At 37.2% G+C, this 57,671-nt stretch carries 46 protein-coding genes and 1 riboswitch (1 of these 47 running past the window's edge); of the genes, 35 read left to right on the top strand and 11 right to left on the bottom strand.

What is annotated here, in order from left to right; translation table 11 throughout:
* The 4 genes from hemH to DIS06_RS16680 all read left to right on the top strand — a co-directional run.
* Window positions 1–138 carry the end of a ferrochelatase gene (gene hemH, locus DIS06_RS16695; RefSeq protein WP_110114369.1) on the top strand. The gene continues 810 nt to the left of window position 1, outside the view, so 138 of the gene's 948 nt are visible here — the last part of the coding sequence; the start codon falls outside the window, past its left edge; its stop codon occupies window positions 136–138.
* Window positions 139–299: 161 nt separating this feature from the next.
* A complete protein-coding gene (hemY, locus tag DIS06_RS16690; RefSeq protein WP_110114368.1) occupies window positions 300–1,709 on the top strand; it encodes a protoporphyrinogen oxidase in 1,410 nt (469 codons plus the stop codon).
* Window positions 1,710–1,858: 149 nt separating this feature from the next.
* Window positions 1,859–2,431 carry a TetR/AcrR family transcriptional regulator gene (locus DIS06_RS16685; protein WP_110114367.1) on the top strand — a complete coding sequence of 191 codons (573 nt, stop codon included), beginning with the start codon at window positions 1,859–1,861 and terminating at the stop codon, window positions 2,429–2,431.
* 131 nt (window positions 2,432–2,562) lie between these two features.
* Window positions 2,563–4,995: a YhgE/Pip domain-containing protein gene (locus tag DIS06_RS16680; protein ID WP_110114366.1), complete on the top strand. Its 2,433-nt coding sequence runs from the start codon at window positions 2,563–2,565 to the stop codon at window positions 4,993–4,995.
* Window positions 4,996–5,042: 47 nt separating this feature from the next.
* Here DIS06_RS16680 and DIS06_RS16675 read toward each other — a convergent pair whose 3' ends face one another.
* Window positions 5,043–7,184: a peptidoglycan D,D-transpeptidase FtsI family protein gene (locus tag DIS06_RS16675; RefSeq protein WP_110114365.1), complete on the bottom strand. Its 2,142-nt coding sequence runs from the start codon at window positions 7,182–7,184 to the stop codon at window positions 5,043–5,045.
* Window positions 7,185–7,447: 263 nt separating this feature from the next.
* Here DIS06_RS16675 and DIS06_RS16670 point away from each other — a divergent pair, with 263 nt between their 5' ends.
* The 5 genes from DIS06_RS16670 (at window position 7,448) to DIS06_RS16650 (ending at window position 14,148) form a co-directional block, all read left to right on the top strand.
* Window positions 7,448–8,332, top strand: coding sequence for a carbohydrate ABC transporter permease (locus DIS06_RS16670; protein ID WP_110114364.1), 885 nt, complete (start codon window positions 7,448–7,450; stop codon window positions 8,330–8,332).
* Window positions 8,332–9,159: a carbohydrate ABC transporter permease gene (locus DIS06_RS16665; protein WP_110114363.1), complete on the top strand. Its 828-nt coding sequence runs from the start codon at window positions 8,332–8,334 to the stop codon at window positions 9,157–9,159. Before DIS06_RS16670 ends, DIS06_RS16665 begins: the two co-directional genes overlap by 1 nt.
* A gap of 105 nt (window positions 9,160–9,264) precedes the next feature.
* Entirely contained in the window at window positions 9,265–10,563 is a 1,299-nt protein-coding gene (locus DIS06_RS16660) for an ABC transporter substrate-binding protein (RefSeq protein WP_110114362.1), read from the top strand.
* A 194-nt stretch (window positions 10,564–10,757) separates the two neighbouring features.
* Window positions 10,758–12,554, top strand: a complete 1,797-nt coding sequence (locus tag DIS06_RS16655) for a sensor histidine kinase (protein WP_110114361.1) — start codon at window positions 10,758–10,760, stop codon at window positions 12,552–12,554.
* Between the two features lies 1 nt (window position 12,555).
* The gene (locus DIS06_RS16650) at window positions 12,556–14,148 is read left to right on the top strand and encodes a response regulator transcription factor (protein ID WP_110114360.1); all 1,593 of its coding nucleotides are present in this window, start codon (window positions 12,556–12,558) and stop codon (window positions 14,146–14,148) included.
* A 57-nt stretch (window positions 14,149–14,205) separates the two neighbouring features.
* Here the strand turns inward: DIS06_RS16650 and yhfH are convergent, their stop codons facing one another.
* Window positions 14,206–14,337: a protein YhfH gene (yhfH, locus tag DIS06_RS16645; protein WP_110114359.1), complete on the bottom strand. Its 132-nt coding sequence runs from the start codon at window positions 14,335–14,337 to the stop codon at window positions 14,206–14,208.
* A 256-nt stretch (window positions 14,338–14,593) separates the two neighbouring features.
* Between yhfH and DIS06_RS16640 the strand changes: the two genes are divergently transcribed.
* From DIS06_RS16640 to aceA, 10 genes are all read left to right on the top strand, one after another.
* On the top strand, window positions 14,594–15,328 hold the full coding sequence (locus tag DIS06_RS16640) for an MBL fold metallo-hydrolase (protein ID WP_110114358.1): 735 nt from the start codon (window positions 14,594–14,596) through the stop codon (window positions 15,326–15,328).
* A gap of 12 nt (window positions 15,329–15,340) precedes the next feature.
* A complete protein-coding gene (lplA, locus tag DIS06_RS16635) occupies window positions 15,341–16,330 on the top strand; it encodes a lipoate--protein ligase (RefSeq protein WP_110114388.1) in 990 nt (329 codons plus the stop codon).
* Window positions 16,331–16,685: 355 nt separating this feature from the next.
* Complete coding sequence (locus DIS06_RS16630) at window positions 16,686–18,239, top strand: fatty acid--CoA ligase family protein (protein WP_110114387.1); 1,554 nt, start codon at window positions 16,686–16,688, stop codon at window positions 18,237–18,239.
* A gap of 77 nt (window positions 18,240–18,316) precedes the next feature.
* On the top strand, window positions 18,317–19,093 hold the full coding sequence (locus DIS06_RS16625) for an enoyl-CoA hydratase-related protein (protein WP_110114357.1): 777 nt from the start codon (window positions 18,317–18,319) through the stop codon (window positions 19,091–19,093).
* A gap of 211 nt (window positions 19,094–19,304) precedes the next feature.
* Complete coding sequence (locus DIS06_RS16620) at window positions 19,305–20,252, top strand: ABC transporter substrate-binding protein (protein WP_481746878.1); 948 nt, start codon at window positions 19,305–19,307, stop codon at window positions 20,250–20,252.
* Window positions 20,253–20,523: 271 nt separating this feature from the next.
* Window positions 20,524–21,534 carry an ABC transporter permease gene (locus DIS06_RS16615; protein ID WP_110114355.1) on the top strand — a complete coding sequence of 337 codons (1,011 nt, stop codon included), beginning with the start codon at window positions 20,524–20,526 and terminating at the stop codon, window positions 21,532–21,534.
* Window positions 21,509–22,303 (top strand): ABC transporter ATP-binding protein, encoded by a 795-nt coding sequence (locus DIS06_RS16610; protein ID WP_110114354.1) that lies wholly within the window; start codon window positions 21,509–21,511, stop codon window positions 22,301–22,303. Before DIS06_RS16615 ends, DIS06_RS16610 begins: the two co-directional genes overlap by 26 nt.
* Window positions 22,304–22,436: 133 nt before the next feature.
* Entirely contained in the window at window positions 22,437–23,696 is a 1,260-nt protein-coding gene (locus DIS06_RS16605) for a M48 family metallopeptidase (protein WP_110114353.1), read from the top strand.
* 282 nt (window positions 23,697–23,978) lie between these two features.
* Window positions 23,979–25,568: a malate synthase A gene (gene aceB, locus DIS06_RS16600; RefSeq protein WP_110114352.1), complete on the top strand. Its 1,590-nt coding sequence runs from the start codon at window positions 23,979–23,981 to the stop codon at window positions 25,566–25,568.
* A 68-nt stretch (window positions 25,569–25,636) separates the two neighbouring features.
* The gene (gene aceA / locus DIS06_RS16595) at window positions 25,637–26,917 is read left to right on the top strand and encodes an isocitrate lyase (protein WP_110114351.1); all 1,281 of its coding nucleotides are present in this window, start codon (window positions 25,637–25,639) and stop codon (window positions 26,915–26,917) included.
* Between the two features lie 48 nt (window positions 26,918–26,965).
* On the opposite strand, the gene DIS06_RS16590 is transcribed toward aceA, so the two are convergent.
* Window positions 26,966–27,202: an IDEAL domain-containing protein gene (locus DIS06_RS16590; RefSeq protein ID WP_110114350.1), complete on the bottom strand. Its 237-nt coding sequence runs from the start codon at window positions 27,200–27,202 to the stop codon at window positions 26,966–26,968.
* A gap of 155 nt (window positions 27,203–27,357) precedes the next feature.
* Here DIS06_RS16590 and DIS06_RS16585 point away from each other — a divergent pair, with 155 nt between their 5' ends.
* The 3 genes from DIS06_RS16585 to fabG all read left to right on the top strand — a co-directional run bounded on the left by DIS06_RS16585 (window position 27,358) and on the right by fabG (window position 31,139).
* A complete protein-coding gene (locus DIS06_RS16585; RefSeq protein ID WP_110114349.1) occupies window positions 27,358–29,322 on the top strand; it encodes a S9 family peptidase in 1,965 nt (654 codons plus the stop codon).
* A 265-nt stretch (window positions 29,323–29,587) separates the two neighbouring features.
* Window positions 29,588–30,202, top strand: coding sequence for a TVP38/TMEM64 family protein (locus DIS06_RS16580; protein ID WP_110114348.1), 615 nt, complete (start codon window positions 29,588–29,590; stop codon window positions 30,200–30,202).
* A gap of 196 nt (window positions 30,203–30,398) precedes the next feature.
* Window positions 30,399–31,139 carry a 3-oxoacyl-ACP reductase FabG gene (gene fabG / locus DIS06_RS16575; protein ID WP_110114347.1) on the top strand — a complete coding sequence of 247 codons (741 nt, stop codon included), beginning with the start codon at window positions 30,399–30,401 and terminating at the stop codon, window positions 31,137–31,139.
* Window positions 31,140–31,264: 125 nt separating this feature from the next.
* On the opposite strand, the gene DIS06_RS16570 is transcribed toward fabG, so the two are convergent.
* On the bottom strand, window positions 31,265–32,410 hold the full coding sequence (locus DIS06_RS16570) for an MFS transporter (protein WP_110114346.1): 1,146 nt from the start codon (window positions 32,408–32,410) through the stop codon (window positions 31,265–31,267).
* Window positions 32,411–32,707: 297 nt separating this feature from the next.
* Between DIS06_RS16570 and addB the strand changes: the two genes are divergently transcribed.
* From addB to DIS06_RS16545, 5 genes are all read left to right on the top strand, one after another.
* Window positions 32,708–36,205, top strand: a complete 3,498-nt coding sequence (gene addB / locus DIS06_RS16565; protein WP_110114345.1) for a helicase-exonuclease AddAB subunit AddB — start codon at window positions 32,708–32,710, stop codon at window positions 36,203–36,205.
* Entirely contained in the window at window positions 36,202–39,942 is a 3,741-nt protein-coding gene (gene addA / locus DIS06_RS16560) for a helicase-exonuclease AddAB subunit AddA (protein ID WP_110114344.1), read from the top strand. Before addB ends, addA begins: the two co-directional genes overlap by 4 nt.
* 82 nt (window positions 39,943–40,024) lie before the next feature.
* Window positions 40,025–41,197, top strand: coding sequence for an exonuclease SbcCD subunit D (locus DIS06_RS16555; protein ID WP_110114343.1), 1,173 nt, complete (start codon window positions 40,025–40,027; stop codon window positions 41,195–41,197).
* Window positions 41,198–41,199: 2 nt separating this feature from the next.
* Window positions 41,200–44,604 (top strand): SbcC/MukB-like Walker B domain-containing protein, encoded by a 3,405-nt coding sequence (locus DIS06_RS16550; protein ID WP_110114342.1) that lies wholly within the window; start codon window positions 41,200–41,202, stop codon window positions 44,602–44,604.
* A gap of 20 nt (window positions 44,605–44,624) precedes the next feature.
* Entirely contained in the window at window positions 44,625–44,930 is a 306-nt protein-coding gene (locus tag DIS06_RS16545) for an HNH endonuclease (protein ID WP_110114341.1), read from the top strand.
* Window positions 44,931–45,088: 158 nt separating this feature from the next.
* On the opposite strand, the gene DIS06_RS16540 is transcribed toward DIS06_RS16545, so the two are convergent.
* From DIS06_RS16540 to DIS06_RS16515, 6 genes are read right to left on the bottom strand one after another with little or no spacing between them, the layout of a single operon-like run.
* Window positions 45,089–45,307: a spore germination protein gene (locus DIS06_RS16540; protein WP_110114340.1), complete on the bottom strand. Its 219-nt coding sequence runs from the start codon at window positions 45,305–45,307 to the stop codon at window positions 45,089–45,091.
* A 14-nt stretch (window positions 45,308–45,321) separates the two neighbouring features.
* On the bottom strand, window positions 45,322–45,777 hold the full coding sequence (locus tag DIS06_RS16535; protein WP_110114339.1) for a spore germination protein GerPE: 456 nt from the start codon (window positions 45,775–45,777) through the stop codon (window positions 45,322–45,324).
* A 15-nt stretch (window positions 45,778–45,792) separates the two neighbouring features.
* Window positions 45,793–45,969, bottom strand: coding sequence for a spore gernimation protein GerPD (locus DIS06_RS16530; protein ID WP_110114338.1), 177 nt, complete (start codon window positions 45,967–45,969; stop codon window positions 45,793–45,795).
* On the bottom strand, window positions 45,966–46,691 hold the full coding sequence (gene gerPC, locus DIS06_RS16525; protein WP_110114337.1) for a spore germination protein GerPC: 726 nt from the start codon (window positions 46,689–46,691) through the stop codon (window positions 45,966–45,968). Before gerPC ends, DIS06_RS16530 begins: the two co-directional genes overlap by 4 nt.
* 51 nt (window positions 46,692–46,742) lie before the next feature.
* The gene (locus tag DIS06_RS16520; protein WP_481746877.1) at window positions 46,743–47,039 is read right to left on the bottom strand and encodes a spore germination protein GerPB; all 297 of its coding nucleotides are present in this window, start codon (window positions 47,037–47,039) and stop codon (window positions 46,743–46,745) included.
* Entirely contained in the window at window positions 47,036–47,257 is a 222-nt protein-coding gene (locus DIS06_RS16515) for a spore germination protein (protein WP_110114335.1), read from the bottom strand. Before DIS06_RS16515 ends, DIS06_RS16520 begins: the two co-directional genes overlap by 4 nt.
* Window positions 47,258–47,507: 250 nt before the next feature.
* Between DIS06_RS16515 and DIS06_RS16510 the strand changes: the two genes are divergently transcribed.
* The 4 genes from DIS06_RS16510 to DIS06_RS16500 all read left to right on the top strand — a co-directional run bounded on the left by DIS06_RS16510 (window position 47,508) and on the right by DIS06_RS16500 (window position 50,607).
* Window positions 47,508–48,680: a DUF418 domain-containing protein gene (locus DIS06_RS16510; RefSeq protein ID WP_110114334.1), complete on the top strand. Its 1,173-nt coding sequence runs from the start codon at window positions 47,508–47,510 to the stop codon at window positions 48,678–48,680.
* A gap of 84 nt (window positions 48,681–48,764) precedes the next feature.
* A riboswitch (cyclic di-GMP riboswitch) is annotated at window positions 48,765–48,832 on the top strand.
* 93 nt (window positions 48,833–48,925) lie between these two features.
* The gene (locus DIS06_RS20220) at window positions 48,926–49,087 is read left to right on the top strand and encodes a hypothetical protein (RefSeq protein ID WP_162596004.1); all 162 of its coding nucleotides are present in this window, start codon (window positions 48,926–48,928) and stop codon (window positions 49,085–49,087) included.
* Between the two features lie 197 nt (window positions 49,088–49,284).
* Window positions 49,285–50,187 carry a fumarylacetoacetate hydrolase family protein gene (locus DIS06_RS16505; RefSeq protein WP_110114333.1) on the top strand — a complete coding sequence of 301 codons (903 nt, stop codon included), beginning with the start codon at window positions 49,285–49,287 and terminating at the stop codon, window positions 50,185–50,187.
* A gap of 63 nt (window positions 50,188–50,250) precedes the next feature.
* Window positions 50,251–50,607, top strand: coding sequence for a DUF1516 family protein (locus tag DIS06_RS16500; RefSeq protein ID WP_239422108.1), 357 nt, complete (start codon window positions 50,251–50,253; stop codon window positions 50,605–50,607).
* Window positions 50,608–50,632: 25 nt separating this feature from the next.
* Here DIS06_RS16500 and DIS06_RS16495 read toward each other — a convergent pair whose 3' ends face one another.
* The gene (locus tag DIS06_RS16495; RefSeq protein WP_110114332.1) at window positions 50,633–51,193 is read right to left on the bottom strand and encodes a DUF2777 family protein; all 561 of its coding nucleotides are present in this window, start codon (window positions 51,191–51,193) and stop codon (window positions 50,633–50,635) included.
* A 184-nt stretch (window positions 51,194–51,377) separates the two neighbouring features.
* Between DIS06_RS16495 and asnB the strand changes: the two genes are divergently transcribed.
* The 4 genes from asnB (at window position 51,378) to DIS06_RS16475 (ending at window position 57,408) form a co-directional block, all read left to right on the top strand.
* Entirely contained in the window at window positions 51,378–53,225 is a 1,848-nt protein-coding gene (asnB, locus tag DIS06_RS16490; protein ID WP_110114331.1) for an asparagine synthase (glutamine-hydrolyzing), read from the top strand.
* A 294-nt stretch (window positions 53,226–53,519) separates the two neighbouring features.
* Window positions 53,520–55,049, top strand: coding sequence for a phytoene desaturase family protein (locus tag DIS06_RS16485; RefSeq protein WP_110114330.1), 1,530 nt, complete (start codon window positions 53,520–53,522; stop codon window positions 55,047–55,049).
* Window positions 55,046–56,524: a phytoene desaturase family protein gene (locus tag DIS06_RS16480; RefSeq protein ID WP_110114329.1), complete on the top strand. Its 1,479-nt coding sequence runs from the start codon at window positions 55,046–55,048 to the stop codon at window positions 56,522–56,524. The genes DIS06_RS16485 and DIS06_RS16480 overlap by 4 nt, the downstream gene beginning before the upstream one ends.
* Window positions 56,525–56,571: 47 nt before the next feature.
* Window positions 56,572–57,408: a phytoene/squalene synthase family protein gene (locus DIS06_RS16475; protein ID WP_110114328.1), complete on the top strand. Its 837-nt coding sequence runs from the start codon at window positions 56,572–56,574 to the stop codon at window positions 57,406–57,408.
* Window positions 57,409–57,671 lie beyond the last annotated feature (263 nt).

Raw genomic sequence — 57,671 nt, 5'->3', positions numbered from 1 at the left:
TATGAGTGTAAAGTTGTGACGGATGAAATTGGAGCAAAGTACTATCGTCCAGAAATGCCAAATGCACAATTAGCATTTATCGATGCGATGGCAACAGTTGTGTTAAAGAAGCTAAATGAAGGAAATGCTCTTTCTTAACCACTTATTGTATTGGTGAGTGTCGGAGAGATGCTGATTTAAGATAGTGTGGAGTGAGTATTCATCATTCCACACTGCTCGTTTAACGGTGATAAAGTTCACGAAAGTAACAAGATATGAAGAATCAATTAGGTAGAAATTATTAAAAAGGCGATGATAACGTGAGTACAAAAAATAAAAAGGTTGTCATCATCGGTGGAGGAATAACTGGTATTACAGCCGCTTATTATTTGCAGAAGGAAATAAATGAAAAAGGGTTACCCATCGAATTTACATTAATTGAAGCGACTCATCGATTAGGTGGAAAGATTCAAACCATTAGTCGTGGAGGGTTTACAATTGAGCGTGGTCCAGATTCATTTTTAGCCCGCAAATTAAGCATGTCTAAGCTTATTAAAGAGGTAGGATTAGATCATAAGCTTGTTCATAATTCAACTGGAAAGTCGTATGTACTTGTGAAAAATCGATTACATCGAATTCCAGAAGGTGCAGTAATGGGAATTCCAACTCAAATTTCACCGTTTGTGACAACAGGCTTATTTTCACCAGCTGGAAAGTTGCGCGCTGCGGCAGACTTTGTCATTCCAAGAACAAAGGTGGATGGAGATCAAGCATTAGGAAGCTTTTTCCGCCGTCGCTTAGGGGATGAAGTGGTAGAAAATTTAATTGAGCCATTGTTATCAGGGATTTATGCAGGCGATATTGATCGTTTAAGTTTAAATGCAACGTTTCCTCAATTTCTTCATGCAGAGCAAAAACATCGTAGTTTAATTGTTGGGATGAAAAAGCAACGTGCACTTCAACCTAAGCCTATGGGTGAACAGAAGAAAAAGGGAATGTTTTTAACACTTACAACAGGCTTACAATCGCTAGTTGAAGCGATTGAGGCTCAATTAACTCCTCAATCTGTTTTAAAAGGAACTCGCGTAGAGCATATTAAGAAAATAGATGAAGGGTTTACTCTTACTCTCAATAATGGAAAAGTGATAGAAGCTGATAGTGTCATTGTTACATCTCCACACCAAGCTGCACAATCAATGCTTGCTCATTATGAAATGTTTGAGCCATTTCAAAATATGCCCTCAACGTCTGTTGCAACGATTGCAATGGCGTTTCCGGAAGAAGCGATTAAACAAGATATTGACGGTACAGGCTTTGTTGTATCACGTAATAGTGATTATACCATTACGGCTTGTACGTGGACGCATCGAAAATGGCCTCATACAACACCAAAAGGCAAAGTGCTATTGCGTTGTTATGTAGGAAAAGCAGGGGACGAAGCAATTGTTGATCAATCAGACGATGAAATTATGAAGGTCGTATTGGACGATTTGAATAAAATTATGAACATTGATACGACTCCAGAATTTTATATTGTCACACGGTGGAAAGAAGCGATGCCTCAATACACAGTTGGTCATAAAGAGCGATTAGAAGTACTTAGTCAACAATTACAATCTGAATTGAAAGGGTTGTACTTAGCGGGAAGCTCTTATGAAGGACTAGGATTACCTGATTGTATTGATCAAGGTGAAGAAGCGGTTAAGAAAGTGTTAACATATTTAAAATAAGAAGAAAAGCTCTCCGTCGGTCGTATATTTATTTTAGGGCGACGGAGCTTTTTTTGTTGAGAAGTAGTTGAACCGATAAGCAAGTGTATGATATAGTAATCAAGTACTTATTGACTGATTTATTCATTTGGTCATTTTGGAGGTGTATGATGAGTATCGATCGTCGGCAATTAGTCGTAGAGGCTGCGACAAAATCGTTTTCGCTATTTGGTTATAAGGCAACAACAATGGATCAAGTTGCAAAGCTTGCAAACGTAGGAAAAGGTACTATTTATACGTTTTTTAAGAATAAAGAAGAGTTATTTGACCAAATTGTTTCAACGATGATTATGGAAATGAAACAAGAGGCAGAGCAAGTAATCAATGATCATCGTACTTTTTTTGAAAACGCGCAAGTAGCTTTATACCGTATGCTTGAGTTTCGCACTCAGCATCAATTAATGATTAAATTGCTTCAAGAAGAGAAAGAGATTGGTACATTAGCGGTTCAAGATGTGTTAACACGTGTGGAAAATGCTATTGTTTCTTACATTAAACAAAAGATTGAAGAAGCGATTGACAAGCAAGAAATTGAACAATGTGATCCTGAAATTACAGCTTTCTTACTTTTAAAGATGTATATTGCACTTGTATCGGATTGGGAGAATAATCACAAGCCACTTTCAGAAGAGAAAATTGCGGAGTTAATTGAATTATATTTTTTAAGAGGATTAGCTCGTTAAAAGAGTAAAAATGCCACCAGTGGCGTAAAGTTGTTGGTGGTCGATATCTTTTAACTGTATTGCTCTTTTTTTATGCTACTAATTGACCGAATGAGGAAAATAGTCATTTGTTTCTAAATAAGGAGGATATTATGAAACAGTCAACATTACGCAGTGAATTTGCAGCTTTGTTTAAGAATAAAAAGTTATTGATTCCTGTATTAGCTGTGTTATTTATTCCATTATTATATGCTGGAATGTTTTTATGGGCGTTTTGGGACCCTTATGATCAATTAGATGAGTTACCTGTAGCGATTGTTAATAAAGACGCAGGTGCTACATTAAATGAAGAACCATTAAACGTAGGAGATGAATTAGTTACAAAGTTAAAAGATAATCCTCAGTTTAAGTGGAAGTTTGTAGATGAAAAGGAAGCCAAAAAGGGATTAGAAGATCAGACTTATTACATGGTGATTGAGATTCCTAAAAATTTCTCACAGCATGCCACAACGTTGCAAGATGACAAACCTATGAATATGGATCTTGTGTATACACCAAATGAGAGCTTTAACTTTTTATCTGCTCAAATTGGCGGAACAGCAGTAGACAGAATAAAAGAAGAAGTATCAAATGAATTAACGAAAACATACGCAGAAGAAGTATTTAGTAAAATTCAAGACGTATCAGACGGCCTAGCAGCCGCGAGTGATGGTGCAACAGAGCTTCATGATGGCATTAATAAAGCGAAAGATGGTTCTAGTGAATTAAACAACGGACTTGTTTCGGCAAAAGATGGTACGTCAAAATTAGATGACGGTATCGGAAAAGCGAAAGATGGAGCAGGTAAGCTAAGTAATGGCTTAGATGAGTTAAACGGTGGAATTGTTTCAGCAAAAGATGGATCTTCTAGATTAAATCAAGGTGTTAATCAAGCAAAAGACGGAGCTGGTAAGTTAAGCAATGGCTTAAATGAGCTTAACAGTGGTGTCGGACAAATGAAAGATGGTCAGTCACAACTGTTAGAAGGTGCCCAAAAAGCACAAGGGGGCTCTGAGCAACTATCATCGGGTCTACAAAAGTCGTTAGCTGGTATGAAAGAAATGGATGGCAAATTGCCTCAGTTAACGGAAGGAACAAAAGGTGTAAGTGATGGAGCAAGTAAATTAGCTACCTCACTAGACGCTTGGCAACAAGGTGCACAAAAAACAAAAGCAGGTGCACAACAAGTGAATCAAGGATTAGCTGATATGGAAGCTCAAATTGATCAACTAATAAAAACGACTGACGATCCGCAACAGTTAGCTATGTTAAAGCAATTTAAAGAAAGTGTTGCGCAGTTATCAGCAGGTAATCAACAAGTAGAAGGTGGACTAGGTGAGTTAGCAGGCTCTGCGTCTCAATTGCAAGCCGGTGCTAGCGATTTATCAACAGGTGCTTCTCAAGTTCACCAAGGTCAAGTCGCTCTTAGTGGTGGTGTGAAAGAGCTTTTAAAAGGTCAAGAGCAACTAGCGAATGGTGCAGCTGAATTAACAAAAGGTCAAGGTGCGCTTGTTCAAGGACTTGAAACATTTGGTGAAAAAATTAGTGAAGCAAAATCAGGTGTAAGCCAGTTAGCTAAAGGTGGAAATGATCTTTCAACTGGCTTAGGAGAACTATCAGATGGTTCAAATGAATTATCTAGTGGCATGTCTCGTTTAGCGCAAGGTTCAAACGAGTTAGCCAAAGGTGGAAATGATCTTTCATCTGGTTTAGGAGAATTATCGAATGGTTCAACACAACTATTTAGTGGAGTGTCTCGCTTATTAGAAGGCTCAAGCGAATTAACGGATGGTATGGGGCAATTATCAGAAGGTTCAAATGAACTTTCATCAAAGCTTCAAGAAGGAGCCGATGAAACAAGTAAAGTAAAAGCAAACGACGATGTCTATGAAATGTTTGCAAAGCCAGTAGAAGTAAAAGAAAAACGAGTCAATGAAGTACCGAACTATGGAACAGGGTTTGCACCTTACTTCTTATCGTTAGGATTGTTCGTAGGAGCATTGTTATTATCAATTGTATTCCCATTAAGAGAGCCAGCATCTGTACCTAAAAATGGATTCTCATGGTTTATTGGTAAATTTGGTGTTCTTGTCTTAGTGGGGGTATTACAAGCGATTTTAGCTGATGTTGTCTTACTTGCTTTCTTAGGAATTGAAGTTCAAAGTGTACCGCTCTTTGTTACATTTAGTATCATTACAAGCTTAACGTACATTGCGTTAATTCAATTTTTAGTCACAACGATGGGAGACCCTGGACGATTTGTTGCGATTATCATTTTAATTTTACAATTAACAACAAGTGCAGGTACGTTCCCGCTAGAGTTAATCCCAGGATTTTTGCAACACTTTAATCCATTGCTTCCGATGACTTATTCCGTTGCAGGGTTTAAAGCTGTTATTTCAAGTGGTGACTATACGTTTATGTGGCAAAATGCATGGATATTAGGTCTATTCTTTGCAGCCACAGTTGTTGGAACGATTATTTATTTTACGGTGCAACATAAGCGCCAATTTAAAAACACAAGTGAAACAGAAGTAAGTTTCTAAAATAAAAAAATGAGAGAATCTCAATTTTGAGGTTCTCTCATTTTTTATTACTGTTCGTCTACCACTTGTTCATTTTCTTCTTCTCTTAATTCCTCTTCACCTTTAGCTGTTAACCCAAAGTATGTATCAAGCACTTGACGGCCAATTTCTTGACTTAGAGAACTTGAACCACCTTGCATGTATGCAGAAGGAACAACAACGACCATTGATACTTCTGGATTATTGTGAGGTGCATAAGCAATTAGTGTCGAGTTACGAACGGATCGACCTTTATTATAAGCTTCGGCAGTACCCGTTTTTCCTGCAGGACTGTAAGGAGCGCTAGAAAATTGCTTATAAGCAGTTCCTCCAGGTACTTGCATGACGCGTCTAAAGCCTTCTTTCACTCGATTAATTTGATCATCTGTCATCGTGACACGATTTAAGATATGAGGTTCAAATGAATGCTGAATACTCCCAAGATCTTCTGAACCTAACAATGGCTCACGAATTTCTTTCACAAGTTGCGGCTTCACGCGATACCCACCGTTTGCGATGGTGGAAACATATTGAATGAGCTGTAACGGTGTATACGTATCATATTGTCCGATAGATAAATCAAGTGCATTACCAGGCTGTGGATTTCTTCCTGTAATACCAGTTGATTCACTATCAAGTTCGATTCCCGTATGAATGCCTAGTCCAAATTGTGCATAATACGAACGAAGTTTCTCGAATGTTGAAGATCCAATACGAAGCGGACCATCATATACATAAGAAGCATTGGCCATTGCCATGACTGTTCGAAACATATATACGTTAGATGAGCGTTGTAGAGCTGTTACATCATTAATGCTTCCCATATTTACATATGATTTCTTCGGTGGTGAAGAAGCAAATTTCAGAGGTTGGTCCACAAAATACTGATTAGGACGAATCGCCCCAGAGTCAAAACCAGCTAAAATGGTTGCACCCTTAACTGTTGAGCCCATTTCATAAGAAGTGGTCATGTTTCCTAGAGCAAAGTCTCTAATTTCTGCTTTTTTTGTTTTAGAATCAATCACATATTGCTTTCCAGCCATTGTTAGAATCTCGCCTGTATGAGGGTCCATTAGCATGACGAAAATACGATCTAACAATGGGGCTCCACCAGATGCTTTTCCTCGCTGTAAGCCTTTTGTAACAATTTCTTCGACTTGTTTCTGTAATTCCATATCAATTGTTAAAATTAAATCACTACCACGTTGCCCTTCAGATACTTGATTAGTTTCAATTACTTGTCCTGAACGATTGGTCACAGATACCATTCTTGCTTTTTGTCCATGAAGAACGTGTTCGTATTGTTTTTCTAAATAACTTTTCCCTACTTGATCATTTCGACTATAATTACGTGATAAAAAATAATCTAGTTGTTCACGTGGTAGCCCTTCATCAGCTGATGTAACGTTGCCTAATAGTGTGCGAAGTAATCCATCATATGTATATTGGCGGTCCCAATAGGTCATCACATCGATACCAGGTAGGTGTTGGAGATGTTCACTTACTTTTGCAAATTCTACGTCTGTGACATTGCTTTTTACAATTTGAGGTGTCAGTGCATAGCCTGTGTCCATTTTGATTTTAATCGCAATGACTTCTAAATCAGACTTTAATGTTTGTAACTCTTTCTTTGTAATGCGATCTAACTGAAGTTTGTATAGATCTTTTTCTTCCATTTCATCATTTTTTACTTTTTCTAAATCTTGTTCCGTTAGTTTTGCTTCTGCTTTTTTCGGGTGTTTAATGAGCCAATAATCTTTTAAATCCCGTTCTGTTATACGAACCTCACCAGGTACCTTCTCTCTTTCTTTGTTTTCACCTTCAAGAAATGAAGAGTAAAAAGGCATGTCAATCATTTCAGCTAATTGCGTTGCCACTTCAATCCGGTCTTGCTGCTTCGTATTTTGAGAACGTGTATACGTAATTGCTTTTAATGGTTTATTATCCACAATGACACGATGGTATCGGTCGTACATATGACCTCGTGGCACGGGTGTGTGAATTACAACATCTTCTGTTTTTTCAACTTCTTCTTTATAACTCTCACCTGATACAATTTGAACGAATCCTAATCGTAAAATAAGTAAAGAGAACAATAAGAAGACAATGAAAAATAAAAAGTTCAATCGAAATGGTATATGGGTTCTTTTCTTTTTCTTCTTTTTCTTCATTCACTTCACTCTTTCTACCTCAATAATAAAAGATTATTTTAATAGTATAGTATCACAAAAATGTCATATAATGTATGAATTTGACGCCTTTAAATAATTTAGGATAGAAGAACTATGAAAGTGTATTTATTTGATAGTTTGTTTACGTTTTGAATAATTGTCTTGATAGAGGTAATCAATATTTTCCACCCTGGTCGTCAATGCAGTCTATCCTCAATTCACAAAATGTTTACTAGAATAAACATACGAGGGGGGACGAGAAAATGAGCAATCAAAAGAAGCTTAAAAAAGCAGGTTTGTTTATGTTATTTGTTGGTCCAGCTTTTTTAGCGTTCAGTATAATCGTTCTGTATCCGTTCTTATCAGGTGTTTACTATGCGTTTACAAACTGGAACGGAGTAACAGGGAACATTGAGTGGGTTGGACTTGATAATTTTAAATACTTATTATTTGAAGATGAACAGTTTCGTCGATCGTTTTGGATTACAACGAAATATACGGTTGTAGCCATTTTCTTAACGAATGCAGTTGGTTTTTTCTTAGCGTTATTAGTAACTCAGATGTTAAAAACACGAAACATTTTACGAACGGTGTTTTTCTTACCAAACTTAATTGGTGGGTTATTACTTGGATTCGTTTGGCAGTTTATTTTTGTAAGAGGTTTCGCTTCAATTGGAGCGTTAACAGGGTGGTCCTTATTTGAACTTCCTTGGCTTGGAGACGAAAAGACAGCATTTTGGGGAATTGTCATTGTAAGTGTTTGGCAAGGGGCTGGTTACATTATGATTATTTACATAGCGGCCCTTCAAAACGTACCGCAAGAATTAATTGAAGCGGCGAAGATTGACGGTGCAACACCATGGCAAGTTCTTCGTCATATTACCGTTCCATTAGTCGCGCCAGCTGTCACAATTTGCTTATTTTTAACCATCTCATGGTCATTTAAAATCTTCGATGTGAACTTATCACTAACAAATGGTGGTCCATTTAAATCAACAGAAATGTTAGCGCTTAACATTTATACAGAAGCATTTGTAAATAACCGATATGGTGTTGGAGAAGCGAAAGCATTAATTTTCTTTATCGTTGTTGCAACGATTACAACACTGCAAGTCATGTATACGAAGAAGAAGGAGGTTGAGTCGTAATGAATAAAAGATATGGTTTAAAGTTATTTTCTCTTGAAGTTCTAGCCATTGTATTAGGGCTCATCTTCTTAGTACCATTTTATTATGTTGTATCCAATTCTCTGAAGTCATTTGCAGAGATCTTAACCAATACGTCTGCGTTACCTTCATCTCTACAATGGTCAAACTATGTAGAAGCGTTTGAAAAAATGAATTATGTAAAAGTTTTTTCAAATTCACTCATCATCACGGTAGCAAGTAATATTGTCATTGTTATTTTCTGCTCGATGGCCGCTTATATGCTTGTTCGTACAAAAAAGAAGATTAGTAACATTATATTCTTTACATTTGTAGCCGCGATGGTTATACCGTTTCAATCGATTATGATTCCATTGATTAAAACAGCAAGCGCTTTAGGATTAATCAATAGCATTTGGGGTCTAGTTATTATGTATTTAGGATTTGGATCAGGACTCGCTATCTTCTTATATCACGGATTTATTAAAGGAATTCCGATTGAATTAGAAGAAGCAGCCATTATTGATGGATGTTCAACACTAGGGGTGTTTTGGAGAATTGTTTTTCCGCTCTTAAAGCCTATTACGGTCACAATTGTCATCTTAAATAGCCTATGGATTTGGAATGATTTCTTATTACCGTTACTGGTTCTGCAAGATCCAGAATTACGTACCATTCCACTTGCAACGTTCTTCTTCTTTGGTCAATATACAAAGCAATGGGACTTGGCACTTGCAGCATTAGTGGTTAGTATTATTCCACTATTAATCTTTTTCTTTGCAATGCAAAAACATATTATTAAAGGAATTACGAGTGGATCAATTAAATAAGTTCATCAATATTTTCCACTCGTTTGTTCAATATCATCACCTGTTCATTCTTACTAGAACATGTAAAATGAAAGTAGTTCCGTTATACGATGATCAAGGGGGTAAATAAAAATGAAAAGGTTTTCAACACTTGCGTTATTACTAGCTTTTGTTTTAGTATTCGCATCAGCTTGTTCCAACTCAAGCAAAGAATCATCAAGCGGTGGTTCAGGCGGTGGCTCTGGGGATGGGAACCAAGTAGTCATTGATATGTTCCAATTTAAAGTTGAGATTGCTGATCAATTGAAAGCGTTAACAGATGAATATACGAAAGAAAATCCAAACGTTAAATTTAATATTCAAACTGTAGGTGGCGGAGCAGATTATGGTGCAGCTTTAAAGGCACAATTTGCTTCAGGAAATGAGCCAGATATCTTCAATAATGGTGGATTCCAAGAAGCACAAACATGGTTAGAAAAGTTAGAAGATTTATCTGATCAACCTTGGGTAAATGACCTTTATGACGTAGCGAAAGAGCCAATGACAGTAGATGGTAAAATCTATGGTCAGCCTCTAAACCTTGAAGGATACGGATTCATTTATAACAAAGAATTATTTGAAAAAGCAGGCATTACAGAGTTACCAAAAACATTAAAAGAATTAGAAGAAGCTTCTAAAAAGCTTGAAGCAGCTAAAATTACACCATTTTCAATTGGATATGGCGAGTGGTGGGTATTAGGTAATCACTTATTTAATATTCCAATGGCGCACCAAGACAATCCAGATGCATTTATCGCAGCGTTAAATGAAGGAAAAGAAACATTTGCTGGAAACGAAAAGTTCGAACAATTTATGAACCTATTCGATTTAACAGTGAAGTATGGTAACAAAAATCCATTAACAACGGATTATAACACGCAAGTTACACAATTTGCAGCTGGTCAAACAGCGATGATGCAACAAGGTAACTGGACAGTAAATATGATTACTGAAATCAATCCTGAAATTAAAATGGGCTTCTTACCAATTCCAATCAGCGACGATGCTGAAGCAAACGATAAGCTAGCTGTTGGTGTGCCAAATAACTGGGTAGTCAATAAAAATGCTCCTGAAGCAGATAAAGAAGAAGCGAAAAAATTCTTAAACTGGATGGTAACATCTGATACAGGGAAACGTTTCTTAGTGGAAGAGTTTAAATTTATTCCAGCCTTCAGCACAATCGAAGGTACAGGCATCGATTCATTATCAGACGATATCTTAAAGTATTCAAACGAAGGTAAAACATTATCTTGGAACTGGTTTAAGTATCCAGATGGAGCTGTTCAAGAGTTTGGTGCATCGATGCAATCATACATTGGTGGCCAAAAATCGAAGGAAGAGTTTCTGAAATCGCTAGATGATATTTGGGCAAAAATGAAGAAATAATAGACGTACAAAAATAGAACATGACGTAGAGTCGTGTTCTATTTTTGTATGAAATCCATGTTAAAAGTAGCTCCTCTATTAGAAAAAGTGCTATAACGTCTTCACGGAAGGGATAGTGTGAACTTTAGTAAGACAGTCTAACAAGTTTCATATATAATAAGAAGAAATGAAAGCGTTTTAAAAGGGGGCTACATATGGGATGGAGTATTCGTAAAAAACTGGTTATCTTCTTGCTGCTTGCAACAGTCGTTCCATTTACATTATCTAATATCATTACGTATTACTACACAACAGAGTCGGTCAAAGATCGATTCGTATCAACGAACTATAACGTAATTGAGAACGGAAAAAATGATGTAAGTAACTATTTAGAAGAGATTACACAAATTACACCTAGGCTATATGGTTATCACCCATTTATTATGGTATTACAAGAAGGAATCTTAAGTGATATTGGTTCAAATCAACAAGAAGTTTATCGTACACTTCTATATCTCTACAATACGAGACCAGAAATTGAACAGATTCACCTCTATATTCATAAAGGAAGTGATTCATATACGATTTACAATGCAAAAGTAAGTAGTCGTGGTAAATATGAAGAAGTATATACACATCCTTATTACTCTACGTTAAGTAAGCGGCATGCCTTTTTAGCTGTCGAGCCGACTCATGAAATTTACAGTTATAATAATCTATCAAATCTCAGGCGTTCATCGCCAACGAATGTGATGAGTTTTCATCACTTGATTAATGAAATTCCATCTGATCGATTTTTAGGCTTTTTATCAATTGATGTAAATTTATCTCAAATAGCTGCAATTTCGGACCGTCTATACGACAAAAGAACAGAAGAGTTTTATCTTATGAATGAGAGCGGTACGGTTATTTATTCCTCTAATGCAGAGCTGATCGGTAAACGAAATGAAAAGTCATGGTTCAAAAAGATAAAAGAACAACCGAAACATGAACATAATTTAGAGTGGAAAGATAAGTCGTTTTCTGGAGTGATTGTTCATGATACATTCTCAGAGTCTTTTGAAGGCTGGCATATTGTAAAGCGAATTCCATACGATGTGCTATACGAAGACGCGCGAAAAACTGCATTTATTAATGTATTAATTGGCATTCCTTTTTTAGTCATCGTCATTGTAGCCACTTTAATGATTTCATTTAAACTAACATCACCAATTAAAATGCTCATTCAAAATATGAAGAAAGTCGAACAAGGAACATTTGAAGTAGATTTCAACTCATTAGGAAATGACGAGTTTGGAGTACTAGGACGTCACTTCACTTCGATGGTCCAAACCATTAATGACTTAATTGAGCGAAAATATCGGTTAGAACTCGAAAACAAATCAACACAATTAAAAGTATTACAGTCTCAAATTAATCCACACTTTCTCTATAATGCCTTACAGTCTATCGGTACATTAGCATTAAAGCACCGAGTTGTACAAGTCTATACGCTCTTAACCTCACTTTCTCATATTATGAGGTATAGCATGAATATGAAAGAAGATATTGTTACATTAGATCGTGAAATTCAGCATGTTACGTCTTTTTTAACGTTACAAAAACAGCGTTTTAGTGAGAAGTTTGACTATGTAATAAAGATTGATAAAGAGCTACATCAAGCAGAAGTACCTAAAATGATTTTACAGCCGCTAGTCGAAAATTCGTTTAAACATGGATTTGAGAAAAAAGTAGGGGGTGGCTATTTAGAAATTAACGGCTATAAAAAGAAAGATGAAATCGTTTGCATTAAAGTAACAGATAATGGAGGTGGAGTAGGTCGAGATAAGTTAGAAGAACTAAATCACCAGCTCATGCAGGATGAGAAAGAGCAACAAGAAAATATTGGACTGAAAAATATTTATGATCGGTTACATATTTATTATGGGGATGAAGCGAATATGTTTATCGAGAGTGAGCAAGATCAATATTTTACAGTCACCATCGAGTTGCCAAACATAAGGGGGGATTGACGTGAAAGTATTGATCGTGGATGATGAACAACACGTAAGAGAAGGTATTCGGTTATTAGGTGAATGGAAAGAGAATGATATTTCACAAGTACTAGAAGCAGAGAGTGGAGAACAAGCAATTGAACTGATACAAGTTTATAAACCAGAGATTATTTTTACGGATATGAAGATGCCTGAAGTAGATGGAATTGCATTACTAGAATGGATAAAGAATCACCATGACACGAGTAAAAGTATTGTTGTAACAGGATATGATGACTATCACTATATGAGAAAAGCGATTCATTTTGGCAGTACAGATTACATTTTAAAACCAATTGATCCAGCGATTTTAAATGATACATTGAAGCGTGCTGTTCAAGATTGGAAAAAAGAAGAGCAAAACAGGCAGAAACACACGAACAGTCACCAGTTAATGAATGAAATGAAGCCTATCTATCGAGATCGAAAGCTTACTCAGTTAATGAACAACCATCTAATCAATGGGTCTATTTATCAAGAGTTTGGATTTCACTTTTCTCAACAGTACCAAGTAGCCATTGTTCGAGTGGATCAGAAAATCATTGATGCTTTTCAAGGTGACCGAGATTTAGTTTACTTTTCTATTTTGAATATTGTGAATGAAATGCTTCATGAAGAAAAGTGTGGCATTGCTTTTCGCTATCTATCTAACAAAGGAGAAATTGTGATGATTTTTTGGAATCGTTTCGATCATGTACAACACATGCTTGAAACGATGCACTCTTGTATAAGGAAAACACTAGAGGTTTGTTGTTTCGTAGCTATTGGGCCAGTCGTGAAAAGCATTGAAAACCTTATGCTTTCATACAATGGAGCGAAGGATGTGCTTTTGCATACAAATGTGTTAGACCAGCGTGAAGGAAAGGTGTATGCCGAGAATCATATTGAAAAGTTGGAAATTATAAATGTCATTGATTACTTACCTCAAATAAAAGAAGCAGTACAGCTCGGTCAATTCGAATTATTTGAAGACATTCTTACAGCCATTATGCAACAATTTCAGGTAACGCGTTACTTATCGTTAAAACAATTACTTCACCTTGAAAAAGAATATCAGTTAATGAGTCAACAATGGATGAAAAAGTATGATGTTTCACATTCAGTAAGTCCGTATGGAGAAGACGTTGTTTATTTCTTTTTCGATGATAATGGTGACTTTGACCTTCAAAACTACATGAATCGTAAAAGAAGAGAGGTTCATTTTTTTGTCAAAATCGTGAAGCGACATACAAAAAAGAAAAATCAAGATGTCATTTATGATATTGAGCAATTTCTTCAAGCAAACTTTGACCGTGATGTAAAGCTGCAAGAGATTTCAGATCGTTTTTATCTAAGTAGAGAATATATCTCACGTAAATTTAAGCAGAAGTTTAACGAAAACATTTCTGATTATCTGGTGAAAGTGCGAATGAATAAAGCTAAGCAACTTCTACGAAATGAGGAGCTCAAGGTTTATGAAGTAGCCAATATGATTGGCTATCAAGACGATAAATACTTCCGAAAGGTATTTAAAAAAATGGAAGGTGTCACACCAAATGAGTATCGAACCTCTATTCGTGTTTCAACGACATAAAAAGCAAGCTGTATTAATACAGCTTGCTTTTTATAGTTAAGATACCGCTTACAAACATTACTTCATTACATCTAAGCAATTGTCACATTTATTTCCGTAGCACTCGTGCTGTTCTTCCATATCTTTTCCGCATTCCATGCACTTTTTAGTCGGTAGATTTTTAAAAAATTCAGTCATTTTTTCTAACATTTTTACATCCCCTCCGTTGTTTTATTAGTTTTATTGTATTATAACAGATTAAATTCTGTCAACTATGTTTTATAACAAAAACACCTATTTTTAAAAAAACAGGCTCAATTTTTGTCGTTTTTATAAAGGAGTTCTATTTTGTATTATAACAGTGACATAAAAGAATAAATCATCTAGATTGTTTTCTAACTACCTAGATGATTTACAAGTAGGGTATACTAATGAGTAGAAAACTTGAAACAAAGGATGATGCCAAATGAAAGTAACCGTTGTTGGTTTTTGGGGAGGATATCCTCATAGAAATGAAGCAACATCTAGTTATTTAGTGGAGCATGAAGAGTTCTCGTTGCTAGTTGATTGTGGAAGTGGGTCACTCGCTCAATTACAAAATTACATACAGCCAGAAGATGTTGATGCGATGATTATTTCACACTATCATCATGATCATGTGGCGGATGTTGGTGTTTTTCAATATGCAAGGCTAATTCAGAAACATTTAGGAAACGCGTTAGATGTTTTACCGATTTATGGGCATGCTCATGATAAACAAGGATTTGAGCGGTTAACTCATACAGATATTACGCAAGGTTTCGCTTACGATCCAAACGAATCATTGCAAGTCGGACCGTTCACCATTTCATTTTTAAAAACAAAGCATCCTGTTACTTGCTATGCGATGAGAATACAAGCAGGTGATGAAGTCGTTGTGTATACAGCTGACTCAAGTTATTTGGAAGAATTTGTATCATTCTCAACACATGCAGATTTATTGATTTGTGAATGTAACTTCTATGGTCATCAAGATGGAAGTGGAGCAGGTCACATGACAAGTATTGAAGCTGGAAAATTGGCATCAAACTCAAATGTCAAACAATTAATGCTAACGCACTTACCGCACTATGGAGATCATCAACAATTAGTGGCAGAAGTAAACCAGCATTTTAAAGGTGACATTACACTTGCTCATGCTGGTTTGACTTGGGGAGAATAAGGAGGATTCATGTTGTTATTTATTGATAATCAAAACATTACAGATCCACGCATTAACTTAGCGATTGAGGAGTATGCGTTAAAAAATCTAGATATAAATGAAACGTATTTACTTTTTTACATAAATGAGCCATCAATCATTATTGGGAAAAATCAAAACACAATTGAAGAAATTAACACAAAATATGTAGATGACAATGGCATTCACGTTGTACGTCGTCTTTCAGGTGGTGGAGCCGTTTATCATGACCTTGGCAATTTAAATTTTAGCTTTATTACAAAAGATGACGGCGAGAGTTTTCATAACTTCAAGAAATTCACAGAACCGGTTGTTGAAGCACTAGCAAAACTAGGCGTAAAAGCTGAGTTAAGTGGCCGAAATGATATCATTGCACAAGGGCGTAAAATCTCTGGTAACGCTCAATTCTCTACACGCGGGCGTATGTTTAGTCATGGCACGCTATTATTTGATTCGGAAATTGAGCACGTGGTATCCGCATTGAATGTAAAAAAAGATAAGATTGAATCAAAAGGAATTAAATCAATTCGTAGCCGCGTCGCTAACATCAGTGAATTTTTAGAGGAGAAAATAACAATCGCTGAGTTTAAGAAGTTGCTTCTTTCTTATATCTTTGAAGGTGAACAAGAAATCCCAGAATACAAACTGACAGAAGCAGATTGGGACAACATTCACCAACTCTCAAAAGAACGCTATCAAAATTGGGATTGGAATTACGGGAAATCACCAAAGTTTAATGTTCAACATTCTCATCGCTTTCCAGTCGGACAAATCGACGTGAGGTTAGAAGTAAATAAAGGAACGATTGAGCAATGTAAGATATTCGGAGACTTTTTCGGTGTTGGAGATGTAAGTGAAGTGGAACAAAAACTGACAGGCATCCGTTATGAAAAAGCATCAATTGTACAAGCTTTAGAAGATGTGGAGATTAAGCATTACTTCGGTAACATTAATAAAGAAGAATTTATTGACCTCCTTTACTAAAAAATAATAAGAAGTAGAGCAGCTATTTTCAATTGAACCCATTCAAATATCTCTTTCCTCCAACGTTCATTTAATGGACATAAGAGGGAAGGGATGTTGAATAGAAAGTCTTTTTCCCTACCTCGATATATGAATAACCCACGCTAATTTTCTTCCTTTAATCACATATAACCTTTTGTGCATTTAGTTTTGTTTTTATAGAGGTAATCGCTACTTGTTAGACAAGCTGACTTGTCGAATTCACTTGTCAAGGTAGAACGAAAAAAAGTATAATATATTTAGAATTTTAATAAAATTAAAATCTTTTAATGAATGACTATTCATTCATTAAACAAGGGGAAAAGGGAGTGGAATGGTGAATTTATCAACGCAATTACATGAAACAGCAGTGGTTAATCCAACGAAGGCTGCATATATGTTTGCTGAAAACCATGTGACATACGGTGAATTAGATGCATCAATTTCAAAATTTGCTAGCGGGTTGCAAAAATTAGGGGTACAAAAAGGGGATCATGTTGCTTTATTACTAGGGAATTCACCACACTTTGTCATTGGATTGTATGGAGCGTTAAGGATGGGTGCAACCGTTATTCCTATCAATCCAATTTATACAGCAGATGAAATTACGTATATTTTAAAAAATGGAGATGTGAAAGCGGTTATTGCGCTTGATTTACTACTTCCATTGTTAGCAAACGTCACAAATCATCTTCCAGCATTAGAACACGTCATCTTATGTGAAACACCTCAAGGAAAAGAACTTTTAAGCAATCAAGATTCTACAATACCTTCATTTGCTCGTATGTTTTCATCGATACTTGAACTTGGACATCACAATTTTAACTTTCCGGAATTAGTGGACGAAGATGTGGCAATTATCTTATACACATCTGGCACGACTGGAAAGCCCAAAGGTGCAATGTTAACTCACAAAAACGTATACCGTAATGCAAAAGATGTGGCTGACTTTCTTGATATTACAGAAAAAGACCGTGTTGTGGCTACATTACCAATGTTTCATGTGTTCTGCTTAACGGTTGCGTTAAACGCGCCACTTATGAACGGAGGAACGATTCTTATTGTTCCAAAATTTAGCCCAGGCGAAGTATTTCGAGTTGTGAGGGAGCATAATGCTACGATCTTTGCGGGTGTACCAACTATGTATAACTTCTTAATGCAACATCCTCAAGGAACAAAAGAAGATGTTCAAACGCTTCGCTTATGTATCTCAGGTGGTGCGTCAATGCCAGTTGCTTTATTAAAAGGGTTTGAACAAAAGTTTGATGTGATTATCTCAGAGGGCTACGGCTTGTCGGAAGCATCGCCTGTTACGTGTTTTAATCCATTAGATAAAGAACGAAAAGTAGGGTCAATTGGTACGTCTATTATGAATGTGGAAAATAAAATTGTAGACGAGATGGGTGAGGAAGTTCCAGTTGGACAAGTAGGAGAACTGATTGTCAAAGGTCCAAATGTGATGAAAGGCTATTATAAAATGCCTGAAGAAACAACTTATACAATTAAAGATGGTTGGTTATACACAGGTGATTTGGGTCGAGTGGATGAGGAAGGCTACTTTTATATTGTAGATCGTAAGAAAGATATGATTATTGTAGGCGGCTACAATGTGTACCCACGTGAAGTAGAGGAAGTGTTGTACAACCATGAAGCAGTTACAGAAGTAGCTGTTATTGGTGTGCCAGATATGAATTTCGGTGAAGCTGTAAAATGCTTTGTTGTTGTCAGAGATTCTACGGTAACAGAAGAAGATCTCCTTCAGCACTGTAGAGAACAATTAGCAAAATACAAAGTTCCAACTGAAATTGAATTTTTAGAGGAACTACCAAAGAATACAACCGGTAAAATTTTACGAAGAGCCTTGAAGCAACAATTACTTGAACAATCATAATCACCTCTTTTAAAAAGGAATTTTACAAAAAAAGCAGAATGTTTTATTGTAAACGATTTCAAAAAGGGGTTGAAGCAATGGATAGCATTAAGTTTGAGGTTCAAGAACATGTAGCAAAGGTTGTGTTAAATCGTCCAGATGTCATGAATGCATTTAACTATGATATGCTACTTGAGTTAGAAGAGGTAGTCGAGTCAATTCGTATTAACGAAGATGTTCGCCTTGTTACTATTACAGGTGCTGGTGCGAAAGCATTTAGTGTAGGAGCTGACTTAAAGGAACGTAAAACATTAACACCTCAACAAGTAAAGCGTAACATCTTCAAGATCGGTGAAGTGTTTTCAAAGATTGAACAACTCCCACAACCGACGATTGCTGTGATTAACGGATATGCGTTCGGAGGAGGAATGGAATTAGCGCTTGCTTGTGATTTTCGCATCGCCGTTGATCACACATTAGTAGGATTAACGGAGACGAGTTTAGCCATTATTCCAGGTGCTGGTGGAACGCAACGTCTACCACGATTAATTGGAGAAGCAAAAGCGTTAGAACTTATTTTAACAGCACGTAAACTACCTTCAGTTGAAGCGTATACATATGGACTGTTTACAAATGTTGTGGCAGAAACAAAGCTTGAAGAAGCTGTGCAGCAGTTTGTGAGTTCTATTTTACAAAATGGCCCAATTGCGTTACAGCAAGCGAAGTTTGCGGTAAAAGAAGGCATGAAAGTAGATTTACAAACAGGATTACAAATTGAACGAAAAGCATATGAATTAACCATTCCAACCGAAGACCGTGTCGAAGCTCTTGTTGCGTTTGGAGAAAAGAGAAAACCACAATTTAAAGGTAGATAATGGTTCGATACTTGCTTGTTTTACATTGATAAAAAACAATGTAAAACAAGCAAGTTTTTTTATTTGGTGAAAAATTTATAATTTTTAGAAAATAAACTTGAATCTTCCAATTTATGCGTTATAATTTAACACATAAAAGCGAAACAGTACTAAAAGGGGGATTACGATGAAAAAGAGAATGGCAGGAATCGCAGGGGTCGTATTATCAACAATGCTTATTGCAGGGTGTAGTTCGTCTGATACAACAGGTTCAGGAGATGAAGGTGAAAAAGCGGATGTATTTAAAGTAGGGGTGACACAAATTGTTGAACACCCTTCGCTCGATGAAGCATTAAAAGGTTTTAAAGAAGCTTTAAAAGAAGAAGGATTAGAGGTTGAATACGATGTACAAATTGCTCAAGGTGATATGAGTACAAATCAATCTATTGCCACAAACTTTGCCGGTGACAATGTGGATTTGATTTTTGCTAACTCTACACCAAGTGCACTAGGCGCCCTAAATGCAACAAAAGAGATTCCAATTATCTTTACATCGGTTACCGATCCTGTCGGTGCAGGACTTGTAAAATCATTTGAAGAGCCTGGAGATAACATTACAGGTACAACGGATACGCATCCTGACGCAATTCCAAACACAGTGAAATTTATTGACGAATATGCAGAAGGAAACAAAATTGGTGTGATTTATAATTCGGGAGAACAAAACTCAGTAGCTCAAATTAATATGGTGAAAAAGGCAACCGAGGGCACGGACTTAAAACTTGTTGAAGCATCTGTCTCAACAAGTGCTGAAGTAAAGCAAGCTGCAGAGTCATTAGTTGGTAAGGTAGACGTGTTCTATATTATTACTGATAACACCGTCGTATCAGCGTTAGAATCAGTCATTCAAGTAGCAACAGAACAAGATATTCCTCTTTATGTGGGAGAACTTGATTCTGTGAAGCGTGGTGGATTTGCGGCGTATGGATTTAGTTACTTTGATATTGGCTATCAATCTGGTGAAATGGCAGCAAGTATTTTGAAAGGTGATAAAAAAGCATCTGATCTTCCTGTTCAATATCCTGATAATTTAAAGTTACTAATCAATGAAAAAGCGGCAGATGGAATGGGTATTCAATTATTACAAGAATGGGATTCAAAAGCAGAGTATACAGAATAATTCATATGCATGACAGTAAGAATGGGAAATAAATAGGCTGTTTTCGAAAACATTGTTGCTGTTCGAAAGATTTTTACGCAGATCGTAAGTTGATTGAGGTTAGATAAATTGAAAAGTAACTTCCCCTCATCACTTGTTATCTAGCAACAAAACTGATGAAACTAGCTAATAAAAAGAACGGTTTGTGGGCTGTGCAAAAATGGAGGTGTTTAGCTCCTTTTGACACAGCCTCATCGTTTATACAACAAGTTAGAGAAGAGAGGGATTGAGATTGTCTACTGCCATATTCGGCTCATTTGAAGCAGGACTTATTTATGCCATCATGGCACTTGGTGTATATATATCATTTCGAATTTTAAACATTCCAGATTTAACGGTTGATGGTAGTTTCGTAACGGGAGCAGCAATTGCCGCTGTTTGTATCGTAAATGGTGTACATCCAATTTTGGCGTCTGTTTTTGCACTAATAGGTGGATTTATTACAGGATGTATAACGGGCTTATTACACACAAACGGGAAAATTAATGCCCTTTTATCTGGAATTTTAATGATGATTGCTCTTTATTCCATTAACTTGCGGATTATGGGGAAATCAAATGTGCCACTTCTTCAAGAAGAAACGTTATTTACATCGGTTACGGGTATGTTTCGTTTGATTGATGAAGGGTTCAATGGTTTATTAACAGGAATGGGCCTTTCAGGGGTTGTACCAAGGACATGGGCTATTTTAGTCGTAATGATTGTCATTATTGTCGTGTTGAAAGTTCTTCTCGATCAATTCCTTAAAACAGAAATTGGTTTAGCAATTCGAGCAACTGGTGATAATGTGGCGATGATTCGTAGCTTTGCCGGGAAAACAGATATGTACATTATTGTTGGATTAGGAATTTCGAATGCTCTTGTGGCATTTTCAGGTGGGTTAATTGCTCAATACAGTGGGTTTAGTGATATTGGAATGGGGATTGGAATGATTGTCATTGGTCTAGCTTCTGTTATTATTGGTGAAGCAATCGTTGGAGCAAAAACAATTGTAAGAGCAACTTTAGCAGTGATTTTAGGAGCGATTATGTATCGCTTAATTGTTACATTAGCACTCCGGGTTGAATTTTTAGAAACAGGTGATTTGAAATTAATTACGGCTGCAATTGTTATTTTAGCCTTACTTCTTCCAAAAGCTATTCAGCAGTATAAAGAAGGACAGCGGAAAAAAACACGCTTAGCAGAACGAATGTTAACAGAGAGGAGAGGTGAGGCAATTGCTGCAACTAAAACAAATTCATAAAGTCTTTAACGAAGGAACAGCTGATGAAAAAATCGCGATTGATAACATATCTCTTTCTTTAAATAAAGGTGATTTTGTCACAATTGTTGGAAGCAACGGCGCAGGAAAATCAACCTTAATGAACATTATCTCAGGTAAGTTACAAAGTGATATTGGTGATATTTTGATTCATGACCAAGATGTTAGTGCGTGGTCTGAACAAAGAAGAGCAAGTCTGATAGGGCGAGTGTTTCAAGATCCGATGGCAGGAACTTCTCCCCATTTAACAATTGAAGAGAATTTAGCCATTGCATTTAACCGGACAAAGAAGCGAACATTAGCATTTGGTGTAACGAAAAAGAAGCGAGTCTTTTTTAAAGAACAGCTGCAACAGTTACAGTTGGGTCTTGAAAATCGACTAGATGCAAAAGTCGGACTTTTATCGGGTGGAGAACGTCAAGCCTTATCCTTGTTAATGGCGACATTTACAGAGCCGAGCATTTTACTTTTAGATGAGCATACCGCTGCATTAGATCCATCTCGGGCAGAGCGTATTACGGAGCTCACCAAAGAAATTGTTAAACGCTTGAATTTAACAACCTTAATGGTTACACATAATATGCAGCAAGCTCTTTATTTAGGAAACAAGTTAATTATGATGGATAAAGGGCAAATTATCTTGCAAGTAGAGGAAGAAGAAAAGAAATCGTTAACGATTGATACATTATTAAAAGAGTTTCAGCGAATTAGAGGAACACAGCTTGCGAATGATCGTGCACTTTTAGTCTAATAAGAAGAGGTATTAGTACTTTGTAGGGTGGTTACACTTTTTGTGACCACCTCTTTTTATTTTTGTTCTAAATAAGAAATTGATACTTAAACTAATAATAGTGATAAGAAGGTTGTACATAAGGGGGGATAGGGTGAGGAAATTAATTTCATGGTCTGTCATTGGCTTTTTGCTGTATTCATTGTTTATGTATCTCTACTTGTTTTATATGAGTGATACGTCTATTCCAGCGGAGTTAAAAGGGACGAGTGTCGATCCAGCTACATTCATGAATGCAAGAGAACTTATGTTAAGCGAAGAATATTCAAAGATACGGAATGTGTTATTTTTTATTGGTATACCGTATGAATGGTTAGCATTTATTCTTGTTTTAGCATTTGGTTTTTCGAGAAGATTTAGTTATTGGTCTCAAGAAATTAGTAAAAAAATGATCGTACAAACATCTATCTATGCGTTTTGGTTGTCACTTATCTTATTAGTTCTGTCATTTCCGCTAGATCTCATTAAATATCAAGTATCGAAAAACTATAACATTACCACGCAATCGTTTCAAGGTTGGATGAAAGACATATTTATCGACTTTTGGATTAGTTATCTCATGTTGGCTGTGACTGTTGCGATTTTATACTGGCTTATTCGAAAGTATCAGAAACGTTGGTGGTTGTATGCTTGGGTCTTGTCAGTTCCGTTTACGCTCTTTCTAACATTTATTCAACCGGTAGTTATTGACCCTCTTTACAACGATTTTTATCCACTTCAAGATAAAGAGTTAGAAGCAAAAATATTGAATTTAGCCAATGAAGCAAATATACCAGCGGAACATGTGTATGAAGTGAATATGTCAGAAAAAACAAATTCAATGAATGCGTATGTAACAGGAATCGGATCTAACTCACGGATTGTGTTATGGGACACAACATTAGAGAAGCTCGGAGATAATGAAATCTTGTTCATTATGGCACATGAAATGGGTCATTATGTAAAGAAACACGTGTATGGTAGCATATTATTGGCTCTTGGCTTATCGTTAGTTGGTTTATGGATCATCAAACATCTAGCACAATGGGTCATTCGGAAATGGGGACAGACACTTCAACTTTCATCGCTGAATGACGTCGCATCTTTGCCACTTCTTTTATTGTTAGTTTCACTTATGACGTTTATCATTAGCCCATTTACAAATGTTGTGTCACGTTATCATGAACTTCAATCTGATACGTATGCGATTGAGTTAACAGGAGATCAACAAGCAGCTGTGAAAACGTTCCAAGAATTAACAAAGTCAGGATTATCACAAGTGAATCCACCTTATTTAGTCAAACTATTTCGCTACAGTCATCCAACCATTTTAGAGCGAATTCAATTCATTGAAGAATATAAAAAGAGCGAGTAAGCAAAAACTCGAGGTTATCTCAAAAGAAGGAAAAGATCGTTCGTTGAGGAATCTCGAGTTTTTTTTGTGTGGATATGAGCGCATGCTCAATCTTTTTGTCTTTTTAGTGCTAAAAGGCTTAAACAGTGCGTACCTATGATAAGGGAAGATTTAAAGGGTGGACAACTTAAAAGTAGGAAAATTTTTTCAAAAAAGTGTTCCTCTTTAGAATATTCTGTTATATAATAACTAATGTAAACAACAATCTGTTTTATAACAAGAAGAAAGGAGTGTGTCGCATAGATGCAAACAGGCACAACTGGTATCCAGGTTGCTGGTAAAACGACTCCCGCTCATCTTGAGATTTTAACACCAGATGCGTTACAATTTCTGAAATCCCTTCACACAACATTCAACTCAACGAGAAAACAACTATTACAACGAAGAATTGCCCGCCAACAAGAAATCGATAATGGAAAGCTTCCCGCCTTTTTAAAAGAAACCGAACATATTCGTAAAAGTGATTGGACGGTGTCACCAATCCCGCATGATTTACTAGATCGACGTGTTGAAATTACAGGTCCCGTCGAACGTAAAATGATTATCAACGCATTAAATTCAGGTGCAAAAGTGTTTATGGCTGACTTTGAGGATGCAAACTCTCCAACATGGGAAAATGCGTTAGATGGTCAGATCAACCTTCAAGATGCAGTGAATAAAACCATTTCATTTGAAGGGACAAATGGAAAGACCTATCAATTAAAAAGTGATGTGGCAACACTAGTTGTACGACCCCGTGGCTGGCATTTAGAAGAAAAGCATCTTTTAATAGAGAATGAACCGATGTCAGGTAGTTTAGTAGATTTCGGATTGTACTTTTTTCACAATGCGAAAGAGTTGATTGCTAGAGGAAGCGGTCCTTACTTTTACTTACCGAAAATGGAAAGTCATTTAGAAGCTCGTTTATGGAATGATGTTTTCATTTATGCACAACAGTACTTAGGTATTCCAAAAGGAACAATTAAAGCAACCGTTTTAATTGAAACCATTTTAGCTGCATTTGAAATGGATGAGATTCTGTATGAATTAAAAGAACACTCAGCCGGATTAAACTGTGGCCGTTGGGATTATATTTTTAGTTACATTAAAAAGTTGCGTAACCAAGAGAATGTGATTTTACCAGATCGAGCACTTGTCACAATGACCGTACCATTTATGAGGTCTTATTCTCTGTTAGCAATTCAAACTTGTCATCGTCGAAATGTTCATGCGATTGGCGGAATGGCTGCACAAATTCCTGTTAAAAATGACGATGAAGCCAACCGAATCGCATTTGAAAAAGTTCGAAACGATAAAGAAAGAGAAGCGAATGATGGTCATGATGGTACGTGGGTCGCTCACCCTGGCCTCGTTCCTGTGGCAATGGAAGTGTTTGACAAGGTGATGACTGGAAAGAATCAGATTGATCGAAAACGAGAAGACGTACAAGTAACAGCTGAAAATTTATTAGAAGTGCCACAAGGAAACATTACAGAAGATGGCTTACGAACAAATATTAACGTTGGCATTCAATACATTGAATCGTGGTTATGCGGAAGAGGAGCAGCTCCGATTCATAATTTGATGGAAGATGCTGCAACTGCCGAAATATCTCGTGCACAAATTTGGCAATGGATTCGCCATCCGAAAGGCATGTTACAAGATGGACGAAAGATAACATTCGAGCTTGTTGAACAATTAAAGCAAGAAGAGTTACAAAAAATCAAGCAGCAACTCGGAGAAGAGCGATTTAACGAGGGGCGTTTTTCGGAAGCGGTATCTTTATTCGATCAACTAATTGCACAAGAAGAATTCGCAGACTTTTTAACACTAAGAGGCTACGACATTCTTTAATAAGTAAGTTAGTAAAATTACATGGTTATAAAATTGAATTTTCATTTACTAATAGGAGGTTTTTTAAAATGACAAATGAACGTATTCAGAAATTAGAACAAAGCTGGAAGAGTGATAAACGTTGGGAAGGGATTGAGCGTACGTATTCTGCTGAAGAGGTTATTAAACTAAGAGGTTCAATTGACATTGAACATACATTGGCACGACGTGGAGCTGAAAAGTTTTGGAACCTTTTACAAACAGAAAATTATGTTCATGCGTTAGGGGCGTTAACTGGTAATCAAGCTGTTCAACAAATCAAAGCTGGATTAAAAGCGATTTATCTCAGTGGTTGGCAAGTAGCTGCCGATGCAAACTTATCGGGTCACATGTATCCAGATCAAAGTTTATATCCAGCAAACAGTGTACCTCACGTTGTAAAACGTATTAATCAAGCGTTACAACGAGCAGATCAAATTCAACATCTTGAAGGTGAAGGGGATATTGATTACTTTGCACCTATTATAGCGGACGCAGAAGCAGGATTTGGCGGTCAATTAAATGTATTTGAACTAATGAAAGGGATGATTGAATCGGGTGCTTCGGCGGTTCACTTTGAAGATCAATTATCTTCTGAAAAGAAGTGTGGCCATTTAGGAGGGAAAGTCCTTTTACCAACGCAGACAGCTGTACGTAATTTAATTTCAGCACGTCTTGCAGCGGATGTCATGGGTGTTCCAACGATTTTAATTGCACGTACAGATGCAGATGCAGCAGACCTTATTACAAGTGATATTGATCCAGTAGATCGTCAGTTTATTACAGGAGAGCGTACAGCAGAAGGTTTCTATCGTACACGTGCAGGGTTAGACCAAGCGATTGCAAGAGGTCTGTCTTATGCACCTTACGCAGATTTAATTTGGTGTGAAACATCAGAGCCAGATTTAGAACAAGCGGAGAAGTTCGCTAAAGCTATTCACGAGAAATTCCCAGGTAAACTGTTAGCGTATAACTGCTCGCCATCATTTAACTGGAAGAAAAAGCTAGATGAAAAAACAATCGAAAAGTTTCAACGTGAAATTGCAAAAATGGGCTATAAGTTCCAGTTCGTTACATTAGCAGGTTTCCATGCGCTGAACCACAGCATGTTTGAATTAGCTCGTGGATACAAAACGAGAGGAATGGCAGCTTATTCAGAATTACAACAACGTGAGTTTTCAAGTGAGGCTTACGGTTATACAGCTACGAGACATCAACGTGAGGTAGGAACAGGATACTTTGATGAGGTAGCACAAGTTGTTTCAGGAGGAACGTCTTCTACAACAGCTTTAAAAGGATCCACAGAAGCAGATCAATTTACAAAAGCATAGTCACAAAAATGATCCTTCATGCAAAAATGCGTGAAGGATTTTTTAAAATTAAGTAGCAGATTGAACTAATAGTTGGTATTGTTTGGCGAGGTCACGGAAGGTTTGCTGATCACGGTTGTCTAAGGCTTCATCGATGCTTTGCTCTAATAGTTCTTTACGTCTTTTGAACAAGGATTCGTCAATAATCATGTCGATGTACACATCTAACATGCTGATTGTCTCCATTGTTCTTTTTTTGCGGGCTAACGACTTCATCATTTCGGTATACGACTTTTCGTTTTTCATGAAAAATCACCTCGGAGTCTTTTTAATAGTATATAGATGAAGAAAGAAAAAAACAACCAATTTTCTAAATTTTTAGATTTTTAAAGCTGAGTTCTGAAAATTCGATATAATCCTTCCTTATATAGTACAATAAACAGCAAAGGAGGCGTAGGAACATGTCAAAAAAACGAGCATTAATCTTAGATGATTTGAACCGTCTAAAATCGGTTTATGACGCAAAGTTATCACCAGATGGAAGTCGGGCGATTTATGTATTGCATGGAATGAACTGTGAAACGGAAAGTTATTATTCACATTTACATATGATTGAGCTAGAAACAGGTGAAACAAATCAATGGACGTATGGAGCACAAAAAGACTATTCACCACGATGGTCACCCACTGGACGTTCTCTTGCATTTTTATCAACTCGTTCAGGTAAACCGCAAATCTATCTTGTTTCATCGAATGGCGGTGAAGCAAGGAGGTTAACAGATTGCCAGCAAGGAGCATCAACGATTGAATGGTCACCAGACGGTCGTTATATCTTATTCTCAACAAAGAGCTCAGAACAAGAAATACGTAAAGACACGACAGAACTTAAACCGCTAGTCGTAGAAAATCTACAATACAAGTCAGATGCAAGTGGCTTTTTAAAAGATATGTATTCGCAAGTCATGATGGTGGAAGTTGAAACAGGCAATGTCACACAGTTAACGAGTGGACCGTATCATCATAGTGTAGGCTGTTGGCTACCAGATCAGAAGTCAATTGTTTTTACAGCGAACAGATCTCAAAACCCAGGTTTATCTCTCCATTCTGATGTCTTTATTTATGAAGTAGAAACAAGTTTATTGACGAATGTGACAAATGGGAGAGGGTACTTCTCAACTGTATCGGCTTCACCGGATGGTACATATTTAGCGTTAATTGGAAATGAACGAGAATATCAATCGGCAACGGTTAATAAGATTTGGTTGTATCATTTACAGAACCAAACGTTTACATGCTTAACGAGTGAGTGGGATGTAGAGATAGGGGATGTAATGGTGGGTGATGTTCATTCTTGGCGAACCAATCCAGGTGTTTTATGGACCAGTGATAGTGAAGGATTTTATTTCCTCATGAGTGACCAAGGAAATGTAGGTGTTTACTATGGTAACATTCATGGAGAAATGTATCCGTCATTATTAGAAGACTTGCATGTATATAGTCTATCCATTCATCCAGAACAGCATAAAGCGGTGATTGGAATTAGTAAGCCTAGTCATCCTGGTGACTTATACATGCTGAACTTAATGACAGGAGAGCTTGCGCAAGTCACGAATGTAAATCAGGACTTAGTGGAAGAAGTTGAGTTTGTTACATCAGAGGCGTTTTATACGAGAGCAAAAGATGGTTTGCAACTGCAAAGCTGGATCATGAAGCCTCCTCACGATAAAGAAAGTGACCAGTATCCACTTATTTTAGAAATTCACGGTGGGCCTCATATGATGTATGGGAACACCTTTATGTATGAGTTTCAGTTGCTAGCGGCGAAAGGTTATGCGATCCTATTCTCAAATCCACGCGGCGGTAGAGGGTATGGTCAAGCATTTGTCGATGCTGTACGCGGTGATTATGGTGGTATGGACTATGAAGATTTAATGGTAGTTGTGGACGAAGCAATCGAGCGCTATCCTTTCATTGATACGAATCGACTAGGCGTTACGGGTGGAAGTTACGGTGGTTTTATGACGAACTGGATTGTTGGTCAAACAAATCGATTTAAAGCAGCGGTTACACAACGTTGTATTTCAAACTGGACAAGCTTTTACGGTGTAAGTGATATTGGTTACTATTTTACAGAGTGGGAAGTAAAAGCAGATATTTACGAAGACATTGATAAGCTATGGCATCACTCACCATTACGACTTGTATCAAATGTTGAAACACCATTGCTTATTTTGCATAGCGAAAAAGACTATCGCTGTCCAATTGAACAAGCTGAACAGCTCTTTATCGCGCTAAAACGAAAAGAAAAAGATGTGAAATTTGTTCGTTTTCCAGAAGCCAATCATGAATTATCACGTAGTGGCCCTCCTGTTTTAAGAAAACATCGTCTAAACCATATTATAGAGTGGTTTGAGCGTTATATGTAAACATTGCTTTTTAACACTAATCTAAAACCGATTGAAATATAAGTGAGTAAAGAAGGGTGAAATGCAAGGTATCTTTCCTGTCTATTTCTTGATCTTAAAAGGTGTTGTTGGAAAGAGATGTTGCCGGCTGAGTAGAGTAGGAGAACGATCTTTTTGTTCCTACTCTACTCAGCCTCTTTTTGTCATAAGGTTTCTTTTATTTTAAAAAAGGAAAAGGTACAATAAGAGTAGTGAATTAAGTTTTCGGTTGTAAGGAGATTAGGGAATGGATTTCGATACATTGCAACAATATATGACATTAGAAGGCGTTTTGAAATTGTTAGAAGAATATCGCTCATTTGGCTTAATTACAGGCGTTTTATTACCGATGCTTGAGGCGTTTATACCAATCTTACCGTTATTTGCGTTTGTTATGGCAAATGCTGCTGCATTCGGATTGTGGTTAGGATTTCTGATCTCATGGATCGGAACATGTGTAGGAGCTTTAGCTGTGTTTTTTCTCGTTCGTCGATTTGGACGAGAGCGATTTTTTTCGTATATACGAAAACATCAACAAATTAGAAAGATTATGCTTTGGGTAGAGAGACACGGGTTTGGCCCTTTATTTCTAATGCTTTGTTTTCCCTTCACACCATCTGCAGCCATTAACATTGTCGCAGGATTATCACGTGTGAGTGTTGCGCAATTTACGCTTGCAGTTCTTGCAGGCAAAATGGTCATGGTGTTTGTTATGAGCTTTATCGGAGCTGATTTTGTTTCATTCTTTAAAGAGCCTATCAAAACTGTGATTGTTGTTGTCGTTATTTTTGTTCTTTGGTTAGTAGGGAAACAAATAGAAGCTCGCCTAAACGTTGGGATTGCCAATCAAGACAGAGAATGAATGTCTTGATTTTTTTGTTAAGAATAAAGAGAAGTGAAAAAATGTTAAATATTTATTGGGGTGTAGAATACTTATTAAGTAAGCGGTAGTTAGTACAATTGATGGATTGGGTATATAGATACAAAAAGAACTTTTTAGAAAACAATTGAGTAGGTGGTTGTACGAATTAAATCGTTAGCTATGAGGAGGTAGAGAGATGAGGTTGGAAAACAAAGTAGCTATTATTACAGGTGCTGCAAACGGGTTAGGACTAGAGAGTGTTAAAGTATTTTTACGAGAAGGTGCAAAAGTGGCCATGGTTGACTATGATGAAGAAACAGGGAGAAAAAGAGCGAAAGAATTACAATCAGAAGGAAATGAAGTAGAGTTTTTTCAAGTGAATGTAGCGGACCGGAAGAGCGTCGATCAAATGGTTGAACAAGTTGTTGAGCGATTTTCAAAAATTGATATTTTAATCAATAACGCAGGTATCACGAGAGATGGAATGCTGACAAAGCTGGCAGTGGAAGATTTTCAACGAGTGCTTGATGTTAACCTAACGGGTGTTTTTCATTGTACGCAAGCTGTTGTGCCACATATGATTAACGAAGGACAAGGAAGAATTATTAACACATCTTCTGTCTCAGGGGTGTATGGGAATTTTGGTCAAACCAATTATGCAGCTTCAAAAGCGGCGGTAGTAGGTATGACAAAAACGTGGGCAAAAGAGCTAGCTCGTAAAAACATTACAGTCAATGCAGTAGCGCCAGGATTTATAGAAACCAATATGGTAGCAGCTGTTCCTGAAAAAGCACTTGATCAAGTGAAGTTAACCATTCCGATGCGACGCCTTGGAAAACCGGCGGATATTGCACATGCTTACTTATACTTAGCATCTGATGAAGCGAACTATGTAAATGGTACCGTGCTTCATGTAGATGGTGGAATTATGATGTAGGTGTTAATCAAAAGAGGAAAAAGCCTCATTTGATTATACTGAAACATCCTTTGCTGATAAGATTCAGTACAAATCAAACCTTGAATTTGCAAGGGATGTTTCATAAAGTCATTTTTTCCTATCTTTTAGCGATCTGTCTTTAAAAACGATGAAGTTATTATATTTATAAGGAAGATAAGAATAAGGACTAATATGGAAGATTGGAAGCTAAATGGTTTTACGATAAGTGGTGCGATGCTTGCGCCTGTTAGTAAAATAAATGAATAAAGAGATATAGCAGACGTTCGGTGCTGTTTCGCTTCATTTCCAATGCATGTAATTACACTAGGCAAGAGTAATGAAATAGCGGCAACAAAAAAGATAGAGGAGAACGCAATATTTGAAATAGATGGGTACAGAACGATAGAGACAAGTGAAAGAGTTCCAATAAGAAATCCAATCCGTAACGTCTTTTTTCCACCATATCGTTCAATGATGGGTCCTGTAAACAACGATAAAATAACCCCAATTAAACCAACAGAACGAATCATAAACACCGTATGTGTATTGAGAGCAGGTGTAGATAAAAAGTATTTAGCTAGACTTTCATAAAAGAAAACAAATGACAGCATCAAGGTAAAGGTGATGATGTAGCTTTTAAGTAGTTCGACGTTGGATAAATGTCGACGAAAAGATGAAAGAATAGCGGAGTTGATCGCAGGTGTATGTGAAGGTGTTGGTAGGACAACCCATGTGACAATAAATAAACAAAAGTAAGCAACACTGAATACAACAAAAATAAATCCCCATTGAAAAAACAATGAAATCACCATACTAGCAAGTTGACCTAAAATGCCTGCGACTAAAAACCCCGTATTAATAAGAGCTAACACAAGTGTTCGTCTTGATGACGAAAATAATTCAAATGTATAGGCAAATGCAACAGGTGCGAAGCTTCCTAATGTAAAACCTTGAAGAGCTCGGCTAATATAGAGTGCTAATGAAGTTGAGGATAGCGAGACCAAAAAAGTGGTCAAAGCAGAAAGCAAAAGTCCAAAAACAATGATTTTCTTATGGTTCAACCGCTGAGCGAGTCCCCCAAATGTTAACAACCCCACTGCATAAAAAAAGGTGAAAAAGCTACTTCCGTATATTGCTTCTTCTACACGCACTTCAAACTCATTCGCAATTGTTTCATAAATTGGAATCATCGTATAAATGTTAGAAACAACTAAGATAGCAGTAAGGACAAGTAAAGACGTAACATGTGTAAGTTTTTGGTTCATCTCCATCCATATCACCCCTTTATACCGTATGACCTAGAAGCTTGTTGTGTGTAAATGTTTAATGGAGAAAAAGGACGTTAAATGGTATTCATTTTATATGTGACACTTGTAAAAAGAGGAATGACTTTCAAAGGAAGATTATTGGTGTTTTTAGCATCGTTTCAGTAAAATAGAAAGAAGAGAAATCATCATTTTTAAATAAAAAGAGATTGTTACGTCACGTTTTTTACGTGGCGTTGTCTATTTTTGGTTTACCTTTTTCGATACAATAAAGATAGGTTTATGAATGTAAGGGGGATATGGATGGCACTTCAATTTATAGTAGGGCGTTCAGGAAGTGGAAAGACAACTCAATGTCTTGATGAGATTCGAGCACAGTTAAAAGAATCACCACTTGGAGACCCCATTATTTATATTGTTCCAGAACAAATGACATTCCAATCGGAGTATGCATTAGTCAGCACACCCGAACTAAATGGCATGATTCGTGCACAAGTTTATAGTTTTACACGTCTTGCATGGCGTGTTTTGCAAGAAGTTGGTGGCATGAGTCGTTATCACCTGGATCAAACAGGCGTCAATATGCTTATTCGACGTATTATTGAACATAAAAAAGAAGAATTGAAGATCTTTTCAAAAGCAGCTGAGAAAACAGGGTTTATCGATCAGCTAGAACAAATGATTACAGAATTTAAGCGCTACTGCTTAGAGGCAGAAACGTTAGAAGAGAAAAGGCGACAATTAGTAGAAGATAATGAACAAGTACTAGCAGATAAATTATATGATTTACAGCTTATTTATCATGAGTTAGAAAAACAACTTATTGGTAAGTATGTAGATTCAGAGGATTATTTACGTTTATTAGCTGAGAAAATTCCAAAGTCTTCTTATTTAGCAAATGCGACGATTTATGTAGATGGTTTTCATAGTTTTACACCACAAGAATTAGACATTCTCAGTCAACTTATGAAGAGTTGTCCACATATGACGATTGCTTTAACAGCGGATAAGCCACATGAAGATTTTATTCCAAATGAGCTACACATGTTTCGTCAAACGAATGAAACGTACCGAACGCTTGTTACATTAGCAAATGAACATAGCGTAGAGATAACAGGACACCATGTATTAGAAGAGCAGAAACGTCATGAGAAAGCTCCAGCAATTGCTCATTTAGAACGTTTTTTTGATGATCGTCCAACTGTACCATTTCATGAACAAAAAGATGGTGTTCGTTTAATGCCAGCTGTGAATCGTCGAGCGGAAGTTGAGGGAATTGCAAGAGAGATTTCAACGCTCGTACGTGACAAAGAATATCGTTATCGTGATATTGCACTTGTTGTGCGAAATGCACCAGATTATCATGATTTACTTGAAACGGTTTTTCGTGACTACGATATTCCATATTTTATTGACCAAAAACGAGCGATGTTTCACCACCCGCTTGTTGAATTAATTCGCTCTAGTTTGGAAGTAACAACAGGTCAGTGGCGTTATGAAACCGTTTTTCGAGCAGTAAAAACAGACTTGCTATTTCCGTTAGATGCAAATGTGAAAACGTATCGTGAAGAGATGGATTTACTGGAGAATTATGTACTTGCATATGGTATTCAAGGTTCAAAATGGACAAAGGAAGAACGTTGGACCTATCGACGTTATCGTTCTTTAGATGAGAGTGATGTAGGAAAAACAGACGAAGAAATTAAATTTGAAAACAAACTTAATCATTTACGGTCACTTATTGTGAGACCGTTAAAAGAGCTTCATGAAGGACTGAAGAAAGGGAAGACCGGACGACAGAAAAGTGAAGCATTGTATCGATTTTTAACAGAACTTGAGATACCGAAGAAAATAGAAGCATTGCGTAATCAAGCAGAAGAAAAAGGAACAGTTCAAAAAGCGCGTGAACATGAACAAGTTTGGAAGTCTGTTCTGCATTTACTCGATCAATTTGTTGAAATGATGGGTGATGAGAATATTTCAATTAAGCTATTTACGGATGTGATAGATACAGGGCTCGATAGTATGCAATTTGGTCTTGTTCCTCCTGCGCTTGACCAAGTATTAGTCGCAAGCTTTGAACGCTCTCGTTTTTCAGAGATTAAAGCAACCTTTGTGCTTGGAGTAAATGATGGCATCATCCCCGCTAAGATACAAGGAGACGGCATTTTATCCGAACAAGAGAGAGAGTATTTATTAGAAGCAGGTGTATCACTCGCACCGACTAGTCGAACAAAGTTATTTGATGAATCATTCCTTATTTACTTAGCATTTGTAAGTCCGTCAGAAACACTTTATATTAGCTACCCACTTGCGAATGAAGAAGGAAAAGCATTGTTGCCATCTGTCATAATTAATCGAATGAAGGAAATGTTCCCGTTAGTTGATGAAACACTGTTAATGACAGAGCCAGCCGAATTAGATGAAAAGGCACAGCTAACATTCGTCACGAATCCATTAACAACCATTACACATCTTGCTGGACAATTACAAGCATGGAAGCGTCACTATGCAATGGATGACAGTTGGTGGGATGTCTATAACTTTTATGTGAACAACCCTGAGTGGAAGAGATACAGTGAAAAAGTATTAAGTAGTTTATTTTATAAAAATGAAGCGAAAGCACTGACAAAAGAAACAAGCAGTCGCTTATATGGAAAGCACCTTAAAGCGAGTGTGTCCCGAATGGAGAAGTTTCAAGGCTGTCCATTTTCTCACTTCGCTTCTCACGGCTTAAAGTTACGAGAGCGAAAAGTATTTCGCCTTGCTGCTCCAGATATCGGGGAACTATTCCACGCTGCACTTAAGATGATTTCAGATGAACTGCGAATGGAAAAGCGAGAATGGAGTCACTTAACGAAAAAAGATTGTCAGCAGCTTTCTTCAACAGCTGTGAATGAACTTGCACCAAAGCTTCAAAACGAAATCTTATTAAGTTCAAATCGTCATCACTACTTGAAACATAAGCTTCAACAAATTATTGAACGTGCATCAATTGTGTTAAGTGAACATGCAAAAGCGAGTGGTTTTGCTCCTGTTGGCTTAGAATTAGGATTTGGTCCCGGTGCTGAGTTACCTCCTATTCAATTTCAATTAGAAAATGGCTATACGATGGAGCTTGTCGGACGAATTGACCGTGTTGATAAAGCTGAAAGTTCAAAAGGACTCTTGCTTCGAATTATTGATTATAAATCAAGTGATAAAGCATTAAATTTAGTGGAAGTTTATTATGGTCTAGCCCTACAGATGCTTGCTTATTTAGATGTTGTCGTTACGTATTCAGAAGAACTTCTTCAAGATAAACGTCAGACGTTACCGGCAGGAGTACTTTATTTCCACGTTCATAACCCAATGATTAGTACAACAAAAGCTCTTTCACTAGATCAAATTGAAGACGAATTATTTAAACGATTTAAGATGAAGGGGTTACTGCTAGGAGATGAAGAAACAGTTCGCTTAATGGATGAGACACTTGATGTTGGACAGTCAAAAGTTGTATCAGCAGGTTTGAAAAAAACGGGCGAATTTTACTCTAATTCATCCATTGCAAGTGAAGAAGAGTTTAGTAATCTTCGTCACTATGTACGAAAAAAGATTGTGGATGTCGGTACAAATATTACAAATGGTGCTATTGATATTTCACCATATAAATTAAAAGATAAAATACCTTGTACGTTTTGTGAGTATCGTTCGGTTTGTCAATTTGACGAGTCAATGGATACGAATGAATATCGTCAATTAAAAGTTGAAAAAGAAGACTTGATTTTACAAAAAATTCGAGAGGAGGGCCATAAAAAATGAATGAAGAGATGATAAAAAAGCCTGAGGGAAGCCAATGGACAGATGACCAATGGAAAGCGATTGTGTCATCGGGTCAACATATTCTAGTAGCAGCAGCAGCGGGTTCTGGTAAGACAGCTGTACTAGTTGAACGCATGATTCGTAAGTTACTTTCGACAAGCAATCCAATTGATGTTGATCGGTTGCTTGTTGTTACGTTTACGAATGCTTCTGCAGCGGAAATGAGGGGGCGAATTGGAGAAGCATTAGAGAAAGAGCTAAAGAAAAATCCTTCTTCTTTGCACTTGCGTCGTCAACTAAGCTTGTTAAATCGTGCATCAATTTCTACACTACATTCATTTTGCTTAGATGTCATTCGAAAGTATTATTATTTAATTGATTTAGATCCAGGTTTTCGTATTGCCAACGATACAGAAGCAGAGCTTTTACGTGAAGAAGTGTTAGACGAGTTATTTGAAGAGCAGTACAGTCTCAAAGATAATCAAGCGTTTTTTCAGTTAATTGATTCTTATACAAGCGACCGTCATGATTTAGATATTCAGCTAATGGTACGAAAAGTGTATGATTTTGCTCGTTCAAATCCAAATCCAAGTAGATGGTTAAGTATGCTAGTGCAACAATACGAAGTAGACGAAGGTGCAACAATCGATGAATTACCGTTTCTGTCTTTCTTAATGGAAGAAGTGCTTTTACAGCTAAAGGGCGTGGAGACGATGTTGCAACAGGCAATGAGTGTGACGCGATTACCTGGAGGTCCAGCTCCACGTGCAGCAAACATTGAAGATGATCTACAACAAGTTCAACGTTTAATTCAATCAGGTAATGAGTCATTTTCATCTTTGCATCATGATATTCAAAGTTTGAAGTTTTCGCGTTTAAAGCCTTGTAAAGGTGATGAATATGATTCAGCCTTAATTGATGAGCTATCGGATTTACGTAAAAAAGCAAAAAATGCGCTTGAAAAAATCAGTGGCGATCTTTTCTCTCGACCCATTCATGGATATATGGATGATTTTAAAAAAATGAAGCCACTCATTGAGGCATTAGTTACAGTAGTGAACGAATTCGGTAAGCGTTACGAGTCAGTGAAGAGAGAAAAAGGGTTAGTTGATTTTTCGGACTTGGAGCACTATTGCTTGCAGATTTTACGAGATCCAAATGTTGAGGATCTTGAGCCTTCTGATATCGCGAAAAAGTATCGTCATCAGTTCGCAGAAGTACTTGTTGATGAATATCAAGATACAAATATGGTGCAAGAATCCATCATTAAATTGGTGACAAATGATGAAGAAGAAACAGGAAACTTATTCATGGTTGGAGACGTTAAACAATCCATTTATCGCTTTCGTTTAGCGGAACCATTTCTTTTCTTAAGCAAGTACAAGAGATTTACTCATGACGGTCGAATATCGGGTATGCGAATTGATTTAAATAAAAACTTCCGTAGTCGTACAGAAATACTAGACGCAACAAATTTTTTATTTAATCAAATCATGGATGAAGAAGTTGGAGAAATTGTCTATGACGACGATGCATCATTAAAGTTAGGTGCACAATATCCACCTGTTGAAGGAATGGAATCTGAGCTGTTGTTAATTACGAAAGAAAGTGGTGAACAAGTAGAGTCAGAGGAAGTAGATGATTCTCTTGTTGGATTTTCAGATGTTGAACTTGAAAAAGCACAGCTAGAAGCACGTGCCATGGCACGTAAAATTAAAGAGATGGTTCAAAATCGTTTCCAAGTGTACGATCGCAAATTAGATGTGATGCGTAATGTGACGTACCGTGATTTTGTTATTTTGTTACGTTCTATGCCATGGGCTCCACAAATTATGGAAGAATTCAAGCAAGAAGGTATTCCAGTTTATGCAGATTTAGCAACAGGATATTTTGATGCAACTGAAGTCATGATTATGATGTCGGTATTAAAAGTCATTGATAATCCACATCAAGACATTCCGCTTGCATCCGTTTTACGTTCACCTATTGTAGGGCTGAATGAAGAAGAGTTAGCAACAATTCGTGTTGCTGATAAAAATGGAACGTATTATGATGCACTCACTGCCTATCTTGATGAACAAGCGGCCACAGATGCTTTGTATGAGAAAGTGCAGGCTTTTTACGAGCAGCTGCAAGTTTGGAGAACAGAAGCAAGACAAGGTGCTTTATCTGCACTTATTTGGAAGTTGTATCGTGATACAGGTTTCTTTGAGTTTGTTGGTGGGTTACCTGGTGGCAAACAGCGTCAAGCTAATTTACGCGCGCTTTACGACCGCTCCCGACAATATGAAGCAACGTCGTTTAGAGGACTATTCCGCTTCCTTCGGTTTATTGAACGAATGCGTGATCGAGGTGATGACTTAGGAGCGGCACGTGCACTGGGTGAACAAGAGGACGTTGTAAGATTGATGACAATTCACAGTAGTAAAGGGTTAGAGTTTCCAATTGTGTTCGTAGCTGGTTTATCTCGTCAATTTAATTTGATGGACTTAAATAAAGCTTATTTATTAGACAAAGAGTTAGGATTTGGGTCGAAATATATTGACGCAAAGCTACGTATTACGTATCCAACATTATTGCAACAAGTTATTCGAAAGAAAATGAAAAAAGAAAGCATGGCTGAAGAAATGCGTGTGTTATATGTGGCATTAACACGTGCAAAAGAGAAGCTTATTTTAGTTGGAACGGTTAACGATTTTGAAAAAACGGCCAAAAAATGGAGCAGTGTCATTGAACATCGAGAATGGGTTCTTCCATCGCATGTCAGAGCTGAAGCCAAGTCTTATTTGGATTGGATTGGCCCATCTCTTGTTCGTCACCGAGATATTCTTCCGATGATTAGTGACGATTCATCTTCACTAACACCTATTTATGAAGATTCGTCTAAATGGCACTTAACTATCATGGAAGCAAAAGAGTTAGCAGAACAAGAAGTGATAGAAGAGTTGCAGCACGAAGAAATCTTGCAAGCACTTAAACAACAAAAGCCAGTCCCAATTACGAGTGAATATGTAGAGAAAGTAACTACACGGTTGAATTGGTCGTATCCATTCACAACTGCTTCTGTCCACCGCTCGAAACAATCAGTATCAGACATCAAGCGTCAACAGTTTGTAGATGAAGAAAGTGATGACGCGCTTGTTCGGAAAGCCAAGGCACCGTTAGAAGATCGCCCGACTTTTTTACAAAAGAAAGGACTAACTGCTGCTGAAAGAGGAACTGCCATGCATGCGGTGATGCAGCATCTTCCACTGACTGTTGAGCATACGAAAGAAAGTGTACAAGCATTTGTAGATGAATTGGTCATAAAAGAGCTGTTAACAATTGAACAAGCGGATTCAATTGATGTAGAAGCCATCGTAGAGTTTATAAGTAGTGAGATCGGACAGCAATTGTGTGAAGCGCACCACGTCTACCGAGAGATGCCGTTTAGTTTAGCTGTATCAGCTAAAGACATCTATTCGCAGTGGGAGTCAGAAGAAGATGAGAACATCCTTATTCAAGGTGTAATTGATTGTCTTTATGAAACGAATGAAGGAATGGTTTTATTAGATTTTAAAACAGACAATATCACCTATCAATTCGATGGAGATTTTGAGAAGGCAAAACCGGTTTTACTAGATCGTTATCAAATTCAATTAGAGTTATATGCAAAAGCGATTGAACAAATTATTAAACAACCGGTTACTAAACGTTATTTGTATTTCTTTGATGGTGGCTATGTGATAGAAGTATAGATGAATGAGGACAGAGAATGCAGCATGAAACGGTGAGTTTTTCAGGCTGCATTTTCATTGAGAGAGGAGAATTAGAGAAACGATGAGGTTGTTACATACAGCAGATTGGCATTTAGGTCGCACGCTAGAAGGGCGTAGTCGATTAGAAGAGCAGGCTCAATTTTTAGATGAATTAGTAGAAATTGTGGAGAAAGAACAAATTGATGCAGTTTTAATGGCGGGAGATGCATTTGATACAGTTAATCCACCTGCAGCAGCAGAGCAATTATTTTATGATAGCATATCTCGTTTGTGCAATGGAGGGAAGAGACCTGTTATTGTGATTTCTGGCAATCATGATAATCCAGATCGTTTGTCGGCTGCATCGCCGTTAGCTAATCAACATGGCATCACGTTGCTAGGTTTACCAACAACGGAAGTGCAACACATTTATATTCCAAATCGCAGTCAATATTTGCGTGTAGGAGCGCTTCCTTATCCTTCAGAGTCGAGGTTAAAGGAGCTTCTTTCTGAAGAGAACGACGAAATGCACATTCGTAACTCATATGATGTTCGGGTGAGAGGAATTTTTGACAAAATGAGCGAGCAGTTTACACCGGACGCAGTCAACGTAGCGATGAGTCATCTATACGTAACAGGAGGCAGCTCAACCGATTCTGAACGCCCAATTGAAGTAGGAGGGGCTTATACGGTCGCAGCTACAAGCTTACCTATTGCAGCTCAATATGTTGCACTTGGGCATTTGCACCGTCCGCAAGACGTGAAAAGAGCTAATACACTAGCGCGTTACTCAGGATCTCCATTAGCTTATAGTTTCTCGGAGTCTAATTATACAAAGTCGGTTACGATTGTTGATGTTCAACCAGGAACAGACGCCAAAGTTTCTGAAATTCCATTAATCAGTGGAAAGCCACTTGTACGATGGAAAGCAACTGGTGGATTAGCCGAAGTCCATCGTTGGCTAGACGAAGGGAGAGACAAATCAGCATGGGTTGATTTAGAAGTTCACTTGAGCGATGCGTTATCGATTGAAGAGATTCATCGCTTACGTAAGCTTCATCAAGGGTTTATTCATATTCGTCCTGTATTTGATACAGCCCGAGAAGAGCTAGAACAACGCTCAACACGTGATATCCCTGTTGAAGAGTTATTTAAAAAGTTTTATGAGCGTCAAACAGGTGGAGGTACACCGGATGATGAATTAATCAAGCTATTCTTAACACTTGTTCAAGATGAACGTACAGAGGAGGTGTAACGATGAAGCCAATTGCATTATCAATTGCAGGTTTGCATAGCTTTCGTCAAAAGCAAACTATTGATTTTGAAACGTTATGCTCTGGTGGGGTATTCGGAATTTTTGGTCCAACAGGAAGTGGTAAGTCATCGATTTTAGATGCGATGACACTTGCTTTATATGGGAAGGTGGAGCGTGCAGCGAATAACACTCAAGGCATTTTAAATCATGCTGAAAATGAATTGAAAGTTTCTTTTACATTTGAATTGAAAAATGCTGAGAATAAGCAGCGTTATATCGTAGAGCGCACGTTTAAGCGTTCTGATGATATTCGAGTAAAATCAACGACTAGTCGTTTAATGGAAGTAGGAGAAGAAACGGTTGTTTTAGCTGACAAAACGAACGAAGTGAATCAGGCTGTTCAAGAACTTCTTGGTTTAACCATTGATGATTTTACAAGAGCGGTTGTATTGCCACAAGGTAAGTTTGCTGAATTTTTATCGTTAAAAGGAGCAGAGCGTCGTCAAATGCTTCAGAGGCTCTTTAACTTAGAGCAATATGGTGACCAATTGAATCAAAAAATTCGTTCACAACTTTATAAAGTGAAAAGTGATCTTGACCAAGTCGTAGCAGAACAAGCTGGATTGGGAGATGCCTCCAAAGAGAAGGTTGAAGAAGCTGAAGAACAATTAAGAAGTAGCATCTTATTACTAGAGAAGCGTGAAAAAGAATTAGCTGAAGTTGATAAAGTGTATGAACAGCAACGCCAACACTGGGAATGGCAACAAGAAAAAGAACAACTACAAGAAAATCTAGTTGTTCTAAAGAAAGAGGAGCAGGAAATCCAAAGAAAAGAAAAAGCTATTCAAGAAGGGGAACAAGCTGAAAAATTAAAGCCGTATTTAGAAGGGTATGAGCAAGCTGTTCAACAACTGAATACGTATAAAAAAAGAGCAACAGAGCTTGAGCAACATCTTCAACAATTAAAAGTAGAGTATCAAAAAGCGAAAGATGAATATGAAATCGCGAGACAAAATAAACGAGAGGAAGAGCCTGCGTTACTAAATAAAAAGCTAGAACTTCAACAAGCAGCGGAGTTAGAGAAGAACGTTAAACTTCTTACAACCGAAAATGAACAGTTACGGGCCAATCGAGATGTTGTTCAAACAAAGCTAGAAGAAAAGCGAGTGCAAGTAAACAACGAACAAAGTCAATATGAGAAATGGAGCACGATTCAACAACAATTTAAAGAGAAGTTGAAGGCAATCGCTGTAACTGCTACGTATCGTGATTTAGTGGATCGTGCGTATTATGATAAAAAAGCCATTGTTCAGCGAGATACCATGTTAAAAGAAGAAACGGAACGATTAGAAAAGGACAAAAAAGAGACCATTCAACTTCAAGAGTCATTGAAACAAAGTACGAAAAAGCAAGAGATGCTACAAGAGCAAGCACAACAGTCTTTTACACAAGTAGAGCGTTTGTATCATGTTGTATGTGAGCGAGAGGTAGAGTTCGATTACGTGTTTGCGACATGTGAAGCATTGTTGAAACAGGTAAAAAAAGAAGCAGATGATGAAAGAGCGAAGCAGTTAGCCATGCAATTAGCGAAACAGCTTCACGATGGAGAAGCATGCCCAGTTTGTGGATCACTTAGTCATCCAAATCCAATTCACCAAGGTCACCTTCACGAGCAAGAAAGCAAAACGGTCCAAATTAATCAGCTTGAGAATCTGACGAAAGAATTACGTGAGCAAAAATACCGGTATGCATCGTTAAAAGAAAATCTTGAACGAATTGCACATGAAATCAATAACAGTCTTGCTCGAAAAGTGGACATTCTCTATGAAACGCATAAAGTGGTAGAGCCTTTAGAGGAAATCGTAAGTGTAGAAGGATTATCACGTTACGTACAGCGCCTTACAGTAGAGTTAAAATCTCTTCATCAAGATTACATTGAAGTAAGTGAAGCGCAAAACCGTTTGAATCATCAACGTCAACTTTCTATTCAAGAAGTAGAAAGAGTGAATGCGCAACTTAAGCAACTTGAAATAAGTATGAAAGAGAAACAACAGAGCGTGACAGATTATTCATGCGAGCTTCAAGAGCTAAACGACAAATGGAATGACAACTATGAACAAGTTGATTATGAAAAGATTGAACAGATAAAAGAGGAACTAAGCGAGAGAAGTAGGCAAGAACAAGAACTAAGACATCGTATCGAAAAAAGTGTCAAAGTTCTTGAAGATCAACATGCACTTATTCAACAAACTTCAAACGAAGTAACAGAATTTGATCGTACATTTACTGAAATCAAAACGAACTTACGCAACAAAGAAGAAGCGTTAAAAGAAAAACAAGAAGCATTAACGAAGATAATAGGGAGTAGGGGACTTTCTGCGTTAATGGATGAAACGAATCGTAAACTTGAAGAGCTAACCAACAATGAAGATGAAGCGTATAAGACGTGGCAACACACACAGGAAGCTTATCAAAAAGCTCAAAGTGAGCAACAAGCTGTTGAACAAGCTTTGCATGAATCCAACCAACGATTTGTAGAGATAGAAGCGAAGTGGAATCAATTATTATCGCGCTCTCTTTTTAAGACGATATCTGAAGTGAATGCGGCTTATGTACCTGAAGAAGAAATGCGCCATTTAAAAGCAACAATTGAACAATTTTGGGATAAAATAAAGCAAGTAGAAGCTGACATTCGTAAGCTAGAAGGTCAACTACAAAATCAATTGATTACAAACGAGCAATGGGAAGAAACGAAACAACTACGTGTAACGATACAACACGGTGTGAAAGAAGCTGGTGAAATAAAAGGTGCGGCGTCTCAAACTGTTCAAGATGTAAAGGAACGACATATTCGCTTTGTACATCTAGAAAAAGAAAAAACAAAGCACGAGCGTCTATACGAACAGTATCAAAAACTGCAATCTGTTTTTAAAGGAAATACGTTTGTTGAGTATATGGCAGAAGAGCAACTAATGACAGTGAGTAGAGATGCATCGAGTCGACTTGCTACGCTAACACGTCAGCGCTATGCAATTGAGGTGGACTCTCAAGGAGGCTTCATTATGAGAGATGATGCCAATGGTGGTGTGAAGCGACCGGTTTCTACTTTGTCAGGTGGAGAAACATTTTTAACGTCTCTTGCGCTTGCTCTATCATTATCCGCTCAAATTCAATTACGTGGCCAATATCCTCTGCAATTTTTCTTCCTAGATGAAGGGTTTGGTACACTTGACTCTGAATTGTTAGATACGGTTATTACGGCTCTTGAAAAATTACAGTCGAATAATTTGTCGATTGGAGTTATTAGTCACGTTCAAGAATTGCGAGCTCGCTTACCAAAACGTTTAATTGTTGAGCCTTCAGAACCTTCTGGTAAAGGAACAACTGTATCTGTAGAATCTTTATAAAAAGAAAGGTTATAGGTGCAATGGCTAAAAAAGACCAACGAATTGGAACTTGTGAACTATGTAAAAGAGAAGATGTGCTAACAACCGTTCACCACTTAACCCCAAAAGAAATGGGAGGAACATTTGAGCCGACAGCTAATTTGTGTATCCCTTGCCATAAACAAATTCATGCGTTATATACAAACGATGAATTGGCCATTCGTTTAAACACAATTGACGCCTTACGTAAAGATGAAAAGATGTCATCCTTTATCAAATGGGTTCGAAAACAGCCATCTTCAAAAGTACCAAAAATAAAAAAGTCGAATGCGCGAAAACGTAAATAAAAAAACTTTGTGATAAACAGGATTTCTACACCATTCCGTGTCAGCAAAGATTGATAAAATCATTGAGTACACAGGTAAGCGGTATTGCGTCATTCATTTAGAATTTAAAAAATGTCCTATGACAGTTCTCTCGTCAAGGGACATTTTTTTTATGGTGATTATGCATTGGCAACAATATTTTGATCAGCTAAGTCAGGATCAATCGCATTGGTTGCTGAGAATCCAGTGTTTGTATTGATAAAGTTCCCGGTGTTAAAGCCACCTGATCCAGCAGCTGTTTTGGACGCACTTTTCGGTGAAACGTAAAAAGTGTCACCAAATGTAACGACGCCTCCTCCAACACTTACAATTTGAACAGGTCCAACTAATGCAGGCATATGCTACCTCCTTTCTATCTGTCTCCGCCTTCTTGTGTAGCTGTAATTGAACTATTAATGGCAGGTGTATTATCATCATTGTCTAAAAATGGATTTTCGGTTGAATCTTCACCTAACAATTGACGAATATGTTTAATTCTAGATTCGGCATACACATTACACGTAGAGCCGATATGAATGAGAGAAGAGAAACCGACCCCAATAATGTCGATGCAATTAACACGTATCGTAGGTACTTCATTTCGTACATTCATTGCAATCGGTTCGATGGGTGATACAGGTATATCTTCTCTAAAGATAACATAATCATCAAAATTTCCTTCTCTTCCGAAAAAAAGTGGATATTCTCGTCGAACAGCAAGTGCTCGAGTTAATAAAATAACATTGGTTGAATCTCCTACTTGTGTAATGCTAGAAGAAGAAAGAGAGTCAATATTTATACGTTGTACAATAGATGTGCGAGTAAGCATGATTGATCACCTTTATTATTGTAGGGATAACGGTACGTATGGGCCGATAATTAACGATTCAGCGGGTGTATCAAATGTTGAAGCCAACGAAATGTATTGAGCATCTCCTATTAAAAAAAGAGAAGAGGATGAAACCCCGACAATGCTAACGTCCCCAACTAATAAATCACGGTTTACGACTGAGTAATTCATGAATAATCCCCACCTTTTTTCAATGAATCAGGTAAATAGGTTAAAAAGGCATGAATGCCTTTTTGAATATCTTCATAGAGTTTATGTTTAATTTCTTCTCGTACTGTTTCTTCGTTTTGTTGCAGTTGAACAGGATCTACTTGTTGAAAGTAAAAGCCAATTCGTTGCTCAAGCTGCTTTTTAATATCTTCAATAATAAAGTTATAGTAAGAATAATCGATGTACAAATTGCGTTCTTGTAAGATCTTCTGAATGAGCGCGTCACCGTGTTCGTGTAATTCATGTTCAATGTCTGTACGAATACTGGAAACAAACTTTGTTTGCTTACCCCGATCAAGAGGTTGGAGGCTGGGGTTTTGTCCAGGGATTTGTCCTGCATCTTGCGTTTGTGCATCGCCTTGCATTTGCCCTCCAGTTGGCATCTGAGCATCCATTGGAAAGGTCACGGTAGGTTGTTGACCATTGATAATCACATCTTCTATATTTTCAGGAGTAATAGGATTCAAACCAATATTTAATGTACCATCTAACGTGTCAATTTTCAGTTGTTCGAATTTATACTCGATTTTTTCAATTGTTGTACGAGGTGTATCTTCAAATTCTTTTAGTTTCTGTTGAAGGTCACATACGTCGTTTTCTAATTGTCGAATTCGTTCATCTTGTTGTTGAACGTAAGCGCCTAATTGCTGTACGTATTGATAAAGCTGCTGAAAATGATCCATCTCATTCACCCTCTTTCTTTATATACGTATGGGGAAATGAGAGGGATGATGTCAAGAACCATTGGGTTGTGGTGGGGTAAGTGATTGTGAGATAGGACCAGGCTGCACTCCTGTAGTCGGTAGCCCGCTTGTTGGAGAGATAGATCCAAGAATGCCCGCTTTTTCTTTTGGTGCTTCCTCAGTAAATCCTCCTGTATTAAACAAGTTCGAATTCTCTCGAATAACTCCTACACTACCAATCTGTAAAACAGATGAGTTTGAAATAGCATTTACTTTCAGACTTTGGATACAAATACTTTGATTTACGTAAAAGTTCATCAAATCAACCTCCTTACTTGGTGAGGCTATAAGTTTCCGGCGATGTTTTGGTCGTTAACGTCTTGGTCATTCGTATTCGTAGCACTTTGCTGATTAATCACACTTAGACGGTCTCCTGTATTAAATGAGCCGGCCCCTGCAAATGTTTTTGCGCTAGATACTGGAGAAATTGTGAAGACGTCACCTATGTGTAATACACTTGCTGATCCAACACTGTTTACATTAACAACTCCGACAATTGCTGGCATAGACGAACACCCTTTTTTACTTTGCTAGTAACAGCGTATGATGAAGCGAGAAAATGGTGAATGCCTATAAATGATAAATTGTTCGTAAATATTGGGTTTATTTGGATGGAGATATAGTGGAGATGATAGATGTATTTTTTACCCCTTTTCGTTATAATGTGAACCAATGCTTGTTTTGATATCAGGTAAAAATTGAATAAGTTACTAAGGGACAAGAAATGTTATTTAGTTTGTAAGGTGTGGATTTGTGATGAAGAAAGAAACGTTACAACCAATTCGTTCTAAAAATCGAATTGAAGTAATTGATTTATTACGAGGTTTTGCTTTATTAGGTATTTTGCTCGTTAATATGCCGGCTTTTTATTCAGCTGACTTGTACTACGGTGATGAAAGTATTGCGAAAACAGCTTTAGATACGTACATAAATATCGTGATTGATGTATTTGCACAAGCTAGCTTTTACCCATTATTTTCTATTTTATTTGGGTTTGGTTTTATGATGATGTTTGAGAAAGCATACAAAGAAGATGTCGCATTTACACCAATTTTTTCAAGAAGGTTAATTGCGTTATTGTTTATTGGGTGTATCCATGCGTTTTTTATTTGGTATGGAGATATTCTCATTATTTATGCGATTTGTGGCTTCCTCTTACTGATTTTTCAAGAAGCGAGAAGTCAAGTACTGTTAGCTTGGGCTTGTGTTTTATTTGCTGTTCCAACCGTTATTATGAGTGCAATCTTATTTGTTGCGACACTTCATAATCAAGAATCTGCCATCGTTGGTTTAAACCAAGAGTTAATTGAACGGTCATACGAGATATATAGCAATGGAACGATTAATGAGGTGATATCGCAGCGAGCGATGGATTGGTATTATGTTAACAATGCAAGTACGCTTCCGTTTTTAATACTGTCGATCTTTCCGATGTTTCTTTTAGGTGCTTATATAGCGAAGGATAAGTGGTTTTATCGCTCGGACGAAAGAATTATTATTCTTAAGTGGATTACCTTGATTTCATTTTTCGTATTTATTCTTTTTAAAGGATTGCCGTATCTATTTGGGCGTAATTTATTTACAGATTACGTTCAAGATCATATAGGAGGTCCGGCAGGTGCGATCTTTTATATGAGCTCCTTTTTATTGCTTTCAAAGAATGTGATAATGAAAAATCTGTTTAGGCCACTTGCTGCAGTCGGTAAGTTATCACTTAGTAATTATTTATTGCAATCACTTCTTTGTACGTTTATCTTTTATAGTTATGGACTGGGACTTTACGGTGAAATCACAGTAGCGCAAGGTGTGGGAATTGCATTTGGCCTCTTTATTTTGCAAGTTGTAATTAGTAATATGTGGATTTCTTTATTTGAGCGTGGCCCTATCGAAAGGGTTCTTCGTTCATTCACATATTGGAGTCGAAAATAGATCGATGTATCTAGAACGCTTCTTTTAAAATTAAGAATGTGGATAGATGTTTCACTGATTAAAATCAACTATGATAAAATCAACAATTGAAAAAGGCAAAGCTATAGGGGCTAAGTTGTAAATTCACTACAAGATGCCAGCCAGTTGCTGAAATAATTAATGAGATGCATGGATAATCTAGAAGTAAACTCGTTATTTCGGCTATGAAATAACGAGTTTTTTTATAGATAAAGGAGATGATCAAGATGAAAAGAGAAAAAATAACAGTCATTGAATCAGAGCGAAGAGACTTATCAGAATATTCTTTGGTATTCATGATCATCTCAGTAGCGGGCTTAATGTCATTGATTACACTGCCGAATGAAACCATTGCGGTGTTGAAAAAAATCGTTCTCTTTTTCTTTTAGGTTTATCACCTGCCCTGTGGAGAGTGAATACTTGAATGTAAAGTCAAGTACATGCCGCTCCTTGTTAGATAGCAACCTTTCTTTCTAAACTATTTGGTAAACGATAATAAACGAACCTATAATAACAAGAAGTTTATCTGACAAAACTAACAGGATTTTAAAAGAATTTGTCGAAGGGAGAAGGAGGAGGTATGAAGATGAAATTTATAACAGCTGTCTACCAAGAGCGAGAGTTTGTAGGGGTACAATTAACACAAACAGTTATTGATTTAGAACGAGTTGAAGAGAAAGTGTTTGGTACAAGAGACATTCCTTCATCAATGATCGAGTTTATTGAACTTTATGAACGTGTGGAAGCAAAAGTGAAACGACTTGTTGAAGCGATTGACGATCAAGTGAATGTAGAAAATGGTGTGTATAAATTAGAGGATACAGTCATCGTTGCTCCGATTCCAAGGCCACGTAAAAACATTTTTTGCGTAGGGAAGAATTATGCAGATCATGCGATTGAAATGGGAAGCAAAGAAGACATACCGTCTCATATTATGTTATTTTCAAAAGCACCTACAACAGTCATTGGACATGACCAAGTAATCTTAAATCATCGTCACGTGACAAAGGAGCTTGATTATGAAGGTGAGTTAGCCGTCATTATTGGTAAAAAAGGAACGGGAATTGTAAAAGAAGATGCTTTGTCACACGTGTTTGGCTATACCATTGTGAATGATGTAACAGCTCGAGACCTACAAGCAAGGCACAAGCAATTTTTATTAGGGAAAAGCTTAGATACTTCTTGTCCGATGGGACCAGTTATTGTACATAAGTCCGCAATTAAAGATCCTCATCATTTACAAATTGAAACAAAAGTAAATGGAGAAATTCGTCAAAGAGGAAACACCGAACAATTTATCTTTTCAATTGAAGAAATTATTTCGGTGATTTCACAAGGGATGACATTAGAGCCAGGTGATATTATCGCTACAGGAACTCCTGCTGGTGTCGGAAAAGGCTTTAACCCTCCCAAATTTTTGAATCCAGGCGACGTGATTGAGGTTTCGGTTGATTCGATTGGAACATTACGTAATGCAATTGAACAGTAAGTATTTTCTTGGTTGCTTTTCACCTTTCATGGTATGATACATACTGAAAGGAGGCGATGAGACATGATGTGGGCAATACATTTACACGTAACACTTTGGACGCTATTATTAGTTTTATTTGTCGTAAACATTGGTTTACTACGTAGTGGGAAACTTAAAGGTCAAAAAATCGTTCATATGATTTTACGCCTTTTCTATATTCTCGTTTTACTGTCTGGCTTACATTTACTAGGTGCATTGTATCAATTTGCTTCGCTAAGCGCCATTTTAAAAGGAATCTTTGGTATTCTAGTCATTGGCGGTATGGAAATGGTACTTGTGCGTAGTAAAAAACGCAAGTCTACAGCCGTAGCATGGGGCTTACTAGCTGTAGCATTAGTGTTAGTATTCTATTATGGATACGTTGTATTAAGTTATTAAGAAGCTACCTGCGATGGTGGCTTTTTTATTTTTTCCAAATATTCATCACGCGCTTTCCATCGTTCATCGTGTATTCAAAGCGATCTTCGTGTTCGGCTCCTCTAGTAAATAAATGATGCACAGAGCAAATGGACTCTTCGTTATCATACACAAGGATGTTTACACCACTTATGTCTTCATGACTCGGTAGAAAAAGCAATGTGTTGTGGCAATAAATACAATCATAAAGGGAGAAATGCAAGGAGTTTAACTGTGCGGCAAATTGAGAAAATGCTTCAACTTCAAGTGATTCAAGTAATTGTTCATAAGCGTGCTGAAGTGTTTTTCTCACACGTAATAAATCTCCATCTTTCATCATGTAGGTTTCACCGTGTAATTTTAATAGATTGTCGCTCATAAAGATTGCTTTTTGCCATGTATCATGTAGATAAATCTCTAAAGATTCATTTACAATGTCGTCTACCATAGATGCTTCATCACTATCTTCCTCAAAAAATACCCATTGAGAATCGATACATTCGACAACACCTGATAAGTAAGAGCGTTCTTGTTCTTTGAAAATATCTAATTTTGAATCATATTTCATGTAAAAAACCTCCGTGTAAAAAATATTCTCATCTCTTTATTACCTAAAATAAGTACATTTATAACGCTTACATAAGTAATTTGCTATGTAATAAAAGAAAGGACAAATCAACGAGCCTGGGTTCTATGCATACAATGTGATTATTGCACCTATAGCCACGTTAAATAGAAAGGATGATAAAGATATGTGTGGAATAACAGGCTGGGCTGATTTTAATCGATCACTTTTAACTGAACAAGCAATCGTTGAAAAAATGGCTGAAACGTTAACGAAAAGAGGACCAGATGATACAAATGTTTGGACACATCAACATGTTGCCTTTGGACATAAACGACTTGTTGTCGTAGATCCAGAAGGTGGCAAGCAACCGATGCAACGAAAAAAAGAGGACCATACTTATACAATCTGTTATAACGGCGAGCTTTACAACACAGAGGATATTCGGAAAGAGTTACAAAAACGTGGATATACGTTTCAAGGGCACTCAGATACAGAAGTATTACTTACATCTTATATCGAGTGGAAAGAAGCGTGCGTGGAACATTTAAATGGTATTTTTGCATTTGCCATTTGGGATGAAAGGGCACAAAAGTTATTCGTTGTAAGAGACCGTTTAGGCGTTAAACCTCTTTTTTATCATGCTTATCGCGGTGGGATTCAGTTTGGGTCTGAATTAAAAGCACTCTTAGCTCATCCAGATGTAAAAGCAGAAGTTGGATTAGATGGCCTTGCAGAAGTATTTGGATTAGGCCCGTCTCGTTCTCCGGGACATGGGGTATTTAAAGGAATTGATGAGCTTCGACCGGCTCATGCGTTAACATTTAGCCGTGAAGGCTTGAATGTATGGCGTTATTGGAATGTTGAAAGTAAAGAACATACAGAAGCACTAGAGGAAACGACTGAACACGTTGGTTTTCTATTAAAAGACGCAATTGTACGTCAACTCGTGTCAGATGTACCTGTGTGTACATTTTTATCTGGTGGTGTTGACTCTAGTGCGATTACTGCAATTGCTGCTAATGCGTTTAAAGCGGAAGGTAAGGGGCAGCTTCATACGTATTCAATTGATTACGAAGATAACGATAAGTATTTTAAGGCAAATGAATTTCAACCAAATTCAGATGTAGCATACATTCAAATGATGTCAAAAGAGTTTGATACTCTTCACCATCGATGTGTCATTCCTACAGAAGAACTTGTTCAATATTTAACAGAGTCGGTACTTGTACGCGACCTTCCTGGTATGGCTGATATTGATTCATCTCTTTTATGGTTTTGTCGAGAAATCAAAAAAGACTTTGTTGTTGGCTTATCTGGAGAATGCGCCGATGAAATTTTCGGTGGTTATCCGTGGTTTCATCGAAAGCATGACTTAGCATCAGAAGCATTTCCTTGGATGCGTTCAGTTGATGCGCGAGTGGACTTATTACAAGACTCGTGGAGACAAAAGTTGAATTTAAAAGAGTACGTCCAAGCGCGTTATGAAGAGACAGTGAAAGAAACACCATTGCTAGATGGAGAGTCCGTAGAAGATGCACAGCGAAGAAAGCTATTTTATTTAAATATGATTTGGTTTATGACGACCTTACTTGACCGTAAAGACCGAATGAGTATGGGAGCAAGCTTAGAAGTGCGTGTACCATTTGCAGACCATCGCCTAGTTGAATATGCGTGGAACATCCCATGGTCGATGAAGACAGCAGGGAATCAAGAGAAAGGCATTTTACGCAAAGCACTTGAAGGTACACTCCCTCACGACGTTTTGTATCGTAAAAAGAGTCCTTATCCTAAAACACATAATCCAGCTTACACAAAGTCGGTGACAGTTTGGTTAGAGAGTCTACTAGCAGATCGTACTTCCCCGTTACATGAATTTTTTGACGAGCAAAAGCTAGCAAACATTGTAAAGTCTGGAGGTGAAGACTTTAAAGTCCCTTGGTTTGGACAGTTAATGACAGGTCCACAACTGTTAGCCCATTTAGCTCAAATTCACGTCTGGTTTAAAGAGTATGGTATTCAAATAAGAGAATAACTTTCAAAAAAGGGTGATTGAAGCGTTTATAAATCACCCTTTTTGTATGCCATCGCATAATGATCTAAACTCTTTTTCTTTTCGATTTGATTAATGAGAGTATAAAAAGAAGGGGCGTATAAAATAAGGTTTAGGTAGTTAAGGATATATCTGTCATGTTTGTACATAAAGTAATAGTAAGAATGTCCATATTTGATTAATAAATAACAGAAAGCTATTTTTTTATTGTCATTTTTTCATAAGATTTGTATAATGTTTGTATAATATTTGTATAACTTTATTAGGAGGAATATCATGCGCAAGCGTGTGACTGTAATTGGAGCAGGTCCAGGAGGATTAGCGGCTGCAATGTTGTTAGCTAGCCACGGTTATGAAATAGATGTATACGAAAAGCAATCGTATGTTGGAGGAAGAAACTCTGCAATTAAAATGGATGGATATACGTTTGATATGGGGCCAACATTTTTAAGTATGCCGCACATTGTAGAAGAGATGTTTGAAGCGTCAGGAAGAAATGCGCATGATTACCTTGACTTAAAAAGGTTACACATGATGTATGAACTTGTGTTTAATGATAAAAATGTCCGCATGTCAGATAATACAGTGAAGATGAAGGTTGAAATTGAGAAGCACTTTCCAGGTAACGGAGAAGGATATGATCGATTTATGAATGAGACCGCTGTGAAAATGGATGCTTTGACACCGTTATTACAAAGTCAAATGGATCGTTTTCATCACTACTTAAGTCCATCTGTTTTTCGAGCATTGCCTCATTTATCACTCGGTAAAAGTTTATATGACGTATTGAGTACTTATTTTTCAGCAGAACAATTAAAGCTTGCGTTTACCTTTCAATCAAAATATTTAGGAATGTCTCCTTGGGAATGTCCAGGCGCCTTTTCTATCTTATCTTACATGGAGCACGCGTATGGCATTTATCACCCGATTGGTGGAGTAAATCAGCTTTCTGAGGCGATGGCAAAAGTGGTCAAAGAATACGGAGGGCGCATTCATGTCAATTGTGGTGTGAAAAAGTTATGGATTGAAGGTCGACAAGTAAAAGGAGTCATACTTGAAGATGGAAAGAAAGTACCATCAGATGATGTTGTAATTAACGGAGATTTTGCTCATGCGATGACACATTTAGTGGATGAGGGCATTCTAAAAAAATACGAAAAAAAGAAACTAGAAAACAAAAAGTATTCTTGTTCTACTTTTATGATTTATTTAGGGGTAAACAAAAAGTACGATTTACCTCATCATACCATTATCTTTGCTGATGATTATAAGAAAAACGTAGAAGAGATTACTAAAACGTTAACGTTACCAAATGACCCTTCTATTTATATTCAAAATGCAAGTGTCACAGATCCGACGCTAGCGCCAGAGGGGAAATCTGCTCTCTACATTTTAGCTCCTGTACCGAATAATTTTAGCGGAATTGAGTGGGATGAGATAAAGGGTCAGTTTAGAGATCTTGTGTTAAAAACTGTACAAGAACGAACAGAATTTAAAGATATTGCAGATTATATTGAAGTGGAACAGATTCTTTCTCCAAAGGAATGGGAAGAAGATGTGTACGTATATAAAGGAGCGACATTTAATTTAGGGCATCAACTTTCTCAAATGATGGTTCTTCGTCCACACAATCGTTTTGAAGAGTTAGATGATTGTTGGCTTGTAGGGGGGGGAACACATCCAGGAAGTGGTTTACCTACTATCTTGGAATCGGCAAGAATTACAACGAAGGCCATGTTAAAACGAGATGCAAAACCATTTAATCAACCAATGCAAACGACAAACCAATTGGAGCGAGTGCTATGAAAGTAGCTATTGTCGGAGGAGGAATTGGAGGATTAGTTACAGCTTTATTGTTAACAAAGAAAGGCATAGAAGTGGAGATTTTTGAAAAAGAAGATAAATTAGGTGGGCGTCTTGCATTTACAGAGCATGATACGTATCGCATTGATGAAGGTCCAACCATTGTATTACTCCCTCACATGCTAAAGGAAATTTTAGAGGAAGCGGGAATTTCATCTTCTCGCTATGAACTAATAAAGTGTGATCCTTTGTACACGATTAACTATTTAGATGGTACAACATATACAAAGCATGCATCTTTAGAAAAACAAATAGAAGAAATTCGAAGAGTTTTTCCAGGGGAGGAAAACCATTTTGCTCAATTTATGACAGAGATGAAAGAGAAGTTTGCTTTAGGCCATCGAGCTTTCTTGCAAAAAACGTTTGCGAAAAAGCGAGATTTTTGGACGTGGAACAATTTAAAAATATTAAGTAAGCTAAACGCTCATCAATCGGTCCATAAATATGTATCTTCTCATTTTAAAGATGAGCGTTTGCAACAAGCATATTCACTACAATCTCTTTATATTGGTGGGAATCCTTACACATCACCAGCTATTTATTCACTTGTGCCTTATAGTGAACATGAACATGGCATTTATTATGTGAAGGGTGGTTATGCAAGTTTAGTGGAGGTTATTCAAGAAGAGTTAGAAAAACGTCAAGTAAAGATTCATCTTAATTTTAAAGTAGAGGAAGTTTGTTTTGATGGTCAGGTAGCAACGGGACTAATTGCAAATGGAAAAGTATATTCGGCGAACAGCGTTGTATTAAATGGTGACTTCCCTCTTATGTCAAAGTTGACAAAACAAAAAGAGAAAACGTATACACCATCGTCTAGTTGTTTATTATTCTATTTTGGTTTAAAGAGACGTTATACTCATGGAAATGTTCATCAGTTCTTTATGGGTAGCTCTTTCACTAAACACATGGATGAAGTGTTTAAAACAAAAGAATTACCAACAGACCCAGCATTTTATACATTTTATCCGTCGTTGTTGGATGATACGCTTGCACCAAAAGGCAAGAGTGTTCTTTATACACTCGTTCCAGTTCCGTCCGGTGACCATATTGACTGGAAACAGCAAGGTGAATTTATTGAACGGATGATTGATCAAATTGAACAACGTGCATTTCCTGGTCTTCGAGAAGAAATTGAGTGGATGAAAGTTCGTACCCCTAAAGATGCACGTGATTTTGGATTGTATGAAGGAGGAAGTTTTGGGATTGCCCCCGAACTTTTTCAATCAGGTGTGTTTCGTCCTCAATATCGTCCATATGACTATGAAAATGTCTTTGCTGTTGGAGCTTCCATTCATCCAGGCGGTGGTGTTCCAATCGTTATGCAAGGAGCGAAGCTATTAGCTAATCACCTCATTGAAGAAGCAGCGAAGCAGGTAGAACAAGAACAGTTATCATTAGATGGCGTTATTTTATAAAGTAAGTTCAATAGAAAATAATAAGATAAAAGGAGGGAAAATAATAGATGGCTAATTTGTTAGATGATGCTTATAAGTATTGCGAACAGATTATTGCAGCCAATTCAAAAACATTTTACAAAGCATTTTCGATGTTGCCAGCTGAGAAACGAAAAGCAGTATGGGCGGTCTACGCATTTTGCCGAAAAGTGGACGATATCGTGGATGAAGGAGTAAATCCTCTTGTAGAGCTAGAAGAATTTGAGTGTCAATTTACAGATTTCAAAAAGCAAGCAGTCCATTTGGAAGAGCCGATGTGGATCGCGTTACACGATGTGTTTTCTCGGTTTGAGATGAACGTAAAAGCGTTTGATGACATGATTAAAGGTCAAAGAATGGATTTAACGAAAAAAGAATATGAAACATTGCATGAGGTAAAATATTATTCTTATCATGTAGCGAGTACAGTAGGATTGATGTTATTGCCAATCTTAGCTCCTGAGAATCATAAAATGTTAGAAGAAGATGCTATTGCTCTTGGTATTGCGATGCAATTAACGAACATTTTAAGAGATATTGGAGAAGATTTGCAGAGGGAGCGTATTTACGTTCCGGAAGAATTAATGAATCAATACGGATATACAAAAGAGATGATGAAAGAAAAAGTGATCAATGATTCGTTTATTCACTTGTGGGAACATATGGCGCAAGAAGCAGAATTGCTATATGAGAAAGGGTTAAGTACGCTTCATCATTATCCTTTTTCGTCACGTATGCCTCTTAAAGGAGCGGCTTATTTATACCGTGCTATTCTAGATACAATTCGAAAAGAACAGTATCAAGTGTTTGAGACAAAGCATTATGTAACAAGTGAGCAAAAGAAACAAATTATTTCATCGATCTAGAAATTAGGGCCTAACGGAAGTGGTGTTAGGCCCTAATTTCTAGACCTAAGCGTATGACGCCCCCCTTGCGGGGTTGACGTCATACGCATTAGGTGGATTCTTTGAGGGGGAGTACAAGGGGTCTGGTTGCTTGTTTGTGGGGTTATCTTAATAGTTATCAAGCTTTGTTTCTTTGTAAATAGTTTCTAAATAAAAAAGCACTGCATTGAACTGCACCCCAATTGTTAGACACTGGTCTAACAATTGGAGGTGCAGTTTTTTAT

Origin of the sequence: Bacillus sp. CGMCC 1.16541 (genome assembly GCF_003184905.1) — a bacterium.
In the GTDB taxonomy this organism is placed as follows: domain Bacteria; phylum Bacillota; class Bacilli; order Bacillales; family Bacillaceae_H; genus Priestia.
The sequence above is the reverse complement of the archived record's forward strand: the minus strand, read 5'-3'. Positions and strand labels throughout refer to the sequence as shown.

What these genes read in the sequence shown, in the direction of transcription:
- DIS06_RS16685 (WP_110114367.1), top strand. Translation starts at nt 1,859, where the DNA reads ATGAGTATCGATCGTCGGCAATTAGTCGTAGAGGCTGCGACAAAATCG.
- DIS06_RS16680 (WP_110114366.1), top strand. Translation starts at nt 2,563, where the DNA reads ATGAAACAGTCAACATTACGCAGTGAATTTGCAGCTTTGTTTAAGAAT.
- DIS06_RS16675 (WP_110114365.1), bottom strand. Translation starts at nt 7,184, where the DNA reads ATGAAGAAAAAGAAGAAAAAGAAAAGAACCCATATACCATTTCGATTG.
- DIS06_RS16670 (WP_110114364.1), top strand. Translation starts at nt 7,448, where the DNA reads ATGAGCAATCAAAAGAAGCTTAAAAAAGCAGGTTTGTTTATGTTATTT.
- DIS06_RS16665 (WP_110114363.1), top strand. Translation starts at nt 8,332, where the DNA reads ATGAATAAAAGATATGGTTTAAAGTTATTTTCTCTTGAAGTTCTAGCC.
- DIS06_RS16655 (WP_110114361.1), top strand. Translation starts at nt 10,758, where the DNA reads ATGGGATGGAGTATTCGTAAAAAACTGGTTATCTTCTTGCTGCTTGCA.
- yhfH (WP_110114359.1), bottom strand. Translation starts at nt 14,337, where the DNA reads ATGTTAGAAAAAATGACTGAATTTTTTAAAAATCTACCGACTAAAAAG.
- DIS06_RS16640 (WP_110114358.1), top strand. Translation starts at nt 14,594, where the DNA reads ATGAAAGTAACCGTTGTTGGTTTTTGGGGAGGATATCCTCATAGAAAT.
- DIS06_RS16625 (WP_110114357.1), top strand. Translation starts at nt 18,317, where the DNA reads ATGGATAGCATTAAGTTTGAGGTTCAAGAACATGTAGCAAAGGTTGTG.
- DIS06_RS16620 (WP_481746878.1), top strand. Translation starts at nt 19,305, where the DNA reads ATGCTTATTGCAGGGTGTAGTTCGTCTGATACAACAGGTTCAGGAGAT.
- aceB (WP_110114352.1), top strand. Translation starts at nt 23,979, where the DNA reads ATGCAAACAGGCACAACTGGTATCCAGGTTGCTGGTAAAACGACTCCC.
- aceA (WP_110114351.1), top strand. Translation starts at nt 25,637, where the DNA reads ATGACAAATGAACGTATTCAGAAATTAGAACAAAGCTGGAAGAGTGAT.
- DIS06_RS16590 (WP_110114350.1), bottom strand. Translation starts at nt 27,202, where the DNA reads ATGAAAAACGAAAAGTCGTATACCGAAATGATGAAGTCGTTAGCCCGC.
- DIS06_RS16585 (WP_110114349.1), top strand. Translation starts at nt 27,358, where the DNA reads ATGTCAAAAAAACGAGCATTAATCTTAGATGATTTGAACCGTCTAAAA.
- DIS06_RS16580 (WP_110114348.1), top strand. Translation starts at nt 29,588, where the DNA reads ATGGATTTCGATACATTGCAACAATATATGACATTAGAAGGCGTTTTG.
- fabG (WP_110114347.1), top strand. Translation starts at nt 30,399, where the DNA reads ATGAGGTTGGAAAACAAAGTAGCTATTATTACAGGTGCTGCAAACGGG.
- DIS06_RS16570 (WP_110114346.1), bottom strand. Translation starts at nt 32,410, where the DNA reads ATGGAGATGAACCAAAAACTTACACATGTTACGTCTTTACTTGTCCTT.
- addB (WP_110114345.1), top strand. Translation starts at nt 32,708, where the DNA reads ATGGCACTTCAATTTATAGTAGGGCGTTCAGGAAGTGGAAAGACAACT.
- addA (WP_110114344.1), top strand. Translation starts at nt 36,202, where the DNA reads ATGAATGAAGAGATGATAAAAAAGCCTGAGGGAAGCCAATGGACAGAT.
- DIS06_RS16555 (WP_110114343.1), top strand. Translation starts at nt 40,025, where the DNA reads ATGAGGTTGTTACATACAGCAGATTGGCATTTAGGTCGCACGCTAGAA.
- DIS06_RS16550 (WP_110114342.1), top strand. Translation starts at nt 41,200, where the DNA reads ATGAAGCCAATTGCATTATCAATTGCAGGTTTGCATAGCTTTCGTCAA.
- DIS06_RS16545 (WP_110114341.1), top strand. Translation starts at nt 44,625, where the DNA reads ATGGCTAAAAAAGACCAACGAATTGGAACTTGTGAACTATGTAAAAGA.
- DIS06_RS16540 (WP_110114340.1), bottom strand. Translation starts at nt 45,307, where the DNA reads ATGCCTGCATTAGTTGGACCTGTTCAAATTGTAAGTGTTGGAGGAGGC.
- DIS06_RS16535 (WP_110114339.1), bottom strand. Translation starts at nt 45,777, where the DNA reads ATGCTTACTCGCACATCTATTGTACAACGTATAAATATTGACTCTCTT.
- DIS06_RS16530 (WP_110114338.1), bottom strand. Translation starts at nt 45,969, where the DNA reads ATGAATTACTCAGTCGTAAACCGTGATTTATTAGTTGGGGACGTTAGC.
- gerPC (WP_110114337.1), bottom strand. Translation starts at nt 46,691, where the DNA reads ATGGATCATTTTCAGCAGCTTTATCAATACGTACAGCAATTAGGCGCT.
- DIS06_RS16515 (WP_110114335.1), bottom strand. Translation starts at nt 47,257, where the DNA reads ATGCCAGCAATTGTCGGAGTTGTTAATGTAAACAGTGTTGGATCAGCA.
- DIS06_RS16510 (WP_110114334.1), top strand. Translation starts at nt 47,508, where the DNA reads ATGAAGAAAGAAACGTTACAACCAATTCGTTCTAAAAATCGAATTGAA.
- DIS06_RS20220 (WP_162596004.1), top strand. Translation starts at nt 48,926, where the DNA reads ATGAAAAGAGAAAAAATAACAGTCATTGAATCAGAGCGAAGAGACTTA.
- DIS06_RS16505 (WP_110114333.1), top strand. Translation starts at nt 49,285, where the DNA reads ATGAAATTTATAACAGCTGTCTACCAAGAGCGAGAGTTTGTAGGGGTA.
- DIS06_RS16500 (WP_239422108.1), top strand. Translation starts at nt 50,251, where the DNA reads ATGATGTGGGCAATACATTTACACGTAACACTTTGGACGCTATTATTA.
- DIS06_RS16495 (WP_110114332.1), bottom strand. Translation starts at nt 51,193, where the DNA reads ATGAAATATGATTCAAAATTAGATATTTTCAAAGAACAAGAACGCTCT.
- asnB (WP_110114331.1), top strand. Translation starts at nt 51,378, where the DNA reads ATGTGTGGAATAACAGGCTGGGCTGATTTTAATCGATCACTTTTAACT.
- DIS06_RS16485 (WP_110114330.1), top strand. Translation starts at nt 53,520, where the DNA reads ATGCGCAAGCGTGTGACTGTAATTGGAGCAGGTCCAGGAGGATTAGCG.
- DIS06_RS16480 (WP_110114329.1), top strand. Translation starts at nt 55,046, where the DNA reads ATGAAAGTAGCTATTGTCGGAGGAGGAATTGGAGGATTAGTTACAGCT.
- DIS06_RS16475 (WP_110114328.1), top strand. Translation starts at nt 56,572, where the DNA reads ATGGCTAATTTGTTAGATGATGCTTATAAGTATTGCGAACAGATTATT.